Raw genomic sequence first — 57,671 nt, forward strand, 5'->3', positions numbered from 1 at the left:
AGCGCTACAGAACCACCGGTGATGCCGCAAGCACCGACGATGTGGCCAACTCAGGAGAACCCAGCACGCCGCCCCGGGCACCCACACCCGCCCCGCACTAGTCCGCGCCAGCCGGTGGCCACGGGCGACGGATGTCCTGAATCAGCCACACCCGAAAACCCACCTGCCAACGCGCACACACCACAACCGAAGAAAGCCACCCCACACGGGAGCCAACGGGAGCCATCCGCCGCTAACCAGTGGTGACTGTGCCCGTTCGGACGCGAGTGTCCGGCACAACGGCCACTCTCGCGGTCGGGGACGTAGCTCGCGGATATGACTGGGCCGGCTCCCTACCGCTGGGGAAAGCCGTGCGGCAGAGTGTGCAGCAGGGGCTGCAGGCGGTCGAGGCGCTCCCTCTCGAGCTCCAGCGCCCTGGACTCCCGGCTGCGGCGCACCGCGGCGACCCCGGCCAGTAGGACTTCCGCCGGGACATCCGGTTTCGGCGACACGTATGGGACGGCCTCGGCCGCCAAGCTGTCCGCGAGGCGCAGCCGCGTGGCCGGAGTCAGCTTGTCCGCTTGGCGCAGAAACTGCGCGATGCGGCGGGAGAGACGATCCGGCAACCGCACGACGTCCACCGTCTGTGCCCAGTCCTCGAGCACGAGTGGAAGGGGCACCGGACTGTTCGTGAGACGGGGAACCCGCTCGTGCTGGCTGTACGTGCCGGCGAGCAGGTCGCCGAGACGCTTGGATTTGTTGTTCAGCAGCGCGGTGGTGGCGGCGATGCCGCCGAAGGTCAGGTAGATCTCGACGAAGCCGAGCAGCGCGCGGATGAAGGCGTGGCGGAGCGCGATCGCGCCGCCGTCATCGCGCACGATGCGTGCACCGATCGCCAGCTTGCCCAGAGACCGTCCACCGGTCATCGTTTCGACGGCCATCGGCACGATAAGGAGGCAAAGCACCAGGCCCGCGATTCCGAGCGCCCGACCGAGCGCGTCGTCGATTGCCACACCGGTGAGCCCGGACACGAGAAGGGCGACCCCCAGAAACAGGAGGATGTAGGCAACCCAGTCGATGATCGTTCCGGCTGCGCGCAGGACTATGCTGGCCGGCCTCACGTCGAGGGCAACCGCCTCGCCGGTGACCAATTCCTGCTCACTCCACGAGTACTGGCCGTGATCGGCCGCCTTGCCCGGCTGCTCCATGTCTACTATTAGAGCAGATGGACCTTGACGCGTATTCAGCGGCGCACCGCGCCGAATGGGACCGCCTGGCTGAGCTCGGCTCGCAGCGGCGGCTCTCCGGCGCGCAAGCGGACGAGCTGATCGAACGGTACCAGTCCGGCGCGACCCAGCTGTCGGCGATCAAGTCGACGGCCGGTTCGACGCTGGAGGGCGACCGGATCTCGGTGGGGCTGTCCCGGGCCCGCCTCCGGTTCACGGGGGCGAGCGCGAACGTGGTCTCTCAGATCCCGAGTTTCTTCGTGCTGCAGCTCCCGGCCGCCCTCTACCGCCTACGCTGGCTGACCCTGGCCGTGGCCGTGGTGACGATCGTGGTCGCGGCCCTCTACGGTTTTTGGATCTCCGGCGACCCGCAGGCTCTGGCGGCCGTCGGCTCCGACGCCGAGTTGCAGAAGCTCGTCAACGAGGACTTCGTCAATTACTACTCGGAGAATCCGGCGGCATCCTTCACGGGCCTGGTCTGGACCAATAACGCGTGGATTGCCGCCCAATGCATCGCCTTTGGAATCCTCGGCGTCTACGTGCCCTTCATCGTGCTGCAGAACGCGCAGAACGTCGGCATCACGGCGGCGGTCATGTTCGCCTACGGCAAGGGTGACGTGTTCTTCCTGTACATCGCGCCACACGGCATGCTCGAACTGACCGCGATCTTCGTGGCTGCCGCCGGCGGGCTGCGCATCTTCTGGGCCTGGATCGCCCCGGGGGCCCGCACCCGGGCCCAGGCTCTGGCGGAGGATGCCCGCGCACTCTCCACGGTGGCCATCGGCCTGGTCTTCGTGCTCTTCGTCTCCGGTGTGATCGAAGGGTTCGTCACGCCGGCTCCGTGGCCGTGGCCGGTGAAGATCGGCATTGGCGCGGCCGCCCTGCTCGCCTTCCTCACCTACATGCTCGTGCTCGGGCGTCGTGCCGTACGGGCCGGCGAGACCGGCGACTTGGCCGAGTTCGAGGCCGGCAGCACCCGGATCTACGCGGCGTAGCCTGCGCGCACGGAACATAGCTAGAGCCGGCCGGCGGCCTTGAGCGCGATATAGCGGTCGGCCAGCGCGGGCGGCAGGTCGGCGGGGGAGCCAGTGACGACCTCGGCGCCCTGCCGACGGATGGCGGCGGAGACCCGCGCCACGTCCAGCAGTGCCCGCTCGGCGGCCGCCGCCCGGTAGATCTCCTCCCGGTTGCCGCGCGGGCGGGTGGCCTCCAGAGTGGTCGGGTCGGTAACGGATGCGACGATCACGGTGTGCCGGCGGGTCAACTGGGGGAGCACCGACAGCAGGGCGCTCGAGGCCCCGGCCGCATCGATCGACGTGATCAGCACAACCAGGGCCCGGCGGCTCGTCACCGCGCGCACCTGACCGGGAACGGCCGGCCAGTCCGTCTCGATCAGCTCCGGCTCGATCAGGGCCATGGTGTCGACCATGCGGGAGAGGAGTTCCGCTCCCTGCGCCCCCTGAACGCGGCCGCGCACCCGGCGGTCGTAGGCGATGAAGTCGACGTGGTCGCCGGCACGGGAGGCCAGCGCGGCGAGCAGCAACGACGCCTCGAAGGCCGTGTCCAGGCGCGGCTCGTCGTCGATGCGCGCCGCCGAGGTGCGGCCGCTGTCGATCAGGACGACCACCCGGCGGTCCCGCTCGGGGCGCCAGGTTCGTACCATGACGTCGCCCCGCCGGGCCGTGGCGCGCCAGTCGATCGAGCGAACGTCGTCACCCCGCACATATTCGCGCAGTGAGTCGAACTCGGTGCCCTGGCCTCGCACGAGCAGGCTGGTGCGACCGTCGAGTTCCTTGAGCCGGGTGATGCGCGACGGCAGGTGCTTGCGTGCGTTGAAGGGCGGCACCACCCGGATCTGGCCCGGCGCCTGCAGGGTGGCCTGGCGGGCCCACAGCCCGAGCGGTCCGAACGAGCGCAGCGTGACGTGGTCCACCCGGCGTTCCCCGCGCCGGTTGGGCGTCAACGACAGCGACACCAGTCGGCGTTCGCCGGGCGGCAGCACCTGCGGCGTGCGGTTGTTGCCCGCTCCAGCCGACGGTTGCCAGGCATCCCGCACCATCAGATTCAGTCGCCGTGGTCCGGTGTTGGTCAGGTACAGGTCGCTCGTCACGCTCTCGCCCAGGCGCACCCGGGAGGGCAGGCTTCGGGAGAGCGCGACCTTCCGCGGTGAGCCGGCCAGGCTCAAGTCCAGGATGCCGAGCCCCAGCAGGGCGAGCACCCAGAAGCCCAGCACGGCCGCCGCCCTGCCAGGGGTGCTCCCGAGCAGCACGATCGGCACGACGCCGAGCGCGAGGAGCGCAACAAACCGACCGGTGAGCGTCACTTAGATCGGCACCTGCACCTGGGCGAGCACGGCACGCAGGATCGCGTCCACGGACACGCCTTCGAGTTCCGCCTCCGGCCGCAACTGCACACGGTGCCGCCAGACCGGCAGCACCATCGCCTGCACATGGTCGGGGGTGATCGAGTCATAGCCGCTCAACCAGGCCCACGCCTTGGCTGCAGCGAGGAGCGCGGTCGTGCCGCGGGGGCTGACACCGAGCTTCACCGACGGGCTGCTTCTCGTGGCGCGGGCCAGGTCGACGACGTAGGCGAGAACGTCCGGGCTGGCTCCCACGGATGCCACGGCAGCCTGGGCAGCCATCAGCTCCTCCGCGCCGAGAACCGCGGTGACTCCCGCACCGGCAAGATCGCGGGGGTTGAAGCCCTCGGCGTGGCGTCGCAGCACCTCGAATTCCGCATCCCGCTCCGGCACCTCGAGCACGAGCTTGAGCAGGAACCGGTCGAGCTGGGCCTCCGGGAGCGTGTACGTGCCCTCGTATTCGATCGGGTTCATGGTCGCGGCGACGATGAACGGGTCCGGCAGCGGAAGGGACAGGCCGTCGACGCTGACCTGGCGTTCCTCCATCGCCTCCAGGAGGGCCGACTGGGTCTTCGGGGGCGTGCGGTTGATCTCGTCGGCCAGCAGGATGTTGGTGAAGACCGGGCCCTTGCGGAACTCGAAGTCACCCACCCGGGCGTCGTAGACGAGCGAGCCGGTCACGTCGCCCGGCATCAGGTCGGGCGTGAACTGCACCCGTTTCGTCTCCAGGCTGAGCGCGTGGCTCAGCGACCGCACCAGGAGGGTCTTGGCCAAGCCCGGCACTCCCTCGAGCAGCACATGGCCGCGGGCGAGCAGCGCGATGATCAGCCCGGTCACCGCACCGTCCTGTCCGACGACGGCCTTGCCGACCTCGGTACGCACCTGGGCGAGGGAGCCTCGCAGGGTATCGACAGCGGTATGAGTGCTCATGAGTCCATTCTTCCGGGTGGCAGGGGCGTGGTCGCGCGGGCCGTGGCCCGCTCAAGTTCCTGGATGCGGTCGGAGAGGGCGACAAGTTCGGAGTCAGAACCCGGGACGGCGTCCACCAGCACGGTCCGCACGTCGGCCGGTGGCCGGTCGACCACGGTGGCGACCATGGCGATCACGTCGTCCAGGCTCGCCAGCCGGGACAGCCCGACCTGACCGGCGAGGCGCTGCACGGCGCCCACCCGCAGCGCGTCGAGGGCGCGCAGGCGGGCGCTGCTGCGCGCGTAGAGCCGGGCCCGGCCTTCCATCGTTTCGCTGGCCCGCACCGTAACCGGCAGGTTCTCGGCGACGAGCGGCCCGAAACGCCGCCCGCGCCAGACGGCGGCGGCCACTGCGACGAGCACCAGCAGGATCATGGTCGGGGTGACCCAGCCGGGCGTCAGCTCACCGAGCGACGGCGACCCGGTTCCGGGCACGTCGGCGATCGTCGGCAGGTACCAGACGAGCTCGTCGCCCGGGCCCAGCAGGTTGAGCGCGAGGGCGGCATTGCCGGCCTCGCCGATCCGTTCGTTGCTGAACAGGGTGCCGTCGGCGAGCAGCGTGAGCGTTCGGTCGGCGGTGACCTGTTCGACCAAGGCGAAGGCGTTCTCTCCCGACGGGAAGCATCCGGTCAGCCCGGCGGCGTCGGCCGGGATCGTGAGCGTGGGACCGCCGGGGGAGAGCCCGTCGGCCTTGACCGCGGCCGTGACCGTGCAGGCGGAGCGGGATTCCTCGGCCGATGACACGCCGCCGAAACCCACCGGGGGAGTCAGCGTCTGCAGGGTCAGGAAGTCCGGGGAGGCCACCACCGTGCGCGGGGCGAGGGCGGACATCGTGCTCAGTTGATCGTCGGTGAGGTAGCCGCTCTCGTCGAAAAAGAACACGGTGGGGTCGGTTGCGGCCCCCACCAGGCTCCGCGCCTCGGCGAGGGTATCGGCGGTGTTCACGGTGACGCCCTGCTGGCGGAGCACCTCGACGAGCGCCCGCGCGCCGGCCGGTGCCGCGCTGCCGGCCTCGAGGGGTTGCCCGCCCACTCCGCCGCCCGCGGCGAGGACGGTGCTGATGACGGCGACGAGCAGGGCGCCGCCGCCGGCGAGCAGCCAGTACCGAGACCGGCGTCCGGCTTCGCGCAGGGTCGGCGTGGAGGAGGCGGCATTGAGGGTCGTCGGGGAGACCGTCTGGGTGGGCAGGCTCATGACCGCTTCGTCTGTACTGGGTCCTGTGCCGGGTCCTCGAGGTGCAGCGGCCGGGCGGCACGCAGGTCGCTCTCGAGCGCGGCCAGGGCCAGGAATTGCTGCTCGGTGCCGTCGATCCCCAGGTAGCGCACGCCGTCGAAGAGCTCGGCGGCCTCGCTCAGTCGTACCCGTTCGGCGGGGAAGGCCTCGCCGGCCCGGGCCGCGAAGGAGTGCGCGGTGGTGCCCGGCGTCACGACCAGGATGGTGCGCTCGAACAATCCGCGCGCCAGGGCCCGGAACATTTCGGCACTCGCCACGTTCCAGTCCCGGTGGGAGGCCGCGGCCAGCGCCGCACGACGCAAGTCGGCCGCGGCCCGACGGTCGTCGACGCCGAAGAGGTCGGATGCGAGCCGGCTGCGCCGGTTCAGCCGCGGCAGGCCGAAAATGAGGAGGGCGGCGGCGACCAAGACCACCACGGCCACGGTCAGGAGCAGGGGAACCCAGGCCGCGAAACCGTCGGCCGACGGCGCGGTCAGGGAAGCGAACCAGTCCAGAATCGACGTCGACAACCGGTCGAACCAGGTGGGTTTGGCGGCCTCGTACGGTGCTTTCGCCAACTCTTCCCGAAGCCACTGCCGGGCTTCGGGCGCATCGGGATCGACCGGTGTCGCCCCCAGGACCACCGCGTGGATGTGCGAGCCCCGGATCATGCCCAGGCTGACTCCGGGGTGCCCGCCGGCTTCGACCGGTAGGGGTCCTCTTCCGCGCCGGGGGCCGATTCGACGAATCGGGCCAGCTCGAGGTCGAGACCCTCCTTGCGCATCCGCAGATCGATGTAGATCAGGGCCGTCGCGGCCGACTGCACCACGGCTGCGACGGCGCCCAGCACCAGGCCGATCAGGATGGTCAGCACGTACAGGATGACCGACGGGAGGTACGCGTCGAAGGCCGCGTTCGGATCGACGACGGAGAGGGCGGCTCCGAACAGGAGCGACAGCGGCGTCGTCACGATCTGGGAGACGAGGTTCACGACCGTCGCGACCAGGAACTGGACACCGAAGGTGCGCCAGAAGTAGCCGCGGGTCAGCGACCAGGACCGCCGCACCGCCGCCCGGATTCCGAGCCGTTCCAGCACGATCACGCTCGGCACGAGCGAGGTCTTCGTGATCAGCCAGATACCGAGCGCGAGAAGGGCGACCGTGCCGAGGATGCCGGTGACCACCGCCAGTCCCACGCCCGCTCCGCCGAGGGAGACGAAGAAGACCACGAGTCCGGCCACAAGCGCGACGGCCGCGAGCACGGCCGCGCTCAGCATCAGGGTCCAGAGCACCAGCGGCCAGAGACGGGGCAGCACGGCGCGCCACAGGGCGGACAGGCGCATCTTCTCGCCCAGCGTGGCACGGGCCACCTCGATCACGATGACGCCCTGCAACAGCGCGGAGGCGACCACGGCCAGAGCCACCGGCACGATGGCCGAGAGCACGATGCTCAGGGTCGCTCCGGCCTCGAGCGCGTCTCGGTCCTCGAGTGGCGAGTTCTCCACCCGTTCGAGTGCAAAGTAGGAGACCAGGCCCACCATGATGACGGCGATCAGGGCGACACCCGCCTGCACGAGCAGCGCGCTGCCGAAGGTGGCCTTCGGATTGCGGCGCAGAACCTGGAACGGCGCCCATAGGAGGGTTCCGAAAGCCAGCGGTCGCAGGGGTATCAGTCCCGGCCTGGGTGGAGGCGTCCACGTCGGCGGAGGACCCCAGACGGGCGAAGCGTCCGCGCCGAGAGCGCCTGCCGAATTCGTCGGCGGCACGAAGCCGGAGGGCGCGCGGGGCGCCCTCGGCTCGTCGCCGACCGGAATGCTGCGCCCGTCATCCGTCGGGGAGTGCCAGTTCTGCGGGTCCGTCACGAGATCTATGCTGGCATACCTCGGTGATGAATGAGCGCGTTGAGGTTTCCCACGGCGCCGTCGACTACTCTTAGTCCAGTGATTGCATGACTCACCGGGGTATTTTGGGTGACTGAGTGGAAAACGGATTGATGAACGCACGCATTCTTGTCGTCGACGACGACACCGCGCTGGCCGAGATGATCGGCATAGTGCTGCACGCCGAGGGCTTCGAGCCGGTCTTCTGCGCCGACGGCTCACTGGCCCTGGAGGCTTTCCGCGCCGTCAAACCCGATCTGGTGCTGCTGGATCTCATGCTGCCCGGCCTCGACGGCATCGAGGTGTGCAGCCTGATCCGCGCCGAATCCGGCACGCCCATCATCATGCTGACCGCGCGAACCGACACGACGGATGTCGTCAAGGGCCTCGAGTCCGGCGCAGACGACTACATGGTGAAGCCGTTCAACCCCAAGGAGCTGGTCGCGCGCATCCGCACGCGCCTGCGCCCGGTCCCGTCGGAGACGCCCGCCAACCTGCAGATCGGTGACCTGGTCGTCGACGCCGCCGGGCACGAGGTGCGGCGCGGCACGCGGCAGATCAACCTCACCCCGCTCGAATTCGACCTGCTGCTGGCTCTTGCGTCCAAGCCCCAGCAGGTCTTCACCCGGGAGATGCTGCTGGAGCAGGTCTGGGGCTACCACTACAAGGCGGACACCCGCCTGGTCAATGTGCATGTGCAGCGCCTGCGCGCCAAGGTCGAAGATGACCCGGACAACCCCCGCATCGTCATGACGGTGCGCGGGGTCGGTTATCGGGCCGGCGCGGCCGGCTAGGTTTCTCGTGGTCGGGAGCACCAGGTACAACCGCGGCATCTGGCGGGATTGGCGTTCCTGGTCGACCAGGATCGCCGGGCTGTGGCGTTCCTCGCTGCAGTTCCGCACGGTGACCATCACGGTAGCGCTGTCCGGGATGGCCATCATGGTGGTCGGGGTATACATCTCCGCCAGCGTGGGCAACGACCTGTTCCAATCGAGGCTGAACCAGGTGCTCGTCGACTCGAACCGGGCCACGACGGGCGCCCAGGGCATCTTCGACGCCTCCGACGCCGCGGACCGGGTGGAGGTGCAGACCCTGGTGGGTTCCGCACGCACCCTGGTCACAGCGGCATCCTCGTCACAGATGATCGCCATCTTCCGGGCGCCCGGGCAGGATGCCTCCACCGTGGCTCCCCAGGACTCCTCGTCGTTCGGCGATTCGACCGGTGTGATCACGCCCGCTCTCCGCCTCCAGGTGCAGGAGAACGCCGGCGAGCAGTTCTGGCAGTCGGTGACGCTGGCGACGGATGACGGCGGGCAGGTTCCCGGCGTCGTCGTCGGCTCCCAGCTCACAGTTCCGGTCGCCGGCCGGTACGAGCTGTATATCGGCTACAGCCTGGCCGACGCCGAGGCGACCCTGGCCTTCGTGCAGCGCACTCTCGGCATCGCCGGCCTGGTGCTGATCCTCCTGATCGGCGGCGTCACCTGGATCGTGGTGCGCTTCGTGGTCACCCCGATCCGCGTGGCCGCGGCCACCAGCGCGCGACTCGCCTCCGGCGACCTCGGTGTGCGCATCCCGGAGAAGGGCGAAGACGTCATCGCGACGCTGGCCCGCTCCTTCAACGGCATGGCCGACAGCCTGCAGAGCCAGATCAAGGAGCTCGCCGACCTGTCCGAGGTGCAGCAGCGCTTCGTGTCGGACGTCTCACACGAGCTGCGCACCCCGCTGACGACGATCCGGCTGGCCGGCGACGTGCTCTACGACCACCGGGCCACGTTCCCGCCGGCGGTCGAACGCACGGCCGAGCTGCTGCACACGCAGGTCGAGCGGTTCGAGCTGCTGCTGAGCGACCTGCTGGAGATCAGCAAATACGACGCCGGGTCGGTGCAACTGGAGACCGAGCCCACGAACCTGGTGCACCTGGCCGAGGACGCCATCGACGGGCTGCGCTCGCTCGGGGATTCCAAGGGCACGGTGCTGACCCTGGTCGCGCCGGGTGGGCACCTCGACGCGGACGTCGACCCTCGGCGCATCCGTCGGATTATGCACAACCTGATCGGCAACGCCATCGAGCATGGGGAGGGCAAGCCGATCATCGTGTCCGTCGACAGCAACGAGAGCGCGGTGGCCCTGTCAGTGCGCGACTACGGCATGGGGATGAGCCAGGCGGAGATGGCCCACGTCTTCGACCGGTTCTGGCGGGCCGACCCGTCCCGCAAGCGCACCATCGGCGGGACCGGCCTCGGCCTGTCGATCTCCCTCGAGGACGCCGTCGTGCACGGCGGCTGGCTGCAGGTCTGGTCGCACCCGGGGGAGGGGTCGTGCTTCCGGTTGACCCTGCCGCGCAACGCGAACGGAACGCTGACGAGCTCGCCGAGCCCGCTGCCCCCTGCCGATGCCGGCGGCGGCACGGCCGCCCGCGGAACGGGAGGGCACTATGCGTAGCCGGACCCGGATGATCGCGGGCTTGGTCGTGCTCGCGGTGGCGATCACCGGCTGCGCGGGCATCCCGCGCGACGGGGGCGTGCGCGCCGGGCAGACCGTACAGCCCGGCGCCACCCCGGCCCCCGTGTTCCTGCCCTCGCGGCCGCAGAAGGACGCCACCCCCGAGGCGATCCTGCGCGGTTTCATCGATGCGGCGACGAGTCCCGACAACGACTACGCGATCGCCCGGGAGTTCCTGGCGCCGAACTACAGTGGTTCCTGGGAGCCCGACTCCGGGGTGACCGTCGACGACGCCACCGGGCGCAGCATCGTCTCACTCGGCGAGGGTGAGATGCAGTTCTCGGTGAACCCGATCGCCGAGGTTGACGAGCGCGGCGAGTACCGCGAGGTCGAGTCGCCCACCGCGGTGGCGCTCCGATATCAATTCGTGCAGGTCGGCGGCCAGTGGCGCATCGGCGCGGCGCCGAACGGCACGGTGGTCGACCGGAACATCTTCCAGGACGTCTTCACCGCCCAGGCGCTCTACTTCTTCGACCCCGACTTTCGTTACCTGGTGCCCGATTTGCGCTGGTATCCGCGCAGCGGGTCCACCCTGACCAAAATCGTCAACGGACTGCTCGACGGACCGAGCCCCTGGCTCACCGGGGCCGTCGTGACGGCGTTCCCCGACGGCACCAAGCTCACCGCGGACGCCGTGCAGGTCATCGCCAGGGATGCCAAGGTCGACCTCAACAGCGAAGCCCTGAACGCCGACCGGGTCACCCTGCAGCGCATGCAGGCTCAGCTGTCCAACAGCCTCCCGGCCGGGCTGTCCGCCACCATCACCGTCAATCGCAACCAGCAGGACATCGCCCCGCTGACCGCGAACGCGCCGACCGCGAACCCCCGCGTCGACGCCCGCGCGCTGATCCTGCGCCAGGGTGAATTCGGATTCCTCGCGGCCAGCGGTTCCTCGATCAGCCCGATCGCCGGCCTGTCCGGCACGATCGTCGCCCTGGGCCCGACCGCCGTCACTCTCTCGCCCGGTCAGACCGCGGCCGCAGTGCTGACGGGAACGGGCGTCTACGGGGTCAGGGTCGGCGACGCCCCGGTGCAGTTCGATCCCCGCCAGCGTCTGATCGCGCCCGCCATCGACAACTACGGCTTCGTCTGGTCGGTGCCCGCCGACCGCCCCGGCGAGCTGTTCGTGTACGGCCCGAACGGCGAGGCGACCGCCGTTCCCACGCCCTGGCCGGAAGCCTCGGCGATCCGGTCGCTGCGCGTGTCGCGGGACGGCACCCGGCTGATCGCCCTGCTGGAGTCCGGCAAGGAGACCCGATTCGTCATCAGCGCCATCACCCGGGCCAAGAGCACCCCGGTCGCGTTGGGGGACGCGGTGCTCCTGGCCGCGCCGGGAGGCACGGCCGTGGACGCGGCCTGGATCGACGAGCTCACCGTGGCCTGCCTGACCCGCCTGCCCAGCGGTGAGGAACGGATCGTGGCCTTGCAGTTGGGCGGCCTGACCACGCGCCTCGAGTCCGCGCCGGACAGTGTCACGATGGTCGGCAGCAACAACCTGCGCGACCTGCGCGCTCTCTCGTCCACAGGTGGGCTCCTGGTGCAGCGCGGTGCCGGCTGGCAGGAACGACTGGGCGACGTCACCCTCCTCGCCACCCAGCAGGGCATCGGCGGGTAGTTCCTCCACCGATCCGGCGGAAGCCGGTTCTGCACCGGTACGGCCCTCGGGGTCAGGGCGGGCCGCGCCTGACCCCAGGATGGCGGGATGCGCCCTCCAGCCGGTCTCACCCAGGCCGCCCGAGACGCGTGGGCCGTGGTGATGCCCACCGAGTGCAGCGGCTGCGGCATGCCCGACCGGGCCCTGTGCGGGCCCTGCCTGGCCGCCCTGGCCCCTCGGGTGCACAGCTCCGAACGGTCGGGGGTCCTGGTGTGGTCGGCCCTGGACTATTCCGGCGTGGCCAGGAGGGTCCTGGGGGCTTTCAAGGACGGTGGCCGAACGGATGCCGCCGGCGCGCTGGCCGGTCCGCTCCGGGCCGCCGTGGCCGCGGCGCTGGCCCGCGTGCCGGAGGGTGCTGGGGTGCAGGTGGTGACCGTTCCCTCGTCGCGGCGGGCGTGGCGCATCCGGGGCTATCACCCGGTGGAACTGCTGCTCGGCCACGCGGGACTCCGGGCGACCCGGTTGCTCCGGACCGTGGGGGAGACGCAGGACCAGGTCGGCCTGGGCAGTTCGGAGCGGGGGCGGAACCGCACCGGGTCTCTGGTTGCGCGCCGTTCCCTCCTCGGCGTCCGCGTCCTGGTCGTCGACGACATCCTGACCACCGGGGCCACGGTGCTCGAGGTGCGACGCGCCGTGCTTGCCGCAGGCGGCGAAGTCGTCGGCGTGGCCACTCTGGCGGAAACACGGCGTCGTTTCCCCGTCACCGCACGTTCATCGAAAACAGATTGACAAAAGGCTGTGACTTATCCCGTGCGCACGGCTACGGTGGGTCCTGAAGGCGCGTAATAATCGCCCAGATACGGGCGGTTCGCCAGATCTGGAGGTCGTCATGGAAACTAACATCGTTGGACGAAACCTAGGGATCACTGATCGTTTCCGGGAGTATGCCACCGAGAAAGCCGAGAAGGTCGCCGGTCTCGCCGACAAGGCGCTGGCTCTCGAGATCAAGCTCAGTCGTCACCGTGAGAAGAACGGCGCCACGGGCAACGACCGGGTGGAACTGACCCTGATCGGCAAGGGTCCGATCGTTCGGGCCGAAGCCGACGGTTCCGACAAGTACGCGGCGTTCGACGTGGCCCTGGGGCGGTTGCTCGAACGGGTGCGCCGCGCCAAGGATCGCCAGAAGCTGCACCGTGGCGGGGCGCACCGTCCCATCTCCCTGCACGACGCGGCATCCGTCGATTTCAGCGTGGTCGACATCAAGCCTGCCGACGCCGAGGTGCTCGAGCGGGTGCGCACCGGCGCGATCCCCGTCGTGAACGTCGAGACGACGGCGGCCGAAGAACCGGAGGACGTCTACAACCCCGTTGTCATCCGACGCAAGGTTTTCGCGGCGGCCCCGATGACCGTCGACGACGCCCTCTACTTCATGGAACTCGTCGGCCACGACTTCTACCTGTTCCAGGATGCCGTAACGAAGCGTCCGAGCGTCGTCTACCGCCGCAAGGGCTGGGACTACGGCGTGATCGAACTGGACGAGAACGCCGATCCGGCCGGGGAGGTCGTGCCGCCCTCCCGGTAGCGCAGCAACCGACCACCTGGCCTTGTTATAGTTGCCGCATGCCGGACGCGGTGAGCGTGCGGCAATGACGACAGGCGTGTGCACACGCCGTGACGACTAGTGGAGTGCATTTCGTGGCCTCAATTCTGGAAAAAGTACTTCGTGTCGGTGAAGGGCGCCTGCTGCGTCGTCTCGAGCAGTATGCGAAGGCCACCAACGCGTTGGAGGATGACTTCAGCCACCTCACCGATGAGGAGCTGAAGAACGAGACCGTGGTGCTGCGTGAGCGCTACTCGGGCGGCGAGTCGCTGGACGACCTGCTGCCCGAGGCGTTCGCCGCCGTGCGCGAAGCCTCGACCCGTACCCTGGGACTGCGGCACTTCGACGTGCAGTTGATGGGCGGGGCGGCCCTGCACCTCGGCAACATCTCCGAGATGAAGACCGGCGAGGGCAAGACTCTCGTGGCCACGACCGCGGCCTACCTGAACGCCATCACCAGCCGGGGCGTGCACATCATCACCGTCAACGACTACCTCGCCAGCTACCAGAGCGAGCTGATGGGGCGCGTCTTCCGTGCCCTCGGCATGACCACCGGCTGCATCCTGTCCGGCCAGACGCCGGCCCAGCGCCACGAGCAGTACCTGGCAGACATCACCTATGGCACGAACAACGAGTTCGGTTTCGACTACCTGCGCGACAACATGGCCTGGCAGGCCTCCGACATGGTGCAGCGCGGCCACTACTTCGCCATCGTCGACGAGGTCGACTCGATCCTCATCGACGAGGCACGCACGCCTTTGATCATCTCCGGTCCGGCATCCGGCGAGGCCAACCGCTGGTTCACCGAGTTCGCGAGCCTGTCGACCAAGCTGATCCCCGACGTCGACTTCGAGGTCGACGAGAAGAAGCGCACCGTGGGCGTGCTGGAACCCGGCATCGAAAAGGTCGAGGACTACCTCGGCATCGACAACCTCTACGAGTCCGCGAACACCCCGTTGATCTCCTTCCTGAACAATGCGATCAAGGCCAACGCCCTGTTCAAGAAAGACAAGGACTACGTCGTGATGAACGGCGAGGTGCTGATCGTCGATGAGCACACCGGGCGCATCCTGATGGGCCGGCGCTACAACGAGGGCATCCACCAGGCGATCGAAGCCAAGGAGGGTGTCGCGGTCAAGGCGGAGAACCAGACCCTGGCGACGGTCACCCTGCAGAACTACTTCCGGCTCTACTCGAAGCTGTCCGGTATGACCGGTACCGCGGAGACCGAGGCAGCCGAGTTCATGAGCACGTACAAGCTCGGCGTGGTCTCCATCCCCACGAACAGGCCGATGAAGCGCATTGACCAGTCCGACCTGATCTACAAGAACGAAGAGGCCAAGTTCGGCCAGGTCGTCGAGGACATCGTCGCCCGGCACGAGAAGGGCCAGCCCGTCCTGGTCGGCACGACCAGCGTCGAGAAGAGCGAATACCTGTCGCGGCTGCTCGCCAAGAAGGGTGTGCGACACGAGGTGCTCAATGCCAAGAACCATGCCCGGGAGGCTGCGATCGTCGCGCAGGCCGGACGACTGGGCTCGGTGACGGTCGCCACGAACATGGCTGGTCGAGGCACCGACGTCATGCTCGGCGGCAACGCCGAGTTCCTCGCCGTCGCCCAGATGAACGCGAAGGGCCTGAGCCCGGTCGAAACCCCCGAGGACTACGAGACCGCCTGGGACGACGTCTTCGACGCCGTCAAGGCCGAGGTCGCCGTGGAGGCCGCGAAGGTCGTCGACGCCGGAGGCCTCTACGTTCTCGGCACCGAACGGCACGAGTCGCGCCGAATCGACAACCAGTTGCGCGGGCGTAGCGGACGCCAGGGAGACCCGGGCGAAAGCCGGTTCTACCTGTCGCTGACCGACGACCTGATGCGCCTCTTCAACGCCGGCGCCGCCGAGAGCCTGATGGGCCGTCAGGGCATTCCCGATGACATGGCGATCGAATCCAAGGTCGTCAGCCGGGCCATCCGTAGCGCGCAGGCGCAGGTCGAGGGCCGCAACGCCGAGATCCGCAAGAACGTGCTCAAGTACGACGACGTGCTGAACCGCCAGCGCGAAGCTATCTACGGCGACCGCCGCCACATCCTCGAGGGCGACGACCTGCACGAGCGCACGCAGCGCTTCCTGGAAGACGTCGTCGACGAGGTCCTCGAGGTGCACACGGGCGAGGGCAACGGTGACGACTGGGACTTCGACGCCCTGTGGACCGAGCTCAAGACGCTGTACCCGGTGGGGCTGACCATCGACGAGGTCATCGCCGAGGCCGGCAACCGCGGCAAGATCAACCGTGACTTCATGCGCCGCGAGATCCTGTCGGATGCCAAGGTCGCCTACCAGCACCGGGAGGAGTCGCTGGGTTCACCGGCGATGCGTGAACTCGAGCGCCGGGTCGTCCTGTCGGTCATCGACCGCCGCTGGCGCGAGCACCTTTACGAGATGGACTATCTGAAGGACGGCATCGGCCTGCGCGCGATGGCCCAGCGCGACCCGCTGGTGGAGTACCAGCGGGAGGGCTTCGTGATGTTCCAGCAGATGATGGGCCAGATCCGCGAGGAAACCGTCGGCTTCCTGTTCAACCTCGAAGTCGAGGTCAGCCAGGCTCCCGGTGCCGTCGCCGGTCCCGTCGTCGCCGCCAAGGGCCTCGCCCCGGCCGCAGCCCCCGAGGAGAAGCTCAGCTACACGGCCCCGAGCGATTCGGGCGGAGTAGAGGTGCGCAATCAGCGCGGCCAGATCCAGCAGGCCGCCACCGACCGTGCCCGCCGGGCGAGCGCCGCGGCTCCCGTCGATGAGGCGGAGCCGGAAGCGGCAGCCGGACCGCCCCAGCGCGGAGCATTCGGCCAGCGCGGCGACGCGTCGAAGCCCGCCCCGGCGAACCGCTCCGAGCGACGCGCCCAGGGCAAGAAGTAAGCATCGGGCACGCCACCGGTCGGTGAACCCTCATCGGCCGGTGGTCTCCCGCAGCGGCCAGCGCTGACTGTGCCGCGGGGCGCTGTCCATCACTGCGGCCAGCGGTGCAGAAATGGACCGTGTCCGCGGGCGAACCAATTCGACGGAGATTCTCGGGTGAAACTGCCATTTCGGGGTTTCCAGGGTCGATTTCGGCAGAATCTCCGTCGAATTCGTTCGGGCCGTGGGGCGGAGCGAGCGGCGGTCCTGGACCGCACCGGTGCTGCTGCACGATCGCTGGGGGCCGACGCGGGAGATCCGTGCAATCGGACCGGACATCCGTGCGGTGCGCCCAGTGGTCCGCGGCGGCCGGTGAAAGTGGGCGTCGGATGTCCCGAGTCAGCCACATTCGCCACCTCCGAGCCGCCAATCCGCGGGCCCTCATCTTCGGGTGGTGGGGAGGCCTCCGCGAGCGGAGTTCGCGGTCACAGCACGTTGATGGCGCTGGCCCGCCAGCGCTGGTCCATGCCCTCCAGTCGCAGGGCCACGGCGCGGACCCGCACCTTGCTGTGAACCATCACCACGGCCTCGATCACACCGTCTCGCGGCTCGGAAATCGTGACTCGGCCGATCGTGAACGCGGGTCGCTGGGCCTTCTGCCCCTTGACGGCGCGTGCCCGCGCGGAGAGCACGACGCGTTTCAGCAGGTGCCGGTAGACGTCGTCGCTAACCCACCGGGCGAGCTGGTCGAGCTCGCGGGCACCGGCGAGCACCTCGATCACGCAGCGGGTGAGGTTGATCAGCAGCGGTTCCGGGTCGGGCAGCTGGTCCCGGGTGCTCGGCTGGTGGCCGAAGAAGTCGTCCTCGACGAATTTGTTGTCCCGCGACCGGGGGTGGCGTGCCGGGGTGGCGGCTGGATCGCTCATGACTCCTCCGAGGTGCGTGAATCCGCTGCCGGCGGCACACCTGCCGCGGCATTCGGGTGGTTCAAGGGTTCGGGTGGATCCGGCGTTCGGCAGAGCAGTCGTTCGGCGGAGCGGGCGTGCGGTGAGCGTCGGGCACCCCCGCGTGGGGGGTACGGGCTGTCATCGACACTCAACCAGCCGAGAACGGCCGTGTCGAGTGCTTATAAGTCCTGTGGATAACCTGGACCGGGTGTCGGCCCTGCGGGATAACGTCGAGAATGTGCGCTGGGATAACCTGTTCGACGACCTCGAGGGGCAGCTCGAACACGAGTTGCACGCCGAGGAGATCGATCTGCGCGCCGAAGAAGAGCGGCTGCGGCTGGGGAGGCTGTCCCTGCGCAACCGATTGACCAGCCTCGCACGGGCCCCCGGCGTCGCGGCGGAGGCCCGGAGAGGATCCCAGGCTCGCAGCGGGCCGGGTTCCGGCACGGGGGTCCTGCGGATCGTGCTCGCGACGGGGGAGACGATCGCGGTGCGGCCGACCACGTTCGGGCGGGACTGGTTGGCAGGTGATCTGCTGGACTCCCTCTCCGCCGGTTCCCAGTGCGTGCTCCCGCTTGCCGCCGTGGCGGGGGTCGTCCTGAGCCGGGGGGAGATTCCCGGCTCGCTGGGCACCGAGCCCGAATCCGCAGCCCGGGTCGTGGACCGTATCGGTCTGGCGTTCGTGCTGCGGGACCTCTGTCGGCGGCGCTCTACTGTGCAGGTGCACACTCGTGCCGGTGTTCTCCCCGGCACCATCGACCGGGTGGGCAGGGACCACATCGACCTCGCGCTGCACGCGCCGGGCACCCTGCGCCGTGAAGCGGAGGTGCACCAGTACCGCATCGTGCCGGTGGCCGAGATCCAGCTCGTTCGGCTGCCCTGACCCTCTGCTGTGCCCCTGTGCCCTAAGCCGCCGGTCAGCCAGGTGTGCGGGTCCTGGTGGCCGCGGGCATGGTGGTCCGAGGACTGGCGGCTGCACGGCGGTTGCGTGGCGGTTGCTGCCGAGGCGGGGCGGACGAATGGTGGACCGCGACGAGGGGGACGTGCGCTTCCGCCGTGGCATTCGAGGCTCGGCAGCAGTTCTGTTCCGAACGAATTCGACGGAGATTTTGCTCAGAACAGGGCGCTTTCGCTCGAAAACGGATGGTTGCCCCAAAATCTCCGTCGAATTGGTTCAACGACGGGCACGGCGCCGGCCTGGGATCGACGGCGTCCACGCGGGGCGGTCTGCCCTGACAGGGGAGCGACACAACCACGCGCTGTGGACTCAGTCAGCTGGCCGGTGAGTCGTCGGGACGGATGATCGTGCCGCCGGACAGCTCCGGGATGTTCCCGAAGTCAGACTCCTGCCAGAGTGACATGCGCCGGGCCTCCTCGTACTTGGCCTCGATGAAGGACTCGAGCACGATGCGTTCGACCCGCCATACACCCGCGCCGCCGGAACCGATCATGGCGGCCCCGCCGGCCGGGGTGCCCCGGGTGCCGAGCCGGATCGCCGGCAGCTCGCCGGTGCGCACCAGCTCCAGCACCTCGGCCGCCGTCAGCGACAGGATCTCCGCGGTGTCGGCCAGGGTGAGGAACCGGCCCACAGCGGAGGCAGCCTCGGAATCGTCCATGGATCGATTATCCGTCGGCCGGCGGCCCCGGATCAGGGGGGAGTGAGGCTGTGGATAACTTTCCCGCGTGGGGGGCGAAGACCACCACGATAGAGCAAGTGACGGTTTTCTCGGGTCACCCGGGGTTTCGAGTCCGCGTCATCGAGCCAGGCCATCGAGTCAGGCCATCGAGTCAGGCCGTTGCGTCAGCAGTGTCGGGTCAGCACCATCGAGTCAGTACGGGGGAGGCAGGCGACCGTGAGCAAGACCGCCGGGAACGCACGACGTAAATTCTGGTTCGACCCGCGATTCGCGATCGGGCTGGTGCTCGTGGTCGTCGCCGTCGGGGGCGTCTACCTGATCGTCTCCGCCGCCGACCGGACAACGGCTGTGTTCACCGCGCGGTCGGCGCTCGCTGTGGGGGACCGAGTGGAGGCATCCGATCTGGTGCCCACGCAGGTGCGTCTCGGTGGTACGGGAGATCTCTACGTGACCCCCGACCGGCTGCCGGACGGCGGGCTGATCGTCACCCGCACGATCGCCGCCGGCGAACTCGTACCGGCCTCCGCGGTCGGGCGCGCCACCGGCACCGAGGTCACGAGCGTCGTCGTGGAGTTGACGAGTGCCCTGGCCGCGAATATCGGCCCCGGCTCCGTGGTCGACGTCTGGTCCGCCCGCAAGACCGATCAGAGCACGTTCGGGCCGCCGACGGTGCTCGTCGACCGGGCCGCGGTCGTGCGCCTGGTCGAGCCCACGGGGCTCGTGGCGGGCGGCGGCATCCGGTCAGTGGAGATCCTGGTGCCCAAGGGCTCCGTCGCGGCGGTGCTGGAGTCCATCGCGAACCGCGACGCGGTCGCGGTCGTGCCCGTCAACGAACCGCTGGAGAAGTAGCCGTGGCCACCCTCGCGCTGGCCCTCGACCGGAACACGGAAGACCGTCTGCTGATCGACATCATCGAGCAGGGCCATGTGATCGTGGCGCGCTCGACGACCGCAGGCGAGCTGATCCTCGCCCTGCGGCAGAGCGCGCCTGAGGTGGTGATCGTGGGGGCCGGCCGCAGCACGCTCACGGCCGAGCTGATCACCGCCTGCGACGCCCACGGCGCCCGGGTGATCGCGCTCGCCGCAACCGACCAGGACCGGCGGAATGCGGCCGGGCTCGGGCTCTTCGATGTGGTGGACGCCGCCGCCGACTGGTCCGAGACTGAGGCGCTGATCAGCACCGGGGTCACCATTCCGCTGCGGGTCGGCGATCCCGCGGCCGTGCCCGGAGCCAAGCGGCAGGGCAGGGTCATCGCCGTCTGGGGTCCGGCGGGCGCCCCGGGCCGCACCACCCTGGCGATCAACATCGCGGCCGAGATCGCCGCCGCCGGGCACACCGTCGCCCTGGCGGACATCGACACCTACAGCGGGTCGGTGGCGCCGAGCCTGGGCATGCTCGACGAGGCGCCGGGTTTCGCCGCCGCGTGCCGGTTGGCCGGCTCGGACAGCCTGACCCGGTCCGAGTTCGAGCGCATCGCGCAGCGCTACAACTCGCCGCAGGGAGCATTCTGGGTGCTCACCGGCATCGGGCGGCCGTCCCGTTGGCCCGAGCTCTCCACCGAGCGGGTGACGCGCACCGTCGACGCCCTCCGCAACTGGGCCGACTACGTCGTGCTCGACACCGGGTTCAGCCTCGAGAGCGATGAGGAGATCTCCAGCGACCTGTTCGCCCCGCGCCGCAACGCGGCCACCCTGACGGGCCTCGGACTGGCCGACCACGTCGTGGCCTGCGGCCTCGCTGACCCGGTCGGGATGGCCCGGTTCCTGCGCGCCTGGGTGGACCTGGCCGATGTTGTCACCACCGACCAGGTCAGCGTGGTCATGAACCGGGTACGCGCGAGTGCGGTCGGGCTGGATCCCAGCGGGCAGGTCGTGTCGGCGCTGCGCCGGTTCGGCGGCATCGAGTCGCCGATCCTGGTGCCGCAGGACCAGGCGTCCACGGATGCGGCGATCGTCGCCGGGCGCACGCTGCGGGATGCCGCGCCGAAGTCCCCGGCGCGCACCAGCATCCGTCGCTTCGTGCGCACGGAACTGCTGCCGGTGCCCGCACCGGCTACGGGGCGCCGTCGCCGGGAATCGAGATGGCGCCGGCCCGCCGTGGCCACCTGAGCCGCCGTCGACTCGGGTGGCCGTGCGAGCCGCTCATCCCTGGAGCGGGATCACCTCGACCCGGTCGCCGGGGCCGGTGACGACCAGCACGCGTTTTCCGGTCACGCCGGTGAGGGCCCGGGCCAGCTGCTCCGCCGTTGCCGAGCTGCCGGCGCCGTCAGCGCGCTTCAGCACGGAGACGGCCGCGCCGCCCGTGGCCGCGCCGATCGCCTGGCTGAGGGGTTCCGGGTCGGCATCCGTGACCAGGATCACCCGGCCGACGGTGCGGGCCTGTTGCGGGGCCTCCGCGCTCACGGCGCGGTCCCGTCGCCACACGGCGAAGTGGTACCCGGCGGCGAGGCCGGTGGCGACCAGCAGCCCCAGTGGGGCCCGCACCCGGTCGACCAGGCTGTCCCCGGTGAAGTCGCCAAGGGCGAATTCGAAGAGCCGATAGCCGATCACCAGGAGAGTGACGATCGCGACGACCGCGCTCACGCCGAAAACCAGGATCAGGTAGACCCGGCGTCCCGTGGAGCGGACCTCCGCGGCGGTGGGCGGCTTCGTCGGCTGCCAGGCCATCCACCAGACCGGGCCGCCGACGACGAGGGCGCTGATACCGCCCAGCAGGAGGGTTCGGGTGTCCGACCCGGCGAGCGGCGTGGTCGTGGCGGCGAGGATCGCGTTCACGACCACGCCCAGCCCGGAGGCCGCGGCCACGAGACCCACACCGGAGGTCACGAGCTTCGTCGCCACCCTCGCCTGGTCCGACCGGGCCAGGGCCAGGCCGCGGTGGTAGCTCCAGATCAGCGCGCCGATCGCGGCGGCGGAAATGCCGAAGCCCAGCAGGCCGAGGATGTCGGGGACCGGGTCGGTGCGGTCGACGGCGAGTCTGAGCAGCAGGAAGAGCACGGTTCCGGCCCCGCTCAACGTCAGGATGGCAGCCCCGGTCACCCCGACGGCGACCAGTGCCAGATCGGCGAGGCCGCCGCGCAGGTCGCGGGCCCGGCTGCGGATCCAGTGCCACCACCAGACGACCAGCCCGCCGGCGAACCAGATCAGTGCCTGGACGGTCAACTCCCACCAGGGTGCGCCCTGGGTGAGGGTCGGTGCGACGGCGTCGACGGCGGCATCGAGCAAGGAACTGAGCGCCGTCACGCCGCCGCCCACCGCGATCACGAGGCCGAAGACGGAACCGAGGACCGGGGCCACGGTGACGAGCCGGGTGGGGCTCTTCTCCCGGTGCCGGGACATCCACAGGTGCCAGCCCCACACGCCGGCCCAGACCACGCCGGTGGCGAAGAGACGCGGTTGCCAGTCCCCGCGCACGAGCACGGCCGCCGTGGTCAGCAGGGTGCTGCTGAACGTGACGAGGGAGACCATGTACAGGCCGGCCAGGTAGAGACCCCAGGCGACGGATGACCGTTCCGCGCCGTCCATCCGTCGCCACAGCACCCACCAGAGCACGGCGGCGAACGGACCGGCGATGAGGGTGAACGCGAGCGAGCGGGCGAGCCCGGTGACGTCGCTGGAGGCGAGCGCGTTGCCGGCGTCGAGGAGGCGCCCGAGTAGTCCGCTCACCCCGATGGCGGCGATCACGACCAGTGCGAAGAGCAGAACGTACACGATCACCCGGCGCACTGTGGGCTGGGCCGCGCTCTCCCCGTGCGGCGACGATCTACGCACCGCGATCACGGTGCCGGCGATGCCGCCGCCGATCACGAGGACGGCGACCAGAAGCACCACGCTGACCATCAGGAGCCGGCCTTCGGGTTCGGGCAGATGCTGAGTTCGTAGGGGGCGTCATCGATCAGCCACGTGTCGTCGACGAGAACCAGATCGAAGACGCCCTGGGTCTCATACTCGTCGGCTCCGAAGGGACCGCTGCCGTAGGAGGTGACGATGGCCACCTTCACGTCGGCGGACTCAGCTCGCTCGGTGGTCGAGACCAGAGTGATCCGCATATTGTCCGTGGGCCCCCGGTCGAAGTCCTCGCAACCCTCGAACGCGCCCTCGGCGAGGTACCCGCCCGCGGCCTGCTCGTCGCCGTCGATGACGGCCGCGGAGTACGCCTGCACGACGCCCTCCGGGGTGTCCGCGTCGAGCCGTTCCGGTTCGCCGCCGGTGAAGACGACGATGAGGGCGATGACGACCAGTGCTCCGATCACGGACAGGAGGACAATCAGCGTGCGATCGGGCTTTCCACTTGCTGTGTTCATCTGCTCAGCATGGCCCAATCCGCGGTGGGCTACCATCACGGCGTTGGCACGTGTCCGGGGGACCTAGGCTATTGCTGTGTCGACGCTCAGTAATCTCGTACTCGCCCAGGGCCGCAGCAGTGCGGAGGATGTGGACTGGCTCCACATGCTCGTCGCGGACGGCCAGCTCCTGGCCGACCTTGCCTTCGCCGACATCGTGGTCTGGGTGCCCAGCAGTACTGGCAGCTTCGTGGCTGTGGCCCACGCCCGGCCGTCGAGCGCCGCCACCCTGTTCTACCGGGACTTCGTCGGGCAGAGTATCAAGGTCGAGTGGCGCCAGCAGGTCACCGAGGCCTTCGAGACGGCGAAGATCGTCGATACCACGGCTCCCGACTGGTATGAGGAGACCCCGACCCGGGTGCGCGCGATCCCGGTGCGGCGGCGGCTCAGCTCCACGGGCTCGCAGATCTCGGACAAGCCCGTGGCGGTGCTCACCCGGCACACCAACCTGAGCGAGGCGCGCACGCCGAGCCGGCAGGAGCTGACCTTCAACGACTGTGCCAACGACCTCTTCGCCATGATCGCATCCGGCGATTTCCCCGATCTGGGCGCCCCCACCGGCCCCCGGCGCGGCGCCCCGCGCGCCTCGGACGGGCTCATCCGTCTCGACGTCGACGGTGTGACCACGTTCGCCAGCCCGAATGCCCTCTCCGCCTTCAACCGGATGGGATTCGCCGACGAGCTCGAGGGCGAGTCGCTCGCCGAGGTGACCACCAGCCTGCTCACCGGAACGGCGGTCGTCGATGAGACCCTGCCGCTCGTGGTCACCGGCCGGGCACCATGGCGCACCGACGTGGAGGCCCGTGGCGTGACGGTCTCGCTGCGCGCCATCCCGATCCGCAATCGGGGCGAACGGATCGGGGCCATCGTGCTCTGCCGGGACGTCACCGAGCTGCGGCACCAGGAACGTGAGCTGATCACGAAGGACGCCACCATCCGGGAAATCCACCACCGGGTCAAGAACAACCTGCAGACCGTGGCCTCACTCCTGCGGATCCAGGCGCGCCGAACGCACTCCGACACGGCCAGGGAAGCACTCAACCAGGCGATGCGCCGGGTGGCCGCGATCGCCGTCGTGCACGACACCCTGTCCGAGGGACTCAGCCAGAAGGTCGACTTCGACGTGGTGTTCGACCGGGTGCTGCTGCTGATCATGGAGGTGGCGTCGGCGCACAACACGACGGCGCATCCGAAGTCGTCGGGCAGTTTCGGTATCCTGCCCAGCGCCTACGCGACACCGCTCGCCCTCGCCCTGACCGAGCTCGTGACGAACGCCGTCGAGCACGGGCTGGCCGGACGCGAGGGGGAGGTGTCGATCGAGGCCGAGCGCAATGAGGAGACCCTCACCGTGCGGGTGCGGGACAACGGCACGGGCCTGCCGGAGGGCAAGGTCGGGTCGGGCCTCGGAACCCAGATCGTGCGGACCCTGATCCAGGGCGAACTCAGTGGCAGCATCGACTGGCACACCATGATGGGCAGCGGCACCGAAGTGACCATCGAGATCCCGCTCCGGTACATGCGCGAAGCGTAGCGCCGGGCACCACCGCGAAAGGCCCGGCTGGTCAGCCGGGCCTTTCGCGGTGGTACCGTCGTGCTGTGCTGTGCTGTGCTGTGCTGCTGCTGTGATGCTGCGTTAGGACGCGCGTCGAGCGCGGGCGGCGCGGCGTTTGAGCGCACGACGCTCGTCTTCGCTCAGGCCGCCCCAGACGCCGGAGTCCTGACCGGTTTCGAGGGCGTACTGCAGGCACACCTCGGTGACGTTGCAGCGGGCGCAGACCGACTTGGCCTTCTCGATCTGGTCCACAGCGGGGCCAGTGTTACCGACCGGAAAGAAAAGTTCCGGGTCGGCGGTGAGGCAGGCAGCTTTGTCGCGCCAGTCCATAGGGGTGCTCCTTTATTGCAGGGATGCCTGGCCGATTGGCCGAAGATGAGAGGCTGCCGGTTGCAGGAAGGGTAGTGGATCTACTCGTTCAGATCGACTCACGTCCCTGTGAGCGTCAACCGGGCCTCAAAAATGATCGCATAATGGTGGAGTCAAATCAATAGTCTTGAATGGGATATCTCTGTGAATGCACGGTCAGACCACAGCGGCGACGACGAGATCCAGGCCGGCCGGGTGCGTCGGCCGCGTGCCCTGCTGCTCCTCGCCGCGATCCTCTACGCGGAGGCTGCCCTCCTCTGGGCCGCGGTCGCCTGGCTCATTCTCGAGCTGCTGATCGCGACGCCGACCTCACTGGCCACGGCCCTCGCCATCCTGGTGCTGGTGGTCATCGCGGCGTCCTGGGTGACGGCCATCGCGGTCAACTCGCTGCGGCGCCGGTCCTGGATCCGCGGAGCGGCCGTCACCTGGCAACTGGTGCAGATCGCCGTCGCCGTGGGCTCCTTCCAGGGGCTCTACGCCCGGCCTGACCTCGGTTGGGCGCTTCTCCTGCCCTCGGTCGTGGTCCTCGTGCTGCTGTTCCAGCGGCGTGTGATCGCGGAGACGACGACGGCGCGCTCGGCGGACGGCTCGCCGCTGTAGCGCGGCTCCGGCGGCGGCAGCTGCGGGGTGCCCCGAAGCACGTTCCGGCGCTCCGGAGGCCGGTACGGGCCTCCTGCGGCCGGTGGCAGGCGGTAGGGGCTCCCGCGGTCGGGTCCGGGGTGCCGTTCCCGGGGGCCGCGTGGCGGCATCCGTATCGGTCAGGCTGGAAGCCCGAGCCTCTTGCGGAGGCTCGCGACGTGGCCGGTGGCTTTCACGTTGTACAGGGCCAGCTCGACCGTGCCGGACTCGTCGATCACAAAGGTGGACCGCAGCACGCCCGTGACCGTCTTGCCGTAGAGGTTCTTCTCTCCCCAAGCGCCGTAGCCCGTGTGCACGGCGAGGTCGGCGTCGCTGAGCAGCGGGAACGTGAGCTGCTCGGTCTCCTGGAACGTCTTCAGCTTGACCGGGAGATCCTTCGACACGCCGAGCACCTGGTAACCAGCAGACGCCAGCGAGCCGAGGTTGTCGCGGAAGTCGCAGGCCTGCTTCGTGCAGCCGGGCGTCATGGCCGCCGGGTAGAAGTACACGACAACCTTCGAGCCGGCGAAATCGGCGAGCGACACGGTGTTCCCGTCCTGGTCGGGCAGGGTGAACTGGGGGGACTGGTCGCCGGCCGCGAGCCGCGTGGATTCGGTCATGCCCCCACGCTAGTGGTCCGTGCTGCGCTCGCCCGCCGCCGCCTTCTGCCGCCCTCTCCCGCCGCCGTCCGTGCGTCCGTCCCCTAACGAATTCGACGGAGATTTTGGCTCACACACCTGTTTGTGAGCCCGAACGCACCTTTCGGAGCAAAATCTCCGTCGAATTTGTTCAGGCCAGCGGCCAGGGGCCAGCGGCCAGGCCAGCGGCCAGGGGCCAGGCCGGGGCCGGGGGCGAGGGCCGGGGGCCAGGCCGGGGCCGGGGGCGAGGGGGCGGCTGCTGGGGTAGTGGGAGGCTGGGGGTGGTGGGTGACCGGGGCTAGTGGGCGGGGGCGGCGGCGAAGGTGGCGAGCAGGCGCTGCAGCGAGTCCAGGCGCACCTTGCCGGTCTCGCCGAGCGTGCCGGCGGCGACGGCCTCATTGATTGCGCAGTCGGGCGAGTTGGGCAGGTGGGTGCAGCCGCGCGGGCACTTCAGGGCGATCAGGGCCAGGTCGGTGAAGGCCTTGAGGATGTTGTCCGTGTTGATGTGGCCGAGACCGAAGGAGCGCACGCCGGGGGTGTCGATTACCCAGCCGCGGCCGGCATCCGTTTGCAGTCGCAGCGAGATGGTCGACGAGGAGGTGTGCCGTCCGCGCCCGGTCACCGTGTTGACGACTCCGACGGCGCGGTGGGCGTCGGGCACGAGGGCGTTGACGAGCGTGGACTTGCCGACACCGGAGTGCCCGACGAAGACCGTGTCGTGGCCGACCAGGGCGGCGGAGATCTCCGCCAGAGGCATGGCATCGTCGCGGCTCTCGAAGACGGGGAAATCGAGGCCGGCGAAGTTCTTGAGGAACGCGCTGGGATCGGCCAGGTCGGTCTTGGTGATGCAGAGGATCGGTCTCACCCCTGCGTCGTAGGCGGCGACGAGGTACCGGTCGACGAGACGGATGCGCGGCTCCGGGTTGGCCGCGGCGACGACGATCAGCATCTGGTCGGCGTTGGCGACGATCACGCGCTCCACGGCGTCGGTGTCATCCGCGCTGCGGCGGAGCAGCGTCGTGCGCGGCACGATCCGCACGATCCGGGACAGGCTGCCCGGCGCTCCCGTGGTGTCGCCGACGATGTCCACGCGGTCGCCGGTGACAACGGCCTGTTTGCGCAGTTCGCTCGCCCGGGCGGCGGTCACCCGGCGCTCGGCGGGTAGGTTCTCGTCGAGCATGACGGTGTAGCGTCCTCGGTCGACCGAGAGGATGCGCCCGGTCAGCGCGTTCTCGTGGTCGGGGCGGGTCTTGGTGCGCGGTTTGCTGCCCTTGCGGTTGGGGCGCACCCGCACGCTCGACTCGTCGAACTCGGGCTCATCGTCATCGGCGCTCGCCCACCACGTCACGACTGCGCTCCGGAGAGCAGCGTCTGCCAGAGGTCGGTGAACTGGGGGAGGGTTTTCGCGGTGGTGCCGATGTTCTCGATCAGCACGTCGGGAACGAGAAGGCCGATCAGTGCGCCCGCGGTTGCCATGCGGTGGTCGTCGTAGGTGTTCCACGGCCCGCCGTGCAGCGGGCGCGGGTCGATCCTCAACCCGTCAGGCAGTTCGGTGACGGCTCCGCCGAGACCGTTGATCTCCGCGGCGAGGGCGGCCAGCCGGTCGGTCTCGTGGTGGCGGATGTGCCCGATCCCGGTGATCGTGCTCGGGGACTCGGCCAGAGCGGCCAGGGCCACGAGGGTGGGCGCCAGCTCCCCGCCGGTCGACAGGTCGAGTTCCACGCCCCGGATGCGTCCGGTTCCGGTGACCGTGAGCCGGTCGCCGTCACGGGTGACGACCGCGCCGAAGCACGGCAGCAGCTCGGCCAGGTCGGCGCCGACCTGGGTGGTGGCCGCGGGCCAGCCGGTGATGGTGACGCTGCCGCCGGCGACGAGCGCCGCGGCGAGGAACGGCGCCGCGTTCGAGAGGTCAGGTTCGATGTCGACCTCGGCGCCCTGGATCGGGCCGGAAGCCACAATCCACTCGCCGACGGCGGGGCTCTGAACCGTGACGCCGCGCCGGGCCAGCGTGGCGATGGTCATCTCGATGTGCGGCAGGCTCGGCAGGCGTTCGCCGGAGTGGCGCAGGTGCAGGCCCTGCTCGAAACGGGGCGCGGCGAGCAGCAGGCCGGAGACGAACTGGCTCGATGTGGACGCGTCGATGGTGATCTCGCCGCCGGCCAGAGTGCTGGTGCCGTGCACGGTGAACGGCAGTGCGCCGCGGCCGTCGTCGTTGATGTCGGCGCCGAGGGCGCGCAGGGACGAGATGGTGGTGCCCATCGGGCGGCGGCGGGCGCCGGCATCCCCGTCGAAGGTGGTCGGACCGAGGCCGAGCGCCGCGACCGGCGGCAGGAAGCGCATCACGGTGCCGGCGAGCCCGCAGTCGACGGTCGTCGACCCGAGCAGTTCTCCGGGGGTGATTCGCAGGTCGGGGCCGAACTCCCCGTCGCCGGGAACCTCTTCGATGACGGTGCCCATTTGTCGCAGCGCGGCCACCATCAGGTCGCTGTCACGGGAGTGCAGCGGGGCGCGCAGCAACGACGGATGCTCGGCGAGGGCGCTGAGGACCAGCTCGCGGTTGGTCAGCGACTTGGACCCCGGCAGGGACAGGGACGCGTCGAGGTGGCCGGCGGCCGTCGGAGCGGGCCAGCGGGCATCCGTCACCTCGGGCGACGTATCGCCGTAGGGATCGAACTCAGGCTTGGAATATCTCGAGATCAACATCGGTTATCAGGATAGTCGGTGATGAAAGAGAGAGGGAGGTCCGGATGACGCTGTCCATGGTGCTGGAGCGACCTGAGGTCGTTCCACGCGACGGCTTAGGATTGTCCGTGATGACAACCGATGCGATCGCAATGCGAGACCTGTTCGAAGAACAGGCACTGCCCTTTATCGACCAGCTGTACGCCGCGGCCATGCGCATGACGCGCAACCCCTCCGACGCCCAGGACTTGGTTCAGGAAACGTTCGTGAAAGCGTTCGCCGCGTTCAAACAGTTCGAGCAGGGCACCAACCTCAAGGCCTGGCTGTACCGCATCCTGACCAACACCTTCATCAACACGTACCGTAAGAAGCAGCGCGAGCCGTTCCAGGGCACCATCGACGATCTCGAGGACTGGCAGCTCGGCGGCGCGGAATCCCGCACGGCGATGACGAACCGGTCAGCCGAGGCTGAGGCCATCGACCACCTGCCGGATAGCGCCGTCAAGAACGCGTTGCAGTCCATCCCGGAAGACTTCCGGCTGGCCGTCTACTTTGCCGATGTGGAGGGTTTCTCCTACCAGGAGATCGCCGAAATCATGAAAACACCCATTGGCACCGTGATGAGCCGCCTGCATCGTGGCCGGCGTCTCCTGCGCGACCTGTTGGCCGGCTACGCCCTGGAGCGCGGCCTGGGAACAGAGGCGGCGGGCCAGACTCGAACCGGGAGCACCCCAGAATGACCGATTATGGCTGCGAGAAGGCCAAGGCCGAACTCGAGGAATACCTGCACAACGAATTGTGCAGTGAAGACGCGTCTGACATTCAGGAGCACCTCGCCAATTGCAGCGACTGCAGTGACGAGCACCTGGTCGGGCGCACCCTGACCGAGGCCGTGCAGCGCGCGTGCCGTGAAATGGCCCCGGAGGACCTGCGCGACCAGGTCTTGCTGAAGTTGCGCACCATCCAGTCCGGCCACTAGCCGATCGGCAGGTCGGCGTCCTCCTCCGTCTCCTCCTCGATGGCCTTCTCCTCGGCGTGCGGCTCGTCGACCGAGCCGAGCACGAAGAGGGCCCCGGTCGGGTCGGTGACCAGCGCGAAGGTGCCGAACTCCGCCGTCCAGGGTTCACGGATGACCGTGCCGCCGAGTTCGGTCACGGTGGCGGCGGCCGCGTGCACGTCGGGCACGCCGAGGTAGAGCTGCCAGTGCGAGGGCACGCTGTCGGGCAGGTGTTCCGCGGCGTCGAAGACGCCCGCCACCATGTCGTGTCCGGCTCCGATCGTGCTGTAGCGGAAGTCATCCGTATCGCTGAGGACCGCCGGCTCCCAGCCGAACACCTGGGTGTAGAAATCGAGGGCGGCGGAATAGCCGCGAGTGTTCAACTCGTGCCAGACCGGTGAGCCGGCCTCGCCGAAGACGTCGAAGCCGGTGAACTCGTCGGCCTGCCACACCCCGAAGGGCGCACCGGTCGGGTCCATCAGGATGGCCATGCGGCCCATGGTCCCCACCGTCATCGGTTCGGCCAGCACGGTTGCGCCGGCCGCGCGGGAGGAGGCGACGGCGGCGTCGGCATCCGTCACCGACAGGTAGGTGGTCCACGCGTCGGGCAGTGGGGAACCCGGCTCCTGGGAGCCCATGCCGGCGACGTCCGCGTCACCCTTGCGGAAGAGAATGTAGTTGCCGTACTCCGAACCGGAATCGCTGACCGTCCAGCCGAACAGCCTGGTGTAGAACTCCCGGGCGCGCGGCAGGTCGGAGGTCATCAGGTCGGCCCAGCAGGGCTGGCCGGTGCGGTTCGCGTATGGTGCGGGCATGGCGGATCTCCTTGTCGGTGGGCGATGCGGCCAGCCTAGAGGAGTGAGCTCCAATAGCCGAGGGGGAGGCGGTGAACCGCCGTGCCGGGCGGTTCTGATTTCGATGCGGATTACAGCGTGAGCGCCTGGCGCATCAGTTCGGCCTGCTCAACTGCGTGACGCTTGGCCGATCCCGCCGCCGGCGACGCGGACGCCGCCCGGGAGTACAGGGTCACCGGGCGCGGGCCCAGCTTGTTCGTCTCGAGGTAGAAGAACGGCCAGGCACCCTGGTTCTCCGGCTCGTCCTGCACCCAGGCGAGTTCGGCGTCGGGGTACTGGTCGGCGACCTGCTTGAGTTCGACGGCGGGCAGCGGGTAGAACTGCTCCATGCGAACGAGCGCGATCTCCGGGTTCGGGTTCTTGTCGAGTTCGGCGAGCAGGTCATAGTAGAGCTTGCCGGCCAGGAACAGCACCCGCTTGACCCGCGCCTTGTCGGTGATCCGGGCGTCATCGATGACCGGCTCGAACTTGCCGGCGGTGAAGTCGGCCACCTCGCTGGTCGCGCCGCGCAGGCGCAGCATCGACTTCGGTGTAAAGACGATCAGCGGACGCCGCGGACGCATGTAGGCCTGGCGGCGCAGCAGATGGAAGTACGACGCGGGCGTCGACGGGCGGGCGACGGTCATGTTGTCCTCGGCGCAGAGCTGCAGATAGCGCTCGATCCGGGCGGACGAGTGGTCCGGCCCCTGGCCCTCGTAGCCGTGCGGCAGCAGCAGCACGACGGATGACCGCTGGCCCCACTTCTGCTCGGCGGAGGAGACGAACTCGTCGATGACAGTCTGGGCGCCGTTGGCGAAATCGCCGAACTGGGCCTCCCAGAGCACCAGGGCGTCGGCACGTTCCACCGAGTAGCCGTACTCGAAGCCCATGGCCGCGTATTCGCTGAGCAGCGAATCGTAGATCCAGAACCGGGCCTGGTCTTCGCTGAGGTTGGCGAGCGGCAGCCATTCCTGGCCGTTGACCCGGTCGTGCAGCACGGCGTGACGCTGCACGAACGTGCCACGGCGGGCATCCTGGCCGGCGAAGCGAACCGGGGTGCGCTCGATCAGCAGGGAGCCGAGGGCGAGGAGTTCGCCGAAGCTCCAGTCGATCTTGCCGTTGCGGCTCATGTCGTTGCGCTTCTGCATCAGCTGCTGCAGCTTGTTGTGCACGGTGAAGCCGGCTGGCTTGTTCAGGAAGGCGTCGCCGATCAGGTGCACGACCGCCTCGGGTACCCCGGTAGTCGCCGGTTCCCCGATCGCGTCGTCGTTCTTGTCGGTGCCGTGCTTGTCCGCGCCGATACCCTGGGGCGCGGCACCGGCCGCGCCGACGATCGGGATCGATGAGGACTGCGCCGCGTGCGTCTCCATGAACGCGCGCTCGAGGCGGTCCTGGAAGTCGGCGTGGGAGGCCTCGTACTCCTCCTGCGTGATGTCGCCGCGACCGACGAGGGCCTCGGTGTACAGCTTCCGAACGGAGCGCTTGGCCTCGATCAGGTTGTACATCAGCGGCTGAGTCATCGAGGGGTCGTCGCCCTCGTTGTGTCCGCGTCGGCGGTAGCAGACGAGGTCGATGACGACGTCGCGCTTGAACTCCTGGCGGTAGGCGAAGGCGAGCTCCGCGACCCGCACCACGGCTTCGGGGTCGTCCCCGTTGACGTGGAAGATGGGCGCCTGGATGGTTTTGGCGACATCCGTCGAGTAGACCGAGGTGCGGCCGTCGCCGGGCAGCGTGGTGAATCCGACCTGGTTGTTGACGACCAGGTGGATGGTGCCGCCCGTGCGGAATCCGCGCAGCTGGGACATCTGGAGCGTCTCCAGGACGATGCCCTGGCCGGCCATGGCGGCGTCGCCGTGCACGAGGACCGGAAGGGTGGAGAAGGTGCCGATCGGCTTGCGGTCCTGCTTGGCGCGCACGATGCCCTCGAGGACGCCGTCGACGGCCTCCAGGTGGGACGGGTTCGCAGCCAGGTACACCGGCATCTCCGTGCCGTCGGTGGCGCGGAACGTGCCCTCGGTGCCGAGGTGGTACTTGACGTCGCCGGAACCCTGCACGGTGCGGGGATCCTGCGTGCCCTCGAACTCGCGGAAGATCTGACCGTAGGTCTTTCCGGCGATATTCGTCAGCACGTTCAGGCGACCGCGGTGGGCCATGCCGATGCACACCTCGTCGAGGCCGGCATCCGCGGCACCCTGCAGGATGGAGTCGAGCAGGGCGATGGTGGATTCACCGCCCTCGAGGCTGAACCGCTTCTGGCCGACGTACTTGGTCTGCAGGAAGGTTTCGAAGGCTTCGGCCTCGTTGAGCTTTCCGAGGATGCGCATCTGCTCGTCATGCGTCGGCTTGACGTAGCTCTTCTCCATCTTCTCCTGCATCCACTTGCGCTGGGCAGGGTCCTGGATGTGCATGTACTCGATGCCGGTCGTGCGGCAGTAGGAGTCGCGGAGCACGCCGAGGATGTCGCGCAGGAGCATCAGGCGTTTGCTGCCGAAGCCGCCGGTGACGAACTCGCGGTCCAGGTCCCAGAAGGTCAGGCCGTGGTTCGAGATGTCCAGGTCGGGATGTGATCGCTGGGTGTATTCCAGCGGGTCGATGTCGGCCATCAGGTGGCCGCGCACGCGGAACGCGTTGATCAGTTCCTGCACGCGGGCGGTCTTGTCGACGGCGCTGGCCAGGTCGACGCTGATGTCCGGCGCCCAGTGGATCGGGTCGTACGGAATGCGCAGGGCCGAGAAGATGTCTTCGTAGAAGTTGTGCTGCCCGATCAGGAGCTCGTGCACGATCTTGAGGAACTCGCCCGAGCCGGCACCCTGGATGACCCGGTGGTCGTAGGTGCTGGTCAGCGTGATGGTCTTGGAGATGGCGAGGCCGGTCAGGGTCTTGACGCTGGAACCCTGGAACTCGGCCGGGTAGTCGAGCGCGCCGGCGCCGATGATGCAGCCCTGGCCCTTCATCAGGCGCGGAACGGAGTGCACCGTGCCGATGCCGCCGGGGTTGGTGAGGGAGACCGTGGCGCCGGAGAAGTCATCCGCTGTCAGCTTGCCCTTGCGGGCCCGGGTGACGAGGTCTTCGTAGGAGGAGAGGTACTCGCCGAAGGTCATCGTATCGGCGCGCTTGATGGCCGGGACCATCAACGAGCGGGTGCCGTCGGGCTTGGGCAGGTCGATCGCGATGCCGAGGCCGACGTGTGCGGGGGCGATGACCGAGGGTTTGCCGTCAATCTCGTTGTAGTAGACGTTCTGGCTGGGGAACATCTTCAGCGCCTGGATCAGCGCCCAGCCGATCAGGTGCGTGAACGACACCTTGCCGCCGCGCGAGCGCTTCATGTGGTTGTTCATCACGATGCGGTTGTCGATAAGGAGCTTCGCCGGGATGGTGCGCACGCTGGTGGCCGTGGGCACGGTCAGGCTGGTCGCCATGTTCGCCGCGAGGCTCTTCGACATGCCGCGGAGCGGGGTGACGACGTCGACGTCGGTGGGCTCGGCGGCCTGCTGTGGGGCCGTGATCGGCATATCGGCCGGCACCGGCATCGGCTTGGGGGCGCTGGAGGTCGTGCGCGCGGTGCGCTGCCCGCCGGCGACGGGGGCGGTGACCGGGGCCGGCTCCGCCGCGGCCGGGGGAGCGCTCGCTGCAGGCGTGGTCACTGCAGGCGTGGTCACTGCAGGCGTGGTCACTGCAGGCGTGGTCGCTGCGGGGGTATCGACTGCCGGTGCGCTGTCGGAGGGGGACTCTGAACCGGATTCACGGCCGTTCGCGGTCTGGTGGTAGCTCTCGAGGACCGGCCACCAGGACTCGTCCACCAGCTTCTTGTCGACGAGGTACCGTTCGTACAGTTCGTCGACAAGCCACTCGTTCGCTCCGAATTCACCCGACGTCGTTTCGTCGGATCCACTACCGGTCAACTGGCTTGACACAGCCGGTTCCCACTCTCTACGTTGATTTTGAATGTCCCGGGCGGCGTTGATGCCCGATGCGGTCTGCCTAACCAGCCTAATCCCATCGGGCATGGCTGCGGGCATCCGCGCGGGGCGCTAGCGTTATTTCCATGCAGTTCTATGGAGCGGTGCCCAGCCACGACCTCACGTATTCCGACGTTTTCCTCGTCCCGAGCCAATCCGAGGTGAGCAGCCGGCTCGATGTCTCGCTCGCCCCGGGTGACGGCAGCGGTGCCACCATCCCCATCGTCTCGGCGAATATGAACTCGGTCACCGGCCCGCGCCTGGCGGCCGCGCTCGCCCGGCGCGGCGGGCTCGGCGTGCTCCCGCAGGACATGCACCTGCAGGACCTCGACGCCGCGATCCGCTGGGTCAAGGGGCAGTCCACCCGCTTCGACACCCCCTTCAACTTCGCCCCCGGGGACACCGTGGCGCTCGCGCTGCGGCAGGTGCCGCCGGTGGCCGGCCAGGGACTGGTCATCACCGACCCGAACGGTGACTACCTGGGTGCCATCGACGCGTCCCGGCTGGCGACCGCGCTGCCGGACGCGCTTCTCGGAGACCTGCTGCACGGCGCGATGACCTCCCTCGACGCGGACGACATCGAGGGCCCGCGCCGCGCGTTCGACGTGATGACCGAAGCCGAGCTCGACTTCGCAACCGTGCAGCACCACGGCCGGGTGATCGGCACCCTCAGTCGCAAGAGCGCGCTGCGCTCCACGCTCTACCAGCCCGCGCTCGACGCGCAGGGCCGCCTGCGCGTGGCCGCGGCGGTCGGCATCAACGGCGACATCGCGGCCAAGGCCCAGGCGCTCGTCGCCGCGGGGGTCGACGTTCTCGTGATCGACACCGCCCACGGACACCAGGGCGGGATGACCCGCGCGATCAAGATCGTCGCCGACCTCGACCTCGGCATTCCGATCGTTGCCGGCAACGTCGTGACGGCGGATGCCGTCGGTGACCTCGTCCGCGCCGGCGCCACCATCGTGAAGGTCGGCGTCGGTCCCGGCGCCATGTGCACCACGCGCATGATGACGGCGGTCGGCCGTCCCCAGTTCTCGGCCGTGCTCGAGACCGCGGCCGCCGCCCGGGAACTCGGGGCGCACGTCTGGGCCGACGGCGGGGTGCGCTACCCGCGGGACGTGGCCCTCGCGCTCGCCGCCGGCGCGGCATCCGTCATGATCGGCTCCTGGTTCGCCGGCACGATCGAGGCACCCGGCCTGCTGGACCGGGATGCCGCCGGAGGCATCTACAAGGAGAGTTGGGGGATGGCCTCCACCAAGGCCGTGCGCCAGCGGTTCGACCGTCTCGACGCCTACGAGCTGGCCCGCAAGACGCTCTTCGCGGAGGGGATCTCCAGCTCGAAGATCTACCTGGACCCTCTGCGGCCGTCCGTAGAGGACCTGCTGGACATGATCACCTCCGGCGTGCGCAGCTCGTTCACCTACGCCGGTGCGACCTCCGTCGCGGAGTTCCACACCCGCTCGCTGGTCGGCATCCAGTCGGCGGCCGGCTACGAGGAGGGCAAGGCGCTGCCCGTCTCCTGGTAGCCGGACCGTCGGACGCGACGGCACCGGCTCGTCGCGTCGGTACCGGGCGGTAGACTGGGCGGAATAATGGACGACCCTCCTCCTGCGCATTCGCCCGGAATTCCTTCCCCTCATCCGAACGGCGACTCGGCCGTGAACCTCCGTGTTGCCGTTGCCCTGGCCCGGCCCGTCGAGGTCCGCCATGAATGAGTGGGTCATGCTCGCCGCGGGGCTCCTCCTCACCGTGGGCACCGGCCTGTTCGTCGCCAGCGAGTTCGCTTTGGTCAACCTGGACCGGTCCGAGCTGGAGGCCCGCCGCGACCGAGGCGAGACCCGTCTGGGTCTGACCATCGCGGCGCTCAGGATCACGTCGACGCACCTGTCCAGCGCGCAGCTGGGCATCACCCTCACCACCCTGCTCACCGGCTACACCATGGAGCCGGCCCTGACCACGCTGCTGTCACCGCCGCTGACGGCCCTGGGGCTCTCGCCGGCAATCGTGCCGGTCGTCGCGGTCACGACCGCGGTCCTCGTCGCCACACTCGCCTCGATGATCATCGGCGAGCTGGTGCCGAAGAATTTCGCCCTGGCCCTGCCCGTGCAGACGGCGAAGCTCGTCATCCCGTTCCAGACTCTGTTCACGACCGTGTTCAAGCCGGCCGTCGTCGTGCTCAACGGCAGCGCCAACGCGGTGCTGCGGTCGATCGGGATCGAGCCGAAGGAAGAACTCTCCGGGGCTCGCACCGCCGAGGAGCTGTCCTCCCTCGTGCGGCGCTCGGCCAGTGCCGGCCTGCTGGAGAAGGACACCGCCACGCTGTTGCACCGGACGCTGCTCTTCTCCGGGCACGCCGCCTCGGATGTGATGACTCCCCGCCCCCGGGTGGCCAGCATCCAGCGCACCGCCTCCGCGCAGGCCGTGATCGACCTCACCCGCCAGACCGGGTATTCCCGCTTCCCCGTCGTCGACGAAGGCGTCGACGACATCGTCGGGATCGTGCACGTGAAGCAGGCGGTGGCCGTGCCCCGGCACCGCCGGGCGGATGTCCCGGTGTCGGCCCTGCAATCCGAAGCCATCCGGGTGCCCGAGACCATGAAGTTGGATGGCCTGCTGGTCGAGTTGCGCGGCCGCGGTTACCAGATGGCCGTCGTCGTGGACGAATACGGGGGCACGGCCGGCGTGGCCACCCTCGAGGACCTGGTCGAGGAACTCGTCGGTGAGGTCGCCGACGAGCACGACCGCACCCGCGCCGGCGTGGTGCTGTCCACGGACTCCCTGACGTTCCCCGGCATGCTCCGCCCGGACGAGCTGCTCGAACGCACGGGCATCTCTATTCCGGAGGACGGCCCCTACGAGACCGTGGGCGGCTTCGTGATGAGCGAGCTGGGCCGCCTGCCACAGCTCGGCGACGCCGTGCAGCTGACCGGCGGCGTGCTGTCCGTCGAACGCCTCGACGGCCGACGGATCGACCGGCTGCGCTTCACCCCCTTCATCGAGCCTGCCGAACCCGCCGAACCTGCCGAACCCGCCGTGCTCGACGCGCCTGCCGCGGGTGACCGCAGCACCGGGAACGGCAAGAAGCCCGACAAGAAGCCTGGCAAGAAGAGCGACACGAAGAGCGACACGAAGAGCGACAAGAAGAGCAACAAGAAGAGCGACAGGAAGAGTGACGCCCAGGGTGACCGGAAGACGAACGACAAGCGGCATGAGGTGAGCGACCATGAATGACTGGGCCGGGCTGGTCTGGCTTGTCGTGCTGCTCGCGGCCAACGCCTTCTTCGTCGCCGCGGAATTCGCCGTCATCTCCGCGCGCCGATCCCAGATCGAGCCTCTCGCCGAGGCCGGCAAGAAGCGTGCGATCACGGCGCTGTGGGCGATGGAACACGCCACCCTCATGCTGGCGACCACCCAGCTGGGCATCACGGTCTGTTCGCTGCTGATCCTGAACGTCTCGGAGCCGGCGATCCACCACCTGCTTGAGATTCCGCTGGGTCTGACCTCACTGCCGGAGGAGGCCATCGGCGTGATCGCGTTCGTGATCACCCTGCTGCTGGTCTCCTACCTCCACGTCGTGTTCGGTGAGATGGTGCCCAAGAACCTGTCGTTCTCCATCCCAGACCGGGCCGTGCTCATGCTCGCCCCGCCGCTGGTCTTCTTCGGCCGCCTGGTCAAGCCCGTGATCGTGACGCTCAACGCCACCGCCAATCTGGTGCTGCGGATTTTCGGAGTGCAGCCCAAGGAGGAGGCCACCAGCACCTACACGCTGGACGAGGTGGCGACCATCGTCTCCCAATCGACCCGGGAGGGCGTGCTGCGGGACGGTACCGGGGCGCTCAGCGCCACGTTCGAGTTCACCACCCGCAAGGTGCGGGATATCGCCGTGAGCCTCGCGGACCTGGTCAGCCTGCCCGAGGCGGCCACCCCCGCCGACGTCGAGAAGGCCGTCACCCGGCACGGTTTCTCCCGCTACGTGCTGGTCAACGAGTCCGGCGAACCGACCGGGTATGTACACCTGAAGGACGTCATCGATCTCGACGGCGACACGGCTGCCTCGGTCGGGCCGGGCAGCTATTCGGCGCCGATCCCCGGCAAGCGCATCCGTCAGTTGGTGTCGATCTTCGAGGACACCGACCTCGAGGATGCCCTGGCGACGATGCGGCGCTCGGGCGCGCACCTGGCGCGCTCGTTCACCGCGACCGGAGAGACCGTCGGGGTGCTGTTCCTCGAGGACATCATCGAAGAGCTGGTCGGTGAAGTGCAGGACGCGACCCGGCGCCTGTAAGCGTTCTCCGGCGGAGCCGGGTTCAGAGGGTGGGCCACTGGGCGCGCAGGTACTGCGGCGGCCAGTAGTCCACGACGGCGCCGAGCTCGTGGGCGGCCCGCAGCGGGAAGTGCGGGTCGCGCAGGAGTTCGCGGCCCAACAGGACCGCGTCGGCCCGGCCGGACGCCACGATCTGCTCGGCCTGCAGGGCGGTGGTGATCAGCCCGACGGCGCCGACCGGCACTTGCGCCGCCGTTTTCACATGCTCGGCGAGCGGCACCTGGTAACCGGGACCCAACGGGATGCGCACCCCGGTCACGTTGCCGCCGGAGGAGATGTCGAAGAAGTCGGCGCCGGCGGCCGCGGCCCAGCCGGCGACCTCGGCGGTCTCGGCTTCGGTCCAGCCGCCTGGGGCGTAATCGGTGGCGGAGAACCGCACGAGCAGGGCGCGCTCCTCGCCGATGGCGGCGCGCACGGCGGCCACGACCTGGAGCAGGAGGCGGGCCCGATTCGGCAGTGAGCCGCCGAACTTGTCCGTCCGCACGTTGCTCAGCGGGGACAGGAACTGGTGCAGCAGGTATCCGTGGGCCGCGTGCACCTCCACGACGTCGAACCCGGCCTCCGCCGCCCGGAGTGCGGCGGCCGCGAACCCGTCGACGATCCCCTGGATGCCCGCGGCGTCGAGGGCCACGGGCGCTGCGTAGCCGGGGAACGGCAGGGCCGAGGCCGACACGGTCGGCCAGCCGCCGTCATCCGTCGCCATGGTGCCGTGCCGGTCTTCGCCCCAGGCCGGCCAGACGGAAGCCTTACGCCCCGCGTGGGACAGCTGGATGCCGGCCGTCGCGCCCTGCGCATGAAGGAAGGCCACGATCGGTGCCCAGGCGGCGGTCTGTTGCGCGTTCCAGAGGCCGGTGTCCGCGTCGGAGATGCGTCCCGCCGGGCTGATCGCGGTCGCCTCGACCAGGATCAGGCCGGCGCCGCCGGCGGCCAGAGCGCCCAGGTGCACGAGGTGCCAGTCGCGCGGGACGCCGTCTTTCTCCCGCACCGCGTATTGGCACATCGGCGCCGCCCAGAGCCGGTTGCGCACGTTGACACCGCGCAGGGTGAACGGTTCGAACAGGGCGGCAACGGCCACGGATTTCCCCCAAAGATCGAGTGGGCGGGCGAAGCGGCCGGCCCGAAGGACTCGAAACAACCTATCGTGAGTGCATGAGCGAACCACGGGGATGGCTGGAATGGGACGGCGCACGCGCCCGCGACTGGATCGCGGTTCCGCGGGTGGACGACGACAAGTACCGCCGTGGGGTGCTGGGCGTGAGAACGGGCTCGGACGAGTACCCCGGGGCTGCGGTGCTCGGAGTCGAGGCCGCCCTCCGCACCGGTGTCGGGATGGTGCGCTACCTCGGCCCGCGGCGGCCGTCCGACCTCGTGCTGCAGCGCCGGCCGGAGGCCGTCACCGCCGCCGGGCAGGTGCAGGCCTGGCTGCTCGGCTCCGGCCAGGACGCCGCGATGCGCGACCGTGTGACCGAGGCGGCGCTGCTCGGAGCCCTGGCCGAGGGGTTGCCCACCGTTTGCGACGCCGGGGCCCTCGACCTGGTCGGCCGGGCGACCGGGCCCGTCGTGATCACCCCGCACTACCGCGAGCTCGCGCGCCTGCTCACCCGGCTGCTCGCCCCGCAGGGTGAGTCGGTGGCCGGCTCGGAGGTGGCCGCCGCGCCGGGGGAGTGGGCCGTGCGCGCCGCGACCGGCCTCGGCGTCACGGTGCTGCTCAAGGGCAGCGTCACCTGGATCGCGGCGCCTGACGGCACCCGGCTGACGGTGTCGAAGGCACCCTCCTGGCTGGCGACGGCCGGGTCGGGGGACGTGCTCGGCGGCATCCTCGGCGCCCTGCTGGCCACGCATTCCCGGGCGATCCAGACGGATGCCGCCGCGCCGGCCCGTCTCGCTGCAACGGCCGCACTGGTGCACGCCCGGGCCGCGGCCCGGGCTTCTGACGGCGGCCCGATCACCGCGCTCGACATCGCCGGCGCCGTGCCGGCCACCGTCGCGGAACTGCTCGCCTCGCGCTGACGGCCGCGGCCGGGGGTGTGGGAAGGTGGACCGTGCCCCAATCCTTCGCAGAACGCCTGGCCGTCGGCCCCGGCCTGCCGGCGTTGCGGACGCTGCTCTGGGCGGGCTTCACCCTTGTGCACGGAGTGCTCTGGTGGCTCGCGTTCGCGGCCCCCGGCTGGCCGCTGGGCGACGTGGAGGTCGTCTACCTCGGCTGGGCGATGGACGCGGCATCCGGCGCCGACGTCGTGGGCATCACCACCGGCTTCGTCTATCCGCTACTGGCGCTCCTGCCGATCTTCGCGCCGCTCGTGTTCGGTCCGGACCTCTACGCCACCTCCTGGCTCGGTCTCGTGACCGTGCTCAATGCCGGGGCGTTCGCGCTGCTGCTCGGTCGGGGCCGCAACCGGCGAGCCCTCGGAGCGGCGGCCTGGTGGCTGGGCTTCCTGCTGCTGCTCGGGCCCATCGCGCTCGCCCGGATCGATGCGGTCACCGTGCCGCTGGCGATCGTCGCGGTGCTTCTCGTCGGAACCCGGCCGGTCTGGGGCGCCGTGCTGCTGACCCTGGCCACCTGGGTCAAGATCTGGCCGGTCGCCTTGGTCATCGCGCTGTTCGTGGTGTCGAAAGACCGCTGGCGGGTGGTCGCCGCAGCGGTCGCCACGAGCCTGGGCATCGTTCTGATGGCGCTCGTCAGCGGCAGCGGCCCGAACGTGCTGAGCTTCGTCGGCGAGCAGACGAACCGCGGCATCCAGATCGAGTCCCCGGTCGCCGGCCTCTGGATGTGGCAGGCCGCGCTGGGTATACCGGGCAGCTATCTCTACTACGACCGGCAGATCCTCACCTTCCAGATCATCGGCACCGGCACGAACGTCGCCATCGCGGCGATGACCCCCCTGCTCGCCCTCTGCGTGCTCGCCGTGGTGCTGCTCGCCTGGCAGAGGCTGCGCGCGGGCGCCGACCCGGCCGGTCTGTTCCCGCCTCTGGCGCTGGCCCTGGTGCTGACCCTGATCGTCGTCAACAAGGTCGGCTCTCCGCAGTTCACGACCTGGCTGGCCGCGCCCATCCTCCTCGGGCTGCTGATGCGAGGGCGCGCCTGGCGGTTTCCCGCCGTGCTCGGACTCGTCATCGCGGCCCTGACCCAGTTCGTCTACCCGCACCTCTACGACCTCCTGCTCTCGGCAGACCCGGCGCTGGTGCTGGTGCTGACCGTGCGCAACGTGCTCGAGGTCGTGCTGCTCGGCTGGGCCGTGCGGCAGATCCTGTTCCCATCCACCCCCGATCAGAAGGAGTAACCCATGCTGGTTGCATTCTCCGTCGCCCCGTCCGGCGCCCACGATGATGACGGGTCCGTGCACGACGCGGTCGCCGCGGCCGTGCGCATCGTGCGCGCATCCGGCCTGCCCAACCACACCGACTCGATGTTCACCACGATCGAGGGCGACTGGGACGAGGTCTTCGGGGTGGTCAAAGCCGCCACCGAAGCCGTCGGCGCCTGGGGGCCGCGCGTGTCCCTGGTGCTCAAGGCCGACATCCGGGGCGGCCGCACCGGCGAGCTGACCGGTAAGGTCGAGCGCCTCGAGGCCGCCCTGGCCGAGGCCGACGGATCGGCCGCCGCCGCCCCTGCCCCGTAGTCAGGTGCGTCCGGGAACGCCGTGCCAAGCGTCGAGCAAATTCGACGGAGATTTTGGGTCAAACACCCGTTTTTGAGCCCAAAGACGGTGTTCTGAGCAAAATCTCCGTCGAATTCGTTCGGGACCGCTGCCCCGTAGTCTGGGGGGCATGCCTGATTCTTCTGACGGGTCGGCGACACTGTCGCCGGCCCGCATCCGTTATGCCCTGCTCGCCCTGGCTCTCGGTGGATTCGGCATCGGGTCGACCGAATTCGTGGCCATGGGACTGCTGCCCGACCTGGCCCAGGACCTCCTCCCCGCGCTCTACGCCTCCTCCCCGGATGCCGCCAACGCGCAGGCAGGCTGGCTGATCACGGCGTATGCCCTCGGCGTCGTCGTCGGGGCCCCGACGATCGCCGCGGCAGCCGCCCGCTGGCCGCGCAAACAGCTGCTGCTCGCCTTGCTGGCCGCGTTCACGCTGAGCACCATCGCATCGGCGCTGCTGCCTACGTTCGGGCTGGTTCTTGCGGCCCGGTTCGTGGCCGCACTGCCGCACGGCGCCTATTTCGGGATCGCCTCCCTGGTGGCGGCCGACCTGATGGGCCCCGGCAAGCGGGCCCGCGGCGTGGCCCTCGTGCTCGGCGGCCTGACCATTGCGAATGTCATCGGCGTGCCCTCGATCACCTGGCTCGGCCAGACATCCGGCTGGCGGGTGGCCTACCTCGTCGTCGCCGCCATCTTCGCGGCGACGTTCGTCGCCGTGGCCGCCCTGGTGCCTCTGCAGGACGGCAACCCTCAGGCCACCATGCGCAGTGAGCTGCGCGCCTTCGGTCGGGTGCAGGTCTGGTTCGCGCTGGGCATCGGCGCCGTCGGGTTCGGCGGGCTCTTCGCCGTGTACACCTACGTGGCCCCGCTGGTGATGGAGGTCACGGGCCTCGGAGCCGGCGCGGTCCCGCTCGTGCTGGTGGTGATCGGCGTGGGCATGACGATCGGCAACTTCATCGGCGGCGCGCTGGCCGACCGGAGCGTGCGCCGCAGCATGTACGGCTTCTTCGTCGTGATGCTGCTGGCCCTGACCGGGCTGGCTCTGTCGGCCGAGTCCGTCCCCGGACTGCTGATCGGCGTGTTCTTCGTCGGCGCCGCCTCGTCGGCGTTGTCGCCGACGATCCAGACCCGGCTGATGGACGTCTCCCACGACAGCCAGTCGATCGCCGCGGCGCTGAACCACTCGGCGCTCAACGTCGGCAACGCCCTCGGGGCGTTCCTCGGCGGTCTCGCCATCGCGGGCGGCCTCGGCTACGTCGCCCCGGTCTGGATCGGCCTGGGTCTGAGCGGCCTCGGCCTGCTGCTCACCGTGGCGACGTTCCTCGTGGACCGTGTCCGGCGGGGCAACGGGGTGGAGCTGCCGTACGGCACCGCGGCCATCCGGGTGGTCGCCGCGGAGTAGCCGCGACGTTTCGCGGCGCGGGGGGTCAGTCTCCCTGGAGCAGGATGCCGTCGTGGATGGCGCGCTTACGCAGGGCGACCTTGGTACCCACGTCGAAGCCCGCGAGACGGTACTTCTCGCGGATGCGCTTGAGATAGCTCTTCGCGGTCTCCTCGGAGATGCCGAGCTGGTGCGCGACGGCCTTGACCGGCTCGCCCGCGCCGTAGAGGGCCATCACCCGGCGCTCCTGCGCGCTGAGGCGAGGTGAACCGCCGTTCGCGCCGTTGTTGAGGGCTTCGTCCAGTTCGGCCGAGATGAAGGATTCGCCGTCATAGGCGGAGCGGATCGCCTCGACGATCATCGTCGCCTCCTCGCTCTTCACCAGGTAGCCGAGTGCGCCGGCGGCCAGCGCCTCGCGCACGAGCCCGGCCTCGGAGTAGGTGCTCATCAGCACGGTCTTCACGCCAGCCGTCTTGAGCGTCGAGATCTTCAGGGAGACCGGAATGTTGTCTTTGAGGTCGAGGTCGAGGAGCACGACGTCGACGGGAAATTCGGGGTGGGTGAGCAGCTCGGGCCAGGTGGTGACGGCGGCGACCATGTTGATGTCGTCCGCGGCCCCCCGGATCCACTCGGTGAGGGCCCCCAGCAGCATGCGGTGGTCGTCGACAAGGGCCAGCCGGATGGGGTTGTCCTTGCTCGGTGCGGCAGTGCTCAACGTGGTTATGTTCGTCACTTCTGTCTCCTTGTGCTTCTGGCCCCGACTGAGAAGCTCAACAGCGTTGTTCGACGGACCCTAGGCATCCGCAGGATTGTCGATGCTGCACTCGATTTCCACGTGCAGACTTCCGTCTCGGCTGGAATCGACGTGCGGGCCGACTACTCGGATAGCTTGCCACGTCTCGGGGTCCACTCGACGCCGTGGCACACCCGTCGTCGCCAATTCGATCGGAAATCGTAACTTCTGGCGTGCGGTGACGCCGTGCGTGGGCCGAATCGGTCCGAGAGAGAGTGAAACGGATGCCTCAGCGCGAGTTGTGTCGCTGATCAGCAGCCAGATCGTGCGGAGCAGGGCGTCGCGCTGGTCAGGGTCGAGCATGCCGGCCAGCCCCGCCGGATCGTGCAGGCTGACAGACGGTCCGAGGAACTCGGACTCGGTGATCGCGTGGTGCAGCCAGGTCTCCCGGCGGCCTCGGATCAGGTGCAGCCGCAGCTGTGTGGCGAGGGCTGCAGCCGTCGTCGACTTCTCGGGACTCAGCGGCAGTGCCGTGCGTCCCTTCGCGACGTCGTCGAGCAGGGTCTCCGCGTCGAGGTCGATGCGGGCGAGTTCTTCGGAGGCGAACATCCCCACCGCGAATTGCGGCTGGGAGATGGTGCTCTGCACCAGCACCAGGTCGAGCTCGCGCTGGGTCATCCGGCGGAAGCCCCGCACCGTGGCCACGCCGAGCAGCGGAGGCAGGATGGCGAGGCTGATCGTTAGGAGATCGGGAGCGAAGGTGAGTGGGTCGGCCCGTTCCTCGGTGAGCGCTCCGAGGAAGAGCAGCACGCCGAGCGCCATCGCGGCGAAGACGACGTCGCGGCCTCGGCGCACGGTGGCCAGCGAGATCAGCAGGGTGCCGACGGCAGCGGCGGCCGTCGGGTAGACGCCGGAGCCGGTCTCGCCCCAGGACCCGATCAGGTCGAGCGCCGCCACGGCGGCCCCGGCGGCGAGGGCGGTGGCGAACAGCCAATCCGGCATCCGCGCCGAAAGGCGCTGCACCGTGATCAGCGACAGGACCGTGGTCGTCAGAAGGAGAACCCAGGCGATGAGGCTGGGCGTCGGGTCGGGATACTCGCCCCACTGCACCGCGAACTGCCCGAACAGGAACAGGGCGATGAAACCGCCGCTGAACGACAGGCCGATGCCAAGGTGGCGGCCGCCCAGGCCGCTCTGATTCGCCCGCGTGGTCTGCTCGGTGCGTTCGGGGCGTCGAAAGCTGCGCCGGCGCTCCCGGCGTTCCTGGCGGTCCTGAGTACCCGGTTGGTCGGGCGCGCCCGCGGCCCGGCGCACGTCACGGCTGCGGGTGTCGACGATGCCGGGGTCGGTCATTTGGGCACCTCGAGCACGACCGTGGTGCCCGAGCCGGGGGAGGAGAAGAGCCGAGCGTTGCCGCCCACATCGCGCAGGCGGGCCACGACCGACTCGGCGAACCCGAGGCGTTCGGCGCTGACCCTGCTGAGATCGAATCCGACCCCCGCGTCGGTGACCATGGCGCGCACGGTCGTGTCGTCATCCGTGATCGTCACGTCGGCGCGGGCGACGCCGGCGTGGCGTCGCACATTCTCGAGGCACTCGCCGAGCGCGAGGAGGAAGGAGTCGAGCACATCGCTGGGCAGGAGAACCTGGCCGCTGCCGTGCCAGTCCACGTCGAGGCCCATCCGCCCGAAGCGCTGCTTGACCGATTCCAGGGTGCTGCCGAGCATCGACTCGGTGGCCGGCTCGAGCGTGTATACCCCGGAGCGGCGCGGGGTGGGAAGACCGCCGAGCCGTAGCTGCCGCAGCAGCCGGGCGTCATCGCCGGCCTGCTGGCGGAGCGCGGCCGGGCTGACGCCGACACCGGAGTGCGCGAGCAGGGTGAGGGTGGCCAGCACGGTGTCGTGCAGCAGCCGGGCATCCTGCCGGCGTTGGGCTTCGAGCTCGCTGGCATGGCGCTCGGAGAGGTGGGCCCGTCCGATGAAGGAGATGCGCGCCATGACACGCGGCACGCTCTGGGCCAGCCACCAGGCCACCAGGGTGATCGCGAGCCAGATGCTGAGGGTGAGAAGGAGCGGCACAGTGGTGTCGGACGAGGCGCGGGTGGCGGCGATCACGCCGGCGACCGTCGCGCCGAAGGCCGCAAACAGAACCAGGCGGCGGGAGGCGCTGACCACGAGCACGAGGGCGACGCAGCTCAGGGCCCCGGCGGCGATTCCGCCGATGACCGCCTGCTCGACCAGGTTCAGGCCGGTGGCACGCCGGCCTGACCAACCGACCAGCAGGATCACGGCGATGCCGGAGAACAGGATCAAGGCGACCCAGCGCATCCGCCCGGACCGGCCGAGCAGGTACTGGCCGGCCACCAGCAACAGCAGCAGCGGCAGGCTCCGGGCGAGGGTGCTGACGGTCAGGCCGCCCGGGACGAGCATCGCGAGGAGTGCGGCGGCCGAGCCGGCCAGGCCGCACAGGCGAGCCGCTCGGCGAAGCAGACGGTCACGTTCCTTGTAGATGCGTTGCATAGCGGCGGCTTCACCCCTCTTGGCCCTCTATACAGCACCCTACCTGCCCGGCGTCGGTTCCCCGGAGCGGCCCGCGGCATCCGTCGGCGCCTGCCCTGCCGGAAGCGTCCTTGGCGGGCACGGGCCGCCGGTCAGGGCATGCTCGACGGCGGTCCGCCGGCGGGCGCAACGGATGCGTCAGACGCGGCGGGTGCTGCCGGTGTGATCTGGGCGCGCGCCGGGGTGTCGCCGCCGCCCTGGTCGAGGCGGAACGGTGGGTACTCGTCGCGGAACAGGGCGGTGTAGACGGTCACCCGGAAGATCCAGCGGTTGATGCCGAGGATCAGGTCGAACAGGCTGCGCCGGTACCGGCCGGTGAAGAGGAGGATGACGGCGGCGACCAGCACCAGCACTCCGATCAGGGAGGGGGCGGTGTTCGAGATCCAGTCGTCCCCGTCATAGCGCCAGGTCGTCGCGCTACCGGTGAAGGCCGCCACGATCACCAGGTGCGGAATCGCCAGCAGCCACCACTTGACCAGGACGAGCCCGTGCGAGAGCCGCTGGGGGTAGTCGACCTGCAGGTCTGCGGGGTAGTCGGCCGACGAGGTCAGGCTGAACGGCGGGTACCGGTCGGTGCCGAGCGCCGAGTAGGCGTAGAAGGAGACCCGCCAGCTCCAGCGCAGCACGCCGACGTTGAACTGGAAGATGGCCGTCGGGTACCGGCCGGTGAACAGGATCGCGAAACCGGCGACGATCGTGGTGACGAAGAACCCGAACCACAGGAACAGCAGCACGACCACGTGTGGGAAGATCAGGATCCACTTCACCAGCCACAGCCAGCGGGACAGCCCCTCGTCGAGGGTGCCGGTCAGCCGGGCGGGGAAGATCCGCTCACCGGGAGCGGTCGGCACCGCGGCGGCGCCGGGGGCGCTCGCTCCGACGGGGGTGCCGGGTGCCGCGCCGGGGGCGGGCGGAGTGCCGCGGCCCAGCCCGATGGCCCCGAACACGGTCAGCACCAGGCCGGTCAGCAGGATCAACAGGCCGACCAGCAGCAACCCGACGGCCAGCGGGCCGAGGAACGCGAAGCGCACGCCGGCCTGCAACGCGACGGAGACGCCGGGACTCGCATCCGCGTTCATCACGACGACCGCCCACCTGCCGCTCGTCAGATCCCAGTCGATCTGCTGGGTGCCGGAACCCTCGGCGGATGACGCCCAGAAGTCCTGGTCGCCGGGGGCTTCGGGGGTGCCGCTACCCGGGATGTCCCGATAGACCGCACGGAAGGGGCTGATGTCCAGGTTGCGCAGCTCGGTGTGATTCACCCCCGCCAGGTAGCGGTCGACGTCGGCCTGGGGCGCGATGCCGATGAAGACGTCCACGGCGGAGGTGGAGGCCGCGCGGAGCCGGACGCCGCCGATCTCCGCCGGCACGTCCTGGATCTCGATCGAGCCCATGCGGGGCGAGGTGAGCGCGTACGTCTGCACCGAGAACGAACGGGCGGGGCTGGTGAGGTAGCCGTCATCGTCCTGCGCGTTGACCACGGCGGCCGTCGCCCCGGCGATGGCCAGCGAGAAACCGAGCAGGGAGAGGATCGCCCCGAAGATCAGCATGATGACGAAACCGGGTTTCATGGCGTGCGTCCTCTCCTCGGATACGTCTCGATTCAGGGTACGTCCCATTCAGAGATTCGACTCGGTTCAGCGCGTTTTCGCTCCCTGACCTGCCTGTCAAGCTTGTCCCGATCGGAAACCGTGTCAAGCCCGGCGCGGGGGAGCGGGCGAGGTCAAGACGCGCCGCAGCTGGGTGCCGATGGCATCGTTCTCGATCAGAAAACCGTCGTGGCCGAAGCCGGAGTGGAGCGTGAATGCATCCGTGCCGTCGATGTTGCCCGGCAGGTGGGCGGCGATGACCCGTTGGCCCTCGAGGGGGAAGAGTCGGTCGCTGTCGATGCCGACGACGACGCTGAGCGCATCGATGCGGGCCAGGGCGGATGCGACGCCGCCACGGCCGCGGCCGATGTCGTGCGAGTTCATGGCCTCGACCAGCACGATGTAGCTGTTCGCGTCGAACCGCCGGGTGAACTTGTTGCCGTGGAAATCGAGGTAGGACTCGACGGCGAACCGTCCGCCCGCGCCGAGGGGGCTGATCTCGCTCTGCCAGCCGCGCTCGAAGCGTAGGTTGAGTTCCTCGGGGCTGCGGTAGTTCAGCAGCGCCATCCGCCGGGCGAGGGCGAGGCCGCGGGTCGGGCCGTCGCCGTCCGCTGCGTCGTAGTAGTCGCCGGACCGGAAGAACGGGTCACTGCGGATGGCCTCGATCTGCACGGAGTTCAGCGCGATCTGGTCGGCGGTCGTCACCGGCGGCGCCGCGAGGATTGCCAGGCGGGCTACGCGGGACGGATGCTCGATGGCCCACTCGAGCGCGTGCATCCCGCCCATCGAGCCTCCGACGACCGCGGCCCAGCGGTCGATGCCGAGCCGGTCGGCGAAGGCGACCTGCGCGGCGACCTGGTCGCGAATGGTGAGGTAGGGGAACCGGGTGCCCCATTCGGAGCCGTCGGGCGCGAGGGAGGCCGGACCGGTGCTGCCCTGGCAGCCGCCGACCATGTTCGGGGCCACCACGAACCAGCGGTCGGTGTCGATGGCCAGGCCGGGGCCGACGATGCCGCTCCACCAACCCGCGGTCGCGTGGCCGTCGCCGGCCGGGCCGACTAGGTGGCTGTCGCCGGTGAGGGCGTGCAGCACGAGCAGGGCGTTGTCGCCGTTCGGGGAACGCTCACCCCAGGTCTCGTAGGCGATCCGCACGGCCCCGAGGGTGCCGCCGGCCTCGAAGTGCAGAGGGCCGACGTCGAGGAAACGGCGGTTTCCCACGGGATCGCCGTCGCGCCAGGCACCCGTCGCCGGGGGTTTGCCGAGAAGCGACCGAGCCTGGGCTTCGGTCACGAAGCTCGACGGGACGGTGTCTGCCGAATATTGCCAGTCCATAGGCCCCCTATTCTGCCGGGTGGACAGCCCTTCCGGCGCTTTGTTACCGGACACGGCGGAGCCCGGTCAGCCCGCCGCCCGAACGAATTCGACGGAGATTTTGCCGATTTGGGCCGTAAACGGGCCGAAATCGAGGCTGGCGGCCAAAATCTCCGTCGAATTGGTTACCGGCCGGTTGAGTGCTTACCGGCCGGGAGGAGCGGGTGCCGGGAGGAGCGGGTGCCGGGAGGAGCGGGTGCCGGGAGGAGCGGGTGCCGGGAGGAGTAGGTGCCGGGAGGAGCGGGTGCCGGGAGGAGGCGGCGGCCGGGTGGGTCAGGCGTTGGCGCGGGATGTCTGCACGACCGCGCGGGCGGCTGCCAGGCCGGTCTCCAGGTCGGCTTTCAGGTCGGCGATGTTCTCGATGCCGACCGAGAGGCGCACCAGGCCCGGCGTCACACCGGCGGTGAGCTGCTGCTCCGGGGTGAGTTGCGCGTGCGTGGTCGAGGCCGGGTGGATGACGAGCGAGCGCACGTCGCCGATGTTGGCCAGGTGGCTGAACAGCGCGAGGTTGTCGACCAGGGCGCGGCCGGCATCCACTCCGCCCGTCAACTCGAAGGACAGGACGGCCCCGACACCGCGGGGCGCGTATGTGTTGGCGGCGGCGTACCAGGGGCTCGACGGCAGCCCGGCGTAGTTGACCGAGGCGATGTCGGGGTGGTTCTCGAGCCACTCGGCGATGTCCTGGGCGTTCTGAACGTGGCGTTCGATGCGCAGGCTGAGCGTCTCGATGCCCTGGATCAGCTGCCAGGCGCTCGCCGGGGCGATCGCGGAACCGAGGTCACGCAGCAGCTGCACGCGCGCCTTGATGATGTAGGCGATTCCGTCGCCGACCGCGCCCGTGTAGCTGACACCGTGGTACGACGGGTCCGGCTCGGTGAGGCCGGGGAACTTCTCGACGTTCTTGGACCATTCGAACGTGCCGCCGTCGACGATGACGCCGCCGATCACGGCGCCGTGGCCGCCGAGGAACTTCGTGGCCGAGTGCACGACGATGTCCGCGCCGTGCTCGAACGGCCGGATCAGGTAGGGGGTGGCGATGGTGCTGTCGACGATGAGCGGCACCCCGCCGGCGTGGGCCACATCGGCCACGAGACGGATGTCGAGCACGTTGATCTTGGGGTTGCCGATGGTCTCGGCGAAGAACAGCTTGGTGTTCGGGCGCAGCGCCCGGCGCCATTCCTCGGCATCGTCCTGGTTCTCGACGAAGGTGGTCTCGATGCCCAGCTTGGCCAGCGTGTACTTGAACAGGTTGTAGGTTCCGCCGTAGATCGAGCTGGACGAGACGATGTGGTCGCCGGCCTGGGCGATGTTCAGCACCGCGAAGGTGGAGGCGGCCTGGCCCGAGGCCAGGAGCAGGGCCGCGGTGCCGCCTTCGAGGGCGGCGACGCGCTCCTCGACGACGGCCTGGGTCGGGTTCATGATGCGGGTGTAGATGTTGCCGAACTCGGCCAGGGCGAACAGGTTCTGCGCGTGCTGGGCGTTGTTGAACACGTAGGACGTGGTCTGGTAGATCGGGGTGGCCCTGGCGTTGGTGGTCGGGTCGGGCTGGGCACCGGAGTGCACCTGCTTGGTTTCGAACTTCCAGTCTGCAACGTTGTCGCTCATGAGGTGATCTCCCGGGTGATCCTCGACGAGCGTGGACCCTCCAGCGCTCTGCCTGCGAGTTTAGGCAGGGGGTCCTCGGCCTGGCAACGGACACCGCAACACGGCGTCACGAAGCGGTCAGCGCGGCGCATCCGGCGCCGTGCCGGCGGGTGGCCCGGCCGACGAAGTGTCGACCGGCGCCTCCAGGTGCGGCAGCACGATCGTGCCGGTGTCGGTGCGAGCCTTCCTGCGGAACAGCCAGCGCGCGCGCGGCTCGATCAGCGGGTGGAAGACCGTGCGCACGATGCGCTGCGAGAGCGCGACGGAGATCAGCACGCTGAAACCGATTGTCGCGGGCAGCACCCAGCCCGGCTGGGGCCCGCCGAGCACCCCGCTCTCCCGCAGGGGGAACAGCACGAAGCTGTGCAGAAGGTAGATGTACATGGTTGCCGCACCGTAGGTCGTGAACCAGGTGCGTCGCCGCGGAATGAGCACCAGGAAGGCGACGACGAGGGCGAACGCGAGCAGGATCAGACCCAGACGGATGCCGCCGGCCCAGAGCTCGTCGTAGCCGAAGGCGGGGTAGGCCTTGTCGTAGAGCAGGAACTGGCGCACCTGCGCCACGCGCAGTGCGTCGATGTTCGCCACGATCAGGCCCAACAGTGCCGTGAACAGTGTGATCGCGCCGATCCGCCAGCGCCACACCCCGGCGGTGTTCAACCCCAGCCAGCGGTCGGTGAGCTTCCACTGGCGCAGCTGCCAGCCGAAGACGAAGAACGGCAGCAGCCCGAGCGTGCGCGAGATGGCGAAGGTGCTGTCGATCGATTCGGAGTACCCGGCGCCGACGGAGATGACCACGCTGATCAGCAGGGGATGGCGCAGCAGCACGAGGAAAGGCAGCGCGAGGCGCCAGATCAGGAGCGCGATCAGGAACCACAGCGTCCAGGACGGGGTCGAGTAGTCCAGCCGGAATTCGCCGCCGAGCAGCCAACGCGCGAGCGTCCAGATCGTCTCGAAGACCACGTAGGGGAGCACGATGTCGGTGACTAACCGGTGCAGCTGGCGGGTGCCGAGTGGGCCCGACCGGGCGAAATACCCGCTGACGGCGACGAACAGCGGAACGTGGAAGGCGTAGACGAACAGGTAGAACTCGTAGGCGACATCCGACTCGGCGATGAGCTTCAGGATGGCGTGCCCGAGCACCACCAGGGTGATCGCGATCCAGCGCGCGTTGTCCCAGAGCGGCACCCGTCTTTTCTGCACGTGCGGCGTTCCGGCGACGCGTGGACTCATCATGAGGGTTCTCCGACCAGAATGGAGTCATGGGTACACAGAGAGTCGTTGTGACCGGCGCGAGTTCGGGGATTGGTGCCGCCACGGTGCGCCTGTTCCGCCAGCGGGGCTGGGACGTGGTGGGGGTGGCCCGCCGCGCCGACCGCCTCGCGGCGCTGCAGGCGGAGACCGGGGCGCAGGTCTTCACGGCCGACCTCACCCGGCAGGCCGATGTGGACGCGCTGCGGGACTTCCTCGCGGCGTCCGGGCCGGTGCACGCGCTGGTCAACAATGCGGGCGGCGCGGTGGGGCTCGATAGCGTCGAGGAGTCGAGGGTCGAGGATTGGGCCTGGATGTTCGAGATCAACGTGCTTGCGGTCAAGCGGGTCACGAGCGCGGTGCTGCCGCTGCTGCGGGCCGCGATTCGGGAGCAGGGCGGCGCCGCCGACATCGTCACGGTCACGTCCATTGCCGGTCATGTCGCCTACCTCGGAGGTGGAGGGTACAACGCGGCGAAGTTCGCCGCGCACGCCCTGATGGAAGTCTTGCGCTTGGAATTGAATGGCGAGCCGATCCGGGTGATCGAGGTTGCCCCCGGGATGGTGCAGACCGAGGAATTCGGGCTGGTGCGCTTTGACGGTGATGCGGAGAAGGCCGCCGCGGCCTACGCCGGGGTGCCGAATCCGCTCGCCGCGGAAGACATCGCCGAGACGATCGTGTCGAGCGTCGAACGACCCGCCCACGTCAACCTGGACCTGATCGTGATCAAGCCGGTTGCGCAGGCGGCCCCCACGCGAGTCGCGCGCGGACCGCTGGTGCCCAAGGACTGACGCGGTCAAGCGGTCTGCCTAGGGGTGGACCAGGATTTTCACAGCGGTGTCGTTGTGGTTGATCAGGGTGTCGAAGCCCTCGGTGATGAGGTCGTCGAGCGCGATCCGGCCGGTGATGAACGGCTTGAGGTCGATCTTGCCGCTCGTCACCAGTGCGATGGTCTCCTCGTGGTCGCGCACGTACGCGATGGTGCCGCGCAGGTCGATCTCCTTGAGTACGATCTTCTGCATGTCCACAGTGGCCGGGTGTCCCCAGATGGAGACGTTGACCAGCACGCCGGCCGGGCGCAGCGCGTCGAGCAGCGTGTCGAGCACGATGTTGACGCCGGCGCACTCGAACGCGACATCCACGCCGACGCCGTCGGTGAGCTCGAGCACGCGGGCCTTGACGTTCTCCGTGGTCGGGTCGACGACGTAGTCGGCGGCGCCGCTCGAGAGTGACTTCTCCTTGCGGGCGACGCTCAGCTCGGACACGATCGTCGTCACGCCGATCCCCTTGAGGATGGCGGCCGTCAGCAGGCCGATGGGGCCGGCGCCGCCGATGAGGGCGACATCTCCGGCCTTCGCGCCACTGCGGACTACGGCGTGGTGCGCGACCGACAAAGGCTCGATCAGCGCGGCCTCGTCGAGGGGGATGTCACCGATCGGGTGCACCCAGCGCTGGTCGACGACGACCTTCTCGCTGAGGCCGCCCCCGCCGCCGGCGAGTCCGATGAAGCCCATCTTCTCGCAGAGGTGGTAGTTGCCGGCCATGCAAGGCGGGTACTCGTTGCAGACGAAGTACGGCTCCACGACGACGTTGTCGCCCACCTTGAGGCCCTCGACCCCGTCGCCGACCTCTTCGATGGTGCCGGAGAACTCGTGGCCCATCGTGACCGGTGCGGATTCCTGGGAGAGAGGATGCGGGTGGCCGGGCGCCGAGATGAAGATCGGGCCTTCGAGGTACTCGTGCAGGTCGGTGCCGCAGATGCCGCACCAGGCGACGGCGATCTTCACCGTGCCGCTGCGGGTTACCGGCTCCTCGATGTTCTCAATGCGGACGTCTTTCTGGCCGTGGAAGCGTGCTGCTTTCATTTATGGATCTTCTCCAGTGATGTGTCAGAGGCTCGGCACAGGCGGATGGTCTGGCCCTCTAGCCCGCCGATGACACTACTCCCCCCGGCTGAGGTACAGCCGAGGGGAGCAGGGGTCATGCGGGTCGTGCGGGTCGATCAGTGCTCGGAGGCCTTCTCGGCGCCGAAGCCGGTCATCGACCGAACGGACATCTCCGCGGCCAGCAGCGGGTCTTCCTTGCGGGTGCTGGTGACCGAGCCGAGCCAGCCCAGGAAGAACCCGACCGGGATGGAGATGATGCCGGGGTTGCTGAGCGGGAACCAGGCGAAATCGACGTCGGCACCGAACATCGACGTCTCCGTGCCGGAGAAGACCGGCGAGAAGATGATCAGTCCGACGGTGACCGCGAGGCCGCCGTACATGCTCCACACGGCGCCGCGGGTGGTGAAGCCGCGCCAGAAGAGCGAGTACAGGATGGTCGGCAGGTTCGCGCTCGCCGCGACCGCGAAGGCCAGGGCCACCAGGAAGGCGATGTTCTGCCCCTGCACGCCGATGCCGCCGGCGATCGAGAGGATGCCGATGACGACGACGGTGCGACGTGCCACCTTGACCTCGGCGTCGGGGTCACCTTTGCCCTTCTTGATCACGCTCATGTAGATGTCGTGGGCGAAGGAGGTTGCGGCGGTGATCGTGATCCCGGCCACCACGGCCAGGATCGTGGCGAACGCGATGGCCGAAATGAAGCCGAGCAGCAGCGGTCCGCCGAGGGCGAGGGACAGCAGGGGTGCGGCCGAGTTCACGCCACCGGGAGCGGCGAGGATGGTGTCGGCCCCGACGAGCGCGGCGGCACCGAACCCGAGCACCAGGGTGAACAGGTAGAACGCGCCGATCAGCCAGATCGCCCAGACGACGGAGCGACGGGCTTCCTTGGCGCTGGGAACCGTGTAGAAGCGCATCAGCACGTGCGGCAGACCCGCGGTGCCTAGGACCAGGGCGATGGCGAGCGAGACGAAGTCGAGCGGGTTCTCGCCGTACTTCAGGCCGGGCACCAGGATGGCGTCGGCCGGCACGCTCGTGGAGGCCGCGATGGCCGAGTCGAGGAGCGCCGAGAAGTTGAAGCCGTTGATGGCCAGCACCCACACGGTCATCGCGAACGCGCCGATGATGAGCAGGAAGGCCTTGATGATCTGAACCCAGGTGGTGCCCTTCATGCCGCCGATGAGCACGTACATGATCATCAGGCCGCCGACGACGGTGACCACGACCGACTGCCCGACCTTGTCGTTGATGCCGAGGAGCAGTGACACGAGACCACCGGCTCCGGCCATCTGGGCCAGGAGGTAGAAGAAGCAGACGGCAAGGGTCGTCGTCGCCGCCGCCACGCGCACGGGACCCTGGCGCAGGCGGAAGGAGAGGACATCCGCCATGGTGTACTTGCCCGTGTTGCGCATCAGCTCGGCCACCAGCAGCAGGGCGACGAGCCAGGCCACGAGAAAGCCGATCGAGTACAGGAAGCCGTCATAGCCGCTGACCGCGATCGCCCCGACGATGCCGAGGAACGACGCCGCGGAGAGGTAGTCGCCGGCGATGGCGAACCCGTTCTGCGGGCCGGTGAAGGACCGGCCGCCGGTGTAGTAGTCGGCCGCGGTCTTGTTGTTGCGCCCCGCCCGGATGACGACGATCAGGGTCACCGCCACGAAGGCGAGGAAGATCGAGATGTTCAGAACGGGGTTGTTCTCCGAGGGTTCGACCGCCTGGGCCAGCCGGCCCGGCAGCGACTGCAGAATGCTGGTTGCGATCATTTCTTGTCCATCTCCTCAAGCTCGGCACGCAGCTCTGCCCCGAGGGGGTCGAGGCGGCGGTTCGAGTACGACACGTACCACATGGTGATGGCGAAGGTGGTGACGAACTGGCCGAGTCCGAGCACCAGTCCGAGGTTGAACCTGCCGAACACCGGGATCGCCATCACGTCGGGCAGATACGCTGCGACGAGCACGAAGGCGAAGTACCAGATGAAGAAGAACGCTGCCAGCGGCAGCACGAATCCGCGCCGCCGCTTCTTCAGCTGGATGAACTTCGGGGTCTTCTCATACGCGATGTAGTCGATGGTGGACGGTACTACTCCGTCCGGAAGTTTGTCTTTCAGTGATTCCGTCATGCGGGCTCCTTTGCTCCGGTGAAGGGATGTGACTGTGTGGATGGTGATGGGGTGATCTGTGGGGGGTCGAGTGGTGCGTCAGGCGTGCGGGCCGACCCCATGCACGGCCTGCTTCAGGGCGTCGAGAACCGTGGGATCCTCGATCGTGGGCGGCACCGTGTAGGGCTCGCCGTCGACGATCTGCCGGATGGTCTTGCGGAGGATCTTTCCCGACCGGGTCTTCGGCAGCCGGTCCAGGATGGTCACGTCGCGGAACGCGGCCACCGGCCCGACATGCTCCCGGACCAGCGCGATGAGCTGTGCCGCAAGGGTGTCGTGGTCGATCGTGGCCCCGGCCTTGAGCGTGACGAAGCCGGCCGCACGCTGTCCTTTGAGCGGGTCGTGCACGCCGAG

At 69.1% G+C, this 57,671-nt stretch carries 50 protein-coding genes (1 of these 50 running past the window's edge); 22 read left to right on the forward strand and 28 right to left on the reverse strand.

Annotated features, from left to right (window positions below; all coding sequences use genetic code 11):
- Nucleotides 1–332: 332 nt before the first annotated feature.
- Nucleotides 333–1,187 carry an RDD family protein gene (locus E3O67_RS10395; protein ID WP_135102662.1) on the reverse strand — a complete coding sequence of 285 codons (855 nt, stop codon included), beginning with the start codon at nt 1,185–1,187 and terminating at the stop codon, nt 333–335.
- Between the two features lie 17 nt (nt 1,188–1,204).
- Between E3O67_RS10395 and E3O67_RS10400 the strand changes: the two genes are divergently transcribed.
- Entirely contained in the window at nt 1,205–2,200 is a 996-nt protein-coding gene (locus E3O67_RS10400; protein WP_134428982.1) for a stage II sporulation protein M, read from the forward strand.
- A gap of 20 nt (nt 2,201–2,220) precedes the next feature.
- Here E3O67_RS10400 and E3O67_RS10405 read toward each other — a convergent pair whose 3' ends face one another.
- The 5 genes from E3O67_RS10405 to E3O67_RS10425 are packed head-to-tail and all read right to left on the reverse strand — an operon-like array spanning nt 2,221 to nt 7,608.
- A complete protein-coding gene (locus tag E3O67_RS10405) occupies nt 2,221–3,528 on the reverse strand; it encodes a DUF58 domain-containing protein (RefSeq protein WP_135102663.1) in 1,308 nt (435 codons plus the stop codon).
- Nucleotides 3,529–4,497 (reverse strand): MoxR family ATPase, encoded by a 969-nt coding sequence (locus E3O67_RS10410; protein ID WP_135102664.1) that lies wholly within the window; start codon nt 4,495–4,497, stop codon nt 3,529–3,531.
- A complete protein-coding gene (locus E3O67_RS10415; protein ID WP_134428988.1) occupies nt 4,494–5,729 on the reverse strand; it encodes a DUF4350 domain-containing protein in 1,236 nt (411 codons plus the stop codon). Before E3O67_RS10415 ends, E3O67_RS10410 begins: the two co-directional genes overlap by 4 nt.
- Nucleotides 5,726–6,418 carry a DUF4129 domain-containing protein gene (locus E3O67_RS10420; RefSeq protein WP_134428990.1) on the reverse strand — a complete coding sequence of 231 codons (693 nt, stop codon included), beginning with the start codon at nt 6,416–6,418 and terminating at the stop codon, nt 5,726–5,728. Before E3O67_RS10420 ends, E3O67_RS10415 begins: the two co-directional genes overlap by 4 nt.
- On the reverse strand, nt 6,415–7,608 hold the full coding sequence (locus tag E3O67_RS10425) for a hypothetical protein (protein ID WP_134428992.1): 1,194 nt from the start codon (nt 7,606–7,608) through the stop codon (nt 6,415–6,417). The genes E3O67_RS10420 and E3O67_RS10425 overlap by 4 nt, the downstream gene beginning before the upstream one ends.
- 131 nt (nt 7,609–7,739) lie before the next feature.
- On the opposite strand from E3O67_RS10425, the gene mtrA reads away from it, so the two are divergent.
- The 6 genes from mtrA to secA all read left to right on the forward strand — a co-directional run bounded on the left by mtrA (nt 7,740) and on the right by secA (nt 16,228).
- Nucleotides 7,740–8,420 (forward strand): MtrAB system response regulator MtrA, encoded by a 681-nt coding sequence (mtrA, locus tag E3O67_RS10430; RefSeq protein ID WP_134428994.1) that lies wholly within the window; start codon nt 7,740–7,742, stop codon nt 8,418–8,420.
- Between the two features lie 7 nt (nt 8,421–8,427).
- A complete protein-coding gene (gene mtrB, locus E3O67_RS10435) occupies nt 8,428–10,068 on the forward strand; it encodes an MtrAB system histidine kinase MtrB (protein ID WP_241982117.1) in 1,641 nt (546 codons plus the stop codon).
- A complete protein-coding gene (locus E3O67_RS10440) occupies nt 10,061–11,743 on the forward strand; it encodes an LpqB family beta-propeller domain-containing protein (RefSeq protein WP_166786944.1) in 1,683 nt (560 codons plus the stop codon). The genes mtrB and E3O67_RS10440 overlap by 8 nt, the downstream gene beginning before the upstream one ends.
- A gap of 87 nt (nt 11,744–11,830) precedes the next feature.
- Complete coding sequence (locus E3O67_RS10445) at nt 11,831–12,511, forward strand: ComF family protein (RefSeq protein ID WP_134428998.1); 681 nt, start codon at nt 11,831–11,833, stop codon at nt 12,509–12,511.
- Between the two features lie 100 nt (nt 12,512–12,611).
- Nucleotides 12,612–13,304: a ribosome hibernation-promoting factor, HPF/YfiA family gene (gene hpf, locus E3O67_RS10450; RefSeq protein ID WP_134429000.1), complete on the forward strand. Its 693-nt coding sequence runs from the start codon at nt 12,612–12,614 to the stop codon at nt 13,302–13,304.
- A 113-nt stretch (nt 13,305–13,417) separates the two neighbouring features.
- Complete coding sequence (gene secA, locus E3O67_RS10455) at nt 13,418–16,228, forward strand: preprotein translocase subunit SecA (RefSeq protein WP_134429002.1); 2,811 nt, start codon at nt 13,418–13,420, stop codon at nt 16,226–16,228.
- Between the two features lie 464 nt (nt 16,229–16,692).
- Here the strand turns inward: secA and E3O67_RS10460 are convergent, their stop codons facing one another.
- Complete coding sequence (locus tag E3O67_RS10460) at nt 16,693–17,133, reverse strand: Rv3235 family protein (RefSeq protein ID WP_241979199.1); 441 nt, start codon at nt 17,131–17,133, stop codon at nt 16,693–16,695.
- A gap of 211 nt (nt 17,134–17,344) precedes the next feature.
- On the opposite strand from E3O67_RS10460, the gene E3O67_RS10465 reads away from it, so the two are divergent.
- On the forward strand, nt 17,345–18,037 hold the full coding sequence (locus tag E3O67_RS10465) for a hypothetical protein (protein WP_241979200.1): 693 nt from the start codon (nt 17,345–17,347) through the stop codon (nt 18,035–18,037).
- 388 nt (nt 18,038–18,425) lie between these two features.
- On the opposite strand, the gene E3O67_RS10470 is transcribed toward E3O67_RS10465, so the two are convergent.
- A complete protein-coding gene (locus E3O67_RS10470) occupies nt 18,426–18,770 on the reverse strand; it encodes a helix-turn-helix domain-containing protein (RefSeq protein WP_135102665.1) in 345 nt (114 codons plus the stop codon).
- Nucleotides 18,771–19,007: 237 nt separating this feature from the next.
- On the opposite strand from E3O67_RS10470, the gene E3O67_RS10475 reads away from it, so the two are divergent.
- Nucleotides 19,008–19,640: a hypothetical protein gene (locus E3O67_RS10475; RefSeq protein ID WP_135102666.1), complete on the forward strand. Its 633-nt coding sequence runs from the start codon at nt 19,008–19,010 to the stop codon at nt 19,638–19,640.
- A 2-nt stretch (nt 19,641–19,642) separates the two neighbouring features.
- Nucleotides 19,643–20,899, forward strand: coding sequence for a regulator (locus E3O67_RS10480; protein WP_174776820.1), 1,257 nt, complete (start codon nt 19,643–19,645; stop codon nt 20,897–20,899).
- A gap of 33 nt (nt 20,900–20,932) precedes the next feature.
- Here E3O67_RS10480 and E3O67_RS10485 read toward each other — a convergent pair whose 3' ends face one another.
- Nucleotides 20,933–22,630, reverse strand: a complete 1,698-nt coding sequence (locus E3O67_RS10485; RefSeq protein WP_241979201.1) for a DUF5671 domain-containing protein — start codon at nt 22,628–22,630, stop codon at nt 20,933–20,935.
- Entirely contained in the window at nt 22,630–23,094 is a 465-nt protein-coding gene (locus E3O67_RS16965) for a hypothetical protein (protein ID WP_167726585.1), read from the reverse strand. The genes E3O67_RS10485 and E3O67_RS16965 overlap by 1 nt, the downstream gene beginning before the upstream one ends.
- 76 nt (nt 23,095–23,170) lie before the next feature.
- Here E3O67_RS16965 and E3O67_RS10495 point away from each other — a divergent pair, with 76 nt between their 5' ends.
- Nucleotides 23,171–24,664, forward strand: coding sequence for a sensor histidine kinase (locus E3O67_RS10495; RefSeq protein ID WP_134395999.1), 1,494 nt, complete (start codon nt 23,171–23,173; stop codon nt 24,662–24,664).
- A gap of 102 nt (nt 24,665–24,766) precedes the next feature.
- Here E3O67_RS10495 and E3O67_RS10500 read toward each other — a convergent pair whose 3' ends face one another.
- Complete coding sequence (locus E3O67_RS10500) at nt 24,767–25,015, reverse strand: WhiB family transcriptional regulator (RefSeq protein ID WP_035837005.1); 249 nt, start codon at nt 25,013–25,015, stop codon at nt 24,767–24,769.
- Between the two features lie 183 nt (nt 25,016–25,198).
- On the opposite strand from E3O67_RS10500, the gene E3O67_RS10505 reads away from it, so the two are divergent.
- Complete coding sequence (locus E3O67_RS10505) at nt 25,199–25,654, forward strand: hypothetical protein (protein ID WP_241982119.1); 456 nt, start codon at nt 25,199–25,201, stop codon at nt 25,652–25,654.
- A 158-nt stretch (nt 25,655–25,812) separates the two neighbouring features.
- Here E3O67_RS10505 and bcp read toward each other — a convergent pair whose 3' ends face one another.
- The 3 genes from bcp to aroA form a co-directional block, all read right to left on the reverse strand.
- A complete protein-coding gene (gene bcp / locus E3O67_RS10510) occupies nt 25,813–26,292 on the reverse strand; it encodes a thioredoxin-dependent thiol peroxidase (protein ID WP_135102667.1) in 480 nt (159 codons plus the stop codon).
- 316 nt (nt 26,293–26,608) lie between these two features.
- Nucleotides 26,609–27,658 (reverse strand): ribosome small subunit-dependent GTPase A, encoded by a 1,050-nt coding sequence (rsgA, locus tag E3O67_RS10515; protein ID WP_134429012.1) that lies wholly within the window; start codon nt 27,656–27,658, stop codon nt 26,609–26,611.
- Nucleotides 27,655–29,013 (reverse strand): 3-phosphoshikimate 1-carboxyvinyltransferase, encoded by a 1,359-nt coding sequence (aroA, locus tag E3O67_RS10520; protein WP_134429014.1) that lies wholly within the window; start codon nt 29,011–29,013, stop codon nt 27,655–27,657. The genes rsgA and aroA overlap by 4 nt, the downstream gene beginning before the upstream one ends.
- A 110-nt stretch (nt 29,014–29,123) precedes the next feature.
- On the opposite strand from aroA, the gene E3O67_RS10525 reads away from it, so the two are divergent.
- On the forward strand, nt 29,124–29,732 hold the full coding sequence (locus E3O67_RS10525; RefSeq protein ID WP_241979205.1) for a sigma-70 family RNA polymerase sigma factor: 609 nt from the start codon (nt 29,124–29,126) through the stop codon (nt 29,730–29,732).
- Nucleotides 29,729–29,971, forward strand: coding sequence for a zf-HC2 domain-containing protein (locus E3O67_RS10530; RefSeq protein ID WP_134429018.1), 243 nt, complete (start codon nt 29,729–29,731; stop codon nt 29,969–29,971). Before E3O67_RS10525 ends, E3O67_RS10530 begins: the two co-directional genes overlap by 4 nt.
- Here E3O67_RS10530 and E3O67_RS10535 read toward each other — a convergent pair.
- Nucleotides 29,968–30,804, reverse strand: coding sequence for a VOC family protein (locus tag E3O67_RS10535; protein WP_134429020.1), 837 nt, complete (start codon nt 30,802–30,804; stop codon nt 29,968–29,970). The two genes, E3O67_RS10530 and E3O67_RS10535, sit on opposite strands and share 4 nt — an antisense overlap.
- 110 nt (nt 30,805–30,914) lie before the next feature.
- Nucleotides 30,915–34,736 carry a multifunctional oxoglutarate decarboxylase/oxoglutarate dehydrogenase thiamine pyrophosphate-binding subunit/dihydrolipoyllysine-residue succinyltransferase subunit gene (locus E3O67_RS10540; RefSeq protein ID WP_174776821.1) on the reverse strand — a complete coding sequence of 1,274 codons (3,822 nt, stop codon included), beginning with the start codon at nt 34,734–34,736 and terminating at the stop codon, nt 30,915–30,917.
- Nucleotides 34,737–34,867: 131 nt separating this feature from the next.
- On the opposite strand from E3O67_RS10540, the gene E3O67_RS10545 reads away from it, so the two are divergent.
- The 3 genes from E3O67_RS10545 to E3O67_RS10555 all read left to right on the forward strand — a co-directional run bounded on the left by E3O67_RS10545 (nt 34,868) and on the right by E3O67_RS10555 (nt 39,066).
- Nucleotides 34,868–36,307 (forward strand): GuaB1 family IMP dehydrogenase-related protein, encoded by a 1,440-nt coding sequence (locus tag E3O67_RS10545; RefSeq protein WP_134429024.1) that lies wholly within the window; start codon nt 34,868–34,870, stop codon nt 36,305–36,307.
- 181 nt (nt 36,308–36,488) lie between these two features.
- Nucleotides 36,489–38,012 (forward strand): hemolysin family protein, encoded by a 1,524-nt coding sequence (locus E3O67_RS10550; RefSeq protein WP_194092288.1) that lies wholly within the window; start codon nt 36,489–36,491, stop codon nt 38,010–38,012.
- Complete coding sequence (locus E3O67_RS10555; protein WP_135102670.1) at nt 38,005–39,066, forward strand: hemolysin family protein; 1,062 nt, start codon at nt 38,005–38,007, stop codon at nt 39,064–39,066. Before E3O67_RS10550 ends, E3O67_RS10555 begins: the two co-directional genes overlap by 8 nt.
- 22 nt (nt 39,067–39,088) lie before the next feature.
- Here E3O67_RS10555 and E3O67_RS10560 read toward each other — a convergent pair whose 3' ends face one another.
- Nucleotides 39,089–40,180, reverse strand: a complete 1,092-nt coding sequence (locus tag E3O67_RS10560; protein ID WP_134429030.1) for an NADH:flavin oxidoreductase/NADH oxidase — start codon at nt 40,178–40,180, stop codon at nt 39,089–39,091.
- 74 nt (nt 40,181–40,254) lie between these two features.
- Between E3O67_RS10560 and E3O67_RS10565 the strand changes: the two genes are divergently transcribed.
- The 4 genes from E3O67_RS10565 to E3O67_RS10580 all read left to right on the forward strand — a co-directional run bounded on the left by E3O67_RS10565 (nt 40,255) and on the right by E3O67_RS10580 (nt 44,151).
- Nucleotides 40,255–41,115 (forward strand): ADP/ATP-dependent (S)-NAD(P)H-hydrate dehydratase, encoded by an 861-nt coding sequence (locus E3O67_RS10565; protein WP_134429032.1) that lies wholly within the window; start codon nt 40,255–40,257, stop codon nt 41,113–41,115.
- A 32-nt stretch (nt 41,116–41,147) separates the two neighbouring features.
- Complete coding sequence (locus E3O67_RS10570; protein WP_241979203.1) at nt 41,148–42,386, forward strand: glycosyltransferase 87 family protein; 1,239 nt, start codon at nt 41,148–41,150, stop codon at nt 42,384–42,386.
- 3 nt (nt 42,387–42,389) lie between these two features.
- Entirely contained in the window at nt 42,390–42,725 is a 336-nt protein-coding gene (locus tag E3O67_RS10575; protein WP_134429034.1) for a thiamine-binding protein, read from the forward strand.
- Between the two features lie 148 nt (nt 42,726–42,873).
- Nucleotides 42,874–44,151, forward strand: coding sequence for an MFS transporter (locus tag E3O67_RS10580; protein ID WP_135102671.1), 1,278 nt, complete (start codon nt 42,874–42,876; stop codon nt 44,149–44,151).
- Between the two features lie 25 nt (nt 44,152–44,176).
- On the opposite strand, the gene E3O67_RS10585 is transcribed toward E3O67_RS10580, so the two are convergent.
- From E3O67_RS10585 to E3O67_RS10615, 7 genes are all read right to left on the reverse strand, one after another.
- A complete protein-coding gene (locus tag E3O67_RS10585) occupies nt 44,177–44,854 on the reverse strand; it encodes a response regulator transcription factor (protein WP_255575837.1) in 678 nt (225 codons plus the stop codon).
- 69 nt (nt 44,855–44,923) lie between these two features.
- Nucleotides 44,924–46,216: a hypothetical protein gene (locus E3O67_RS10590; protein WP_134429038.1), complete on the reverse strand. Its 1,293-nt coding sequence runs from the start codon at nt 46,214–46,216 to the stop codon at nt 44,924–44,926.
- Nucleotides 46,213–47,382 (reverse strand): sensor histidine kinase, encoded by a 1,170-nt coding sequence (locus E3O67_RS10595; RefSeq protein WP_135102672.1) that lies wholly within the window; start codon nt 47,380–47,382, stop codon nt 46,213–46,215. The genes E3O67_RS10590 and E3O67_RS10595 overlap by 4 nt, the downstream gene beginning before the upstream one ends.
- 131 nt (nt 47,383–47,513) lie before the next feature.
- Nucleotides 47,514–48,992 carry a DUF4389 domain-containing protein gene (locus E3O67_RS10600; protein WP_135102673.1) on the reverse strand — a complete coding sequence of 493 codons (1,479 nt, stop codon included), beginning with the start codon at nt 48,990–48,992 and terminating at the stop codon, nt 47,514–47,516.
- Between the two features lie 123 nt (nt 48,993–49,115).
- Nucleotides 49,116–50,342 carry a homoserine O-acetyltransferase gene (locus tag E3O67_RS10605; RefSeq protein WP_134429044.1) on the reverse strand — a complete coding sequence of 409 codons (1,227 nt, stop codon included), beginning with the start codon at nt 50,340–50,342 and terminating at the stop codon, nt 49,116–49,118.
- Between the two features lie 312 nt (nt 50,343–50,654).
- A complete protein-coding gene (locus tag E3O67_RS10610; RefSeq protein WP_134429046.1) occupies nt 50,655–51,986 on the reverse strand; it encodes a bifunctional o-acetylhomoserine/o-acetylserine sulfhydrylase in 1,332 nt (443 codons plus the stop codon).
- A 117-nt stretch (nt 51,987–52,103) separates the two neighbouring features.
- Entirely contained in the window at nt 52,104–53,261 is a 1,158-nt protein-coding gene (locus E3O67_RS10615; RefSeq protein ID WP_134429048.1) for an acyltransferase family protein, read from the reverse strand.
- 26 nt (nt 53,262–53,287) lie between these two features.
- Between E3O67_RS10615 and E3O67_RS10620 the strand changes: the two genes are divergently transcribed.
- Nucleotides 53,288–54,067, forward strand: coding sequence for an SDR family oxidoreductase (locus E3O67_RS10620; RefSeq protein ID WP_134429050.1), 780 nt, complete (start codon nt 53,288–53,290; stop codon nt 54,065–54,067).
- 18 nt (nt 54,068–54,085) lie between these two features.
- On the opposite strand, the gene E3O67_RS10625 is transcribed toward E3O67_RS10620, so the two are convergent.
- The 4 genes from E3O67_RS10625 to E3O67_RS10640 form a co-directional block, all read right to left on the reverse strand.
- Nucleotides 54,086–55,141: a 2,3-butanediol dehydrogenase gene (locus E3O67_RS10625; RefSeq protein WP_135102674.1), complete on the reverse strand. Its 1,056-nt coding sequence runs from the start codon at nt 55,139–55,141 to the stop codon at nt 54,086–54,088.
- Nucleotides 55,142–55,278: 137 nt separating this feature from the next.
- Nucleotides 55,279–56,922, reverse strand: coding sequence for a cation acetate symporter (locus E3O67_RS10630; RefSeq protein WP_135102675.1), 1,644 nt, complete (start codon nt 56,920–56,922; stop codon nt 55,279–55,281).
- Complete coding sequence (locus E3O67_RS10635; RefSeq protein WP_134429056.1) at nt 56,919–57,278, reverse strand: DUF485 domain-containing protein; 360 nt, start codon at nt 57,276–57,278, stop codon at nt 56,919–56,921. The genes E3O67_RS10630 and E3O67_RS10635 overlap by 4 nt, the downstream gene beginning before the upstream one ends.
- A gap of 78 nt (nt 57,279–57,356) precedes the next feature.
- Nucleotides 57,357–57,671 carry the final stretch of an AMP-binding protein gene (locus tag E3O67_RS10640; RefSeq protein WP_135102676.1) on the reverse strand. Its footprint extends 1,620 nt past the window's final position, so the window shows 315 of its 1,935 coding nt (coding positions 1,621–1,935); its start codon lies beyond the right edge, outside the window — the gene reads right to left on this strand; the stop codon is at nt 57,357–57,359.

It is taken from the genome of Cryobacterium sp. TMT3-29-2 (assembly GCF_004564305.1).
Taxonomy (GTDB): Bacteria; Actinomycetota; Actinomycetes; order Actinomycetales; family Microbacteriaceae; genus Cryobacterium; species Cryobacterium sinapicolor.

Coding starts and splice junctions, on each gene's coding strand:
- E3O67_RS10395 (WP_135102662.1), bottom strand. CDS start 1,187: ATGGAGCAGCCGGGCAAGGCGGCCGATCACGGCCAGTACTCGTGGAGT.
- E3O67_RS10400 (WP_134428982.1), top strand. CDS start 1,205: ATGGACCTTGACGCGTATTCAGCGGCGCACCGCGCCGAATGGGACCGC.
- E3O67_RS10410 (WP_135102664.1), bottom strand. CDS start 4,497: ATGAGCACTCATACCGCTGTCGATACCCTGCGAGGCTCCCTCGCCCAG.
- E3O67_RS10415 (WP_134428988.1), bottom strand. CDS start 5,729: ATGAGCCTGCCCACCCAGACGGTCTCCCCGACGACCCTCAATGCCGCC.
- E3O67_RS10420 (WP_134428990.1), bottom strand. CDS start 6,418: ATGATCCGGGGCTCGCACATCCACGCGGTGGTCCTGGGGGCGACACCG.
- mtrA (WP_134428994.1), top strand. CDS start 7,740: ATGAACGCACGCATTCTTGTCGTCGACGACGACACCGCGCTGGCCGAG.
- E3O67_RS10440 (WP_166786944.1), top strand. CDS start 10,061: ATGCGTAGCCGGACCCGGATGATCGCGGGCTTGGTCGTGCTCGCGGTG.
- E3O67_RS10445 (WP_134428998.1), top strand. CDS start 11,831: ATGCGCCCTCCAGCCGGTCTCACCCAGGCCGCCCGAGACGCGTGGGCC.
- hpf (WP_134429000.1), top strand. CDS start 12,612: ATGGAAACTAACATCGTTGGACGAAACCTAGGGATCACTGATCGTTTC.
- E3O67_RS10460 (WP_241979199.1), bottom strand. CDS start 17,133: ATGAGCGATCCAGCCGCCACCCCGGCACGCCACCCCCGGTCGCGGGAC.
- E3O67_RS10470 (WP_135102665.1), bottom strand. CDS start 18,770: ATGGACGATTCCGAGGCTGCCTCCGCTGTGGGCCGGTTCCTCACCCTG.
- E3O67_RS10485 (WP_241979201.1), bottom strand. CDS start 22,630: ATGGTCAGCGTGGTGCTTCTGGTCGCCGTCCTCGTGATCGGCGGCGGC.
- E3O67_RS16965 (WP_167726585.1), bottom strand. CDS start 23,094: ATGAACACAGCAAGTGGAAAGCCCGATCGCACGCTGATTGTCCTCCTG.
- E3O67_RS10500 (WP_035837005.1), bottom strand. CDS start 25,015: ATGGACTGGCGCGACAAAGCTGCCTGCCTCACCGCCGACCCGGAACTT.
- bcp (WP_135102667.1), bottom strand. CDS start 26,292: ATGACCGAATCCACGCGGCTCGCGGCCGGCGACCAGTCCCCCCAGTTC.
- aroA (WP_134429014.1), bottom strand. CDS start 29,013: ATGTTGATCTCGAGATATTCCAAGCCTGAGTTCGATCCCTACGGCGAT.
- E3O67_RS10525 (WP_241979205.1), top strand. CDS start 29,124: ATGACAACCGATGCGATCGCAATGCGAGACCTGTTCGAAGAACAGGCA.
- E3O67_RS10530 (WP_134429018.1), top strand. CDS start 29,729: ATGACCGATTATGGCTGCGAGAAGGCCAAGGCCGAACTCGAGGAATAC.
- E3O67_RS10535 (WP_134429020.1), bottom strand. CDS start 30,804: ATGCCCGCACCATACGCGAACCGCACCGGCCAGCCCTGCTGGGCCGAC.
- E3O67_RS10545 (WP_134429024.1), top strand. CDS start 34,868: ATGCAGTTCTATGGAGCGGTGCCCAGCCACGACCTCACGTATTCCGAC.
- E3O67_RS10550 (WP_194092288.1), top strand. CDS start 36,489: ATGAATGAGTGGGTCATGCTCGCCGCGGGGCTCCTCCTCACCGTGGGC.
- E3O67_RS10555 (WP_135102670.1), top strand. CDS start 38,005: ATGAATGACTGGGCCGGGCTGGTCTGGCTTGTCGTGCTGCTCGCGGCC.
- E3O67_RS10565 (WP_134429032.1), top strand. CDS start 40,255: ATGAGCGAACCACGGGGATGGCTGGAATGGGACGGCGCACGCGCCCGC.
- E3O67_RS10575 (WP_134429034.1), top strand. CDS start 42,390: ATGCTGGTTGCATTCTCCGTCGCCCCGTCCGGCGCCCACGATGATGAC.
- E3O67_RS10580 (WP_135102671.1), top strand. CDS start 42,874: ATGCCTGATTCTTCTGACGGGTCGGCGACACTGTCGCCGGCCCGCATC.
- E3O67_RS10590 (WP_134429038.1), bottom strand. CDS start 46,216: ATGACCGACCCCGGCATCGTCGACACCCGCAGCCGTGACGTGCGCCGG.
- E3O67_RS10595 (WP_135102672.1), bottom strand. CDS start 47,382: ATGCAACGCATCTACAAGGAACGTGACCGTCTGCTTCGCCGAGCGGCT.
- E3O67_RS10600 (WP_135102673.1), bottom strand. CDS start 48,992: ATGAAACCCGGTTTCGTCATCATGCTGATCTTCGGGGCGATCCTCTCC.
- E3O67_RS10605 (WP_134429044.1), bottom strand. CDS start 50,342: ATGGACTGGCAATATTCGGCAGACACCGTCCCGTCGAGCTTCGTGACC.
- E3O67_RS10610 (WP_134429046.1), bottom strand. CDS start 51,986: ATGAGCGACAACGTTGCAGACTGGAAGTTCGAAACCAAGCAGGTGCAC.
- E3O67_RS10615 (WP_134429048.1), bottom strand. CDS start 53,261: ATGATGAGTCCACGCGTCGCCGGAACGCCGCACGTGCAGAAAAGACGG.
- E3O67_RS10620 (WP_134429050.1), top strand. CDS start 53,288: ATGGGTACACAGAGAGTCGTTGTGACCGGCGCGAGTTCGGGGATTGGT.
- E3O67_RS10625 (WP_135102674.1), bottom strand. CDS start 55,141: ATGAAAGCAGCACGCTTCCACGGCCAGAAAGACGTCCGCATTGAGAAC.
- E3O67_RS10630 (WP_135102675.1), bottom strand. CDS start 56,922: ATGATCGCAACCAGCATTCTGCAGTCGCTGCCGGGCCGGCTGGCCCAG.
- E3O67_RS10635 (WP_134429056.1), bottom strand. CDS start 57,278: ATGACGGAATCACTGAAAGACAAACTTCCGGACGGAGTAGTACCGTCC.